This is a genomic window from Streptomyces sp. NPDC006458 (assembly GCF_040612135.1).
Lineage (GTDB): Bacteria > Actinomycetota > Actinomycetes > Streptomycetales > Streptomycetaceae > Streptomyces.
Genome location: NZ_JBEXPR010000022.1, coordinates 7,506 through 48,596, shown reverse-complemented (window position 1 = coordinate 48,596; position 41,091 = coordinate 7,506). Strand labels below are relative to the sequence as shown.

Below are 41,091 nucleotides of genomic sequence, written 5' to 3'. Positions count from 1 at the left end.
GTTGTGTTCAGTCGGCGGCGGACTTCCCGCGTCACCAGCCCGGTCGCGCGGACACCCCGCCGTCCACCACCAGGTCCTGGCCGGTGATCCAGGAGGCGAGGGGCGAGGCGAGGAAGACGCAGGCGTTGGCCACGTCCTCGGGGCGGCCCAGGCGGCGCAGCGGGGCGGCGGCCTGCCAGCGGGCCGTTCCCTCGGGCCAGGTCCCGGTGAGGCCGTCGCGGTCGATCAGGCCCGGGGAGACGGTGTTGACCCGGATGCCCCACTCCCCGTACTCGACGGCGGCCGCGCGGGCGTGCATGACCACCGCGGCCTTGGAGACGCTGTAGTGGGCGTGGCCGACGGCCGGGCGGTGCGCCTCGATCGAGGCGATGTGGGTCACCGAACCGCCGCCGGGCCGGGCCCGCATGACCTCCGCCGCGGCCTGGGTGCAGGCGAAGACACCGGTGAGGTTGGTGTCCACGACGGCTCGCCATTCCTCCGCCGGCATTCCGGGCAGCGCCCGCACCGGCTGCACCCCCGCGTTGTTGACCAGGGCGTCCAGACGGCCGCCGCCGAACCGCGCGGCCTCGTCCACCAGCCGCCGGCACGCGGTCTCGTCCGTGAGGTCGGCGGTCAGTACGACGGCCCGCCCGCCCGAGGCACGGATCAGCTCGGCGGTCTCGCCGGCCGGTTCCACGGACGTACGGCAGTGCAGCGCGACCGCCGCCCCCTCCTCGGCGAACCGCAGCGCGATACCGCGTCCGATGCCGCCGCCCGCGCCCGTGACCAGGGCGACCAGACCGTGCAGGAGTCCTTCGTGCCGCTCGCTCATGGCCGGCACAGTGCCATGATCCGGGCGGCTTCGGCGGGGTAGCGCGCCGTCAGGTCCGCTGCCCTGCCGTGCTCGTAGTCCTCGTAGGTGAAGCCGGGTGTGGTCGTGCAGCCGAAGAACGTCCATGTCCCGCCCTCGGTGACCCGGCCGCCCATCCAGGTGCCCGCGGGAACGGTCAGCTGGGGCCGGTGGCCGCGCCGGATGTCCGGCCCGAGCACCTGCGTGCCGGTGCTGCCGTCGGGGGCGAGGAGGAGGAGTTCCAGCGGGTCGCCGAGGTAGAAGTGCCAGATCTCGTCGGACTTCAGGCGGTGCAGGGCCGAGTAGTCGTCGGCGGCCAGGAGGGCGACGATGGCCGTGCCCTCCGGACGGCCGTCGGGGCGCGCGGGGCCGGTCCAGGTGCGGCGGAACAGACCCCCTTCGAGCGGAATCGGTTCCAGGCCGTACTGCTCGACCAGCTCCTGCGGCGTCATGCCGGGAAGGCTACCTCCCTTGCGAGGAAGGCGAGTTGGGCCTTCTTCTCGGGGAGGTACACGTCCGGGAGGTCGATCTCGGGCAGGACGACCTCGGGGCCGGTCTCGAAGCCGATCCTGCTGAACAGGGCGATGGCCCTGCCGTTGCGGACGTCGGGGTCGACGACGACCCGCTGCCGGTCCAGGGTGAGCAGGACGTACGAGTTGATCACGCTGGTCAGCGCGGCGGTCCAGCCGTGCCGCGCGCCGCCGGATCCGGCGGGGGAGAGGAGCAGATGGGCGCCGATGTCGCCGGGGCGGACGTCGTAGCACTCGCCGACCCGGTCGGCCTCGGGCTCGTAGGTCTGGAAGAGGGCGACGGCCTCGCCCTCGCGCTCCAGCAGGAACGCGTGGTGGGTGTCGAGGGTGTCCATGTGGGCGTAGATGTCCTCGACCTGGGACACCGTCAGGCCCACCATGCCCCAGAACTCGGCGCGTTCCTCGCTGACCCAGCAGTGCAGGACCGGGGCGTCGGCGGCGGCGTCGAGACGGAGGACGCGGAAGAGGCCGAAGCCGTCGACGTGCTGTTCGTGGACGGCGGTGCGGGCGGCGTACTGGTCAGACATCGGTCTCCTTGGTGAGCTGGTCCCAGTCGGTGACGACCGGGGCTAGGTCTCCCGCGAGCCAGCGCGGCAGCTGGTCGCGGTGGTGGGGCGAGCCGGGGACGCCGGAGGTGCCGAAGGGGACGATCCAGCGGCTGTCCTCGCGCCGGGCAAGGTCCCACACGAAGCGGGCGGCGGGGGCGCGGGCGGCGAGGTCGGTGACACCGGGGACCGCCGAGGTGCACAGCACGCAGTCGTGGTCGCCGGACAGGCCCGGTTCGTCGTACGCGGGGTCGGGCAGGGCGCGCCAGGGGGCGAGGCGGTGGGTGTCGCCCCAGGCGGCGCCGGGCTCCGCGGCCGTGTCCTCCAGGGCCTGGCGTACGACGGCCTCGCGGTCGATGCCGTACAGGTCCTTCGCCCGGAGCATGTTCTCCAGCGCGAACCCGACGCGCGGGAGGAGGGCGAGCCAGGGCAGCAGGACCTCGGAGTGCGCGGGCGGCTGGGCGAGCGCGGCGAAGGCGGGCTGGGCGGCGAGCGCGCGGACGACCCGGGTCCGCAGGGCGGCGTAGGCGGCGGCGTCCCGGCTGTCCGCGTCCATCCGGCGGTCCCAGCGCAGCAGGCGCTCGCGCAGGGCGGCGGCTTCGGCGGTGAGGGGCGGGCGGATGCCCTCGACGTGTTCGAGCAGCGCCGCGGCCGAGGCCAGGTGCGTGTCCATGTGGATCGCCGGCATGTCGGCGCCCGCCCATCTCTCCTTCCCGGCGAGCAGCGCGGCGATCCGGTCGGCGCGGTGGCGCGGGGCGAACTCGACGCCGAGGGGGGCGGCGAGGCCGCGTTCGTTGGCCATGACGACGGCGCCCTCGTCGGGGACGGCCGCGCGGGGCGTCTCGTGCCAGCCCTGCCAGGCGTGGCCGTCCTCCCAGGCGTCGACGATGCCGACCCGGTGGGACTCGGGGCGCACGGGCACCCGGCCCGCGACGCGGTGCAGGGTGCCGCCCCCGGTGTCGGCGGCCTGGAGGACGTTGACGGGTTCGGCCCAGCGGTCGGCGGCCCGGTCGACGTCGGCGACGGTGCGGGAGCGCAGCAGCGGCAGCAGGGCGGAGAAGCCGAGGTCGCCGGTGACGCGGGCGGCGTAGCGCAGGCTGAGGGCGAGCGGGGTGGCGTCGTCGAGGCCCTCGGGGCCGCCCGCGACGACGGGGCCCCGGTCGGTCTCGATGATCTCCACCCGCACCGGCTCATCGCCCGCGACCTCGACGGTCTCGGTGTGCCGTGCGGCACGCCGCCACCGCCCGTCGGGGCCGAGTGCCTCGACACCGGCGCCGGTGCGGCGCAGCCGCTCGCGGTAGAGGTCCTGGCTGTCGGCCATGGCGTGGGTGATGGACCAGGCGACGGCTCCGGCGTGGCCGAAGTGGGCGATGCCGGGGACGCCGGGCACGGCGAGGCCGACCACGTCGAACTCGTCGCAGGCGAGGCGTATCTGCTGGTAGACGCCGGGGTCCTCGATGTAGCGGTGGGGGTCGCCGGCGAGCAGGGGCTGCCCGGTGACGGTGCGCTCGCCGGTCAGCAGCCAGCCGTTGCTGCCCGCGGTGCCGGGGCCGTCGGTGGCGAAGAGGGCGACTGCCTCGGGGCCGAGGTGGTGGCGGAGCAGGTCCCGCCAGATCTTGGAGGGGAATCCGGCGAACGGGATGTGCGCGCTGAGCCAGATCGCGAAGGGCGTCCACGGCTCCCACCGGCCCGGCACGAGACCGGCCCGCGCGAACTCGGGGGCACCGGCCCGCGGGGACGCGGGGGCATCGGCCTGCGGGGACTCGGGGGCATTGGCCCGCGGGGACTCGGGGGCATCGGCCCACGGAGACTCGGGCGCCCCTGGCCGCGGGGACCCGGGAGCACCGACCCGCGGAGACGCGCAGGCACCGGCCCGCGGGGACTCGGGGGCATCGGCCCACGGAGACTTGGGCGCCCCTGGCCGCGGGGACCCAGGGGCACCGAGCCGCGGAGACCCAGGAGCACCAGGCCGCGGAGACCCAGGCGCACCGGCCCGCGGGGACTCGGGGGCATCGGCCCGCGCAGACCCGGGGGCATCGGCCCGCGGGGACTCGGGCGCCCCTGGCCGCGGGGACCCAGGGGCACCGAGCCGCGGAGACCCGGGAGCACCAGGCCGCGGAGACCCAGGCGCACCGGCCGGAGCGTCGCGCTCGCCGACACCGCCGTCGGCCACCTCCGCAAGGCCCTCGTTGAGACCCTCCACATACGCCCGCACCCATTGCGCGCTGTGCGGATCGGTCCGCTCCAGGTGCTCGGAGCACCGCCGGGCCGTGTCGGCGAGGCGCAGGCGGCGGGCGAAGACGTCCCAGGCGACGGCCTCGGGGCCGAGGAAGGCCGCCGTGGTGCCCTGGGCCCGGTGCCGCTCGACCTCCAGCTGCCAGGCCCGGTCGCGGGCGGTGACCCGGCCCTGGGCCCGGGCGAGCGCGAGGGCGCTGTCGGCGCGCAGATGGGGGATCCCCCAAGCGTCCCGGTAGATCTCGGTGGTCACCCTCGCCCCTTTACGTTTTAGGTAAGCCTTGCCTAAGTGGCGTGCCGGAATCGTACGCGACGCGGCACGGCCACAGCGGGTCAGGGCCGTCGGCCCGGTGAATCTCACGGACAGGAGCGCCGGGGTCACCGTCCGCGACGCCGACACTCCCTTCGGCGGGGCGTTCACCGGCGCTCACGTGGAGAGCTGACGCCGAGAGGGGGATGATCGGGGTCATGGACGTCACGCTGCACCTCGCCCAGGATCCCGAGGCCGACGCCCTGCTCGGCCGCAGCCCGTTCGCCGCGTTGGTGGGGATGCTGCTGGACCAGCAGGTTCCGATGGAGTGGGCGTTCAAGGGTCCGCGCACGATCGCCGACCGGCTCGGCGCGGACGACCTGGACGCCCACGACATCGCAGTCCAGGACCCGGAGGACTTCGCCGCGCTGCTGTCGGAGAAACCGGCGGTGCACCGCTACCCCGGTTCCATGGCCCAGCGCGTCCAGCAGTTGAGCCGCTACCTCGTCGAGCACTACGACGGCAACGCCGAGCTCGTCTGGAAGGGCGTCGCCGACGGGCCCGAACTGCTGCGCCGCCTGGAGAACCTGCCCGGCTTCGGCAAACAGAAGGCCCAGATCTTCGTCGCCCTCCTCGGCAAACAGCTCGACGTACGGCCCACCGGCTGGCGCGAGGCCGCCGGGTCCTACGGCGAACCCGACTCCTTCCGCTCCGTCGCCGACATCACCGGCCCGGAGTCCCTCGCCAAGGTCCGTGCCCACAAGCAGGAGATGAAGGCGGCGGCGAAGGCCGCCAGAGCCGTGAAGAAGGCCTGACCGAGAGACACGCCGGCACCCCGACGCCCCGGCGGCGCGGCCACCCCCGTGGCCCCCTCCAGGTGGCACACCCTCTCGGTCCGGCCGAAGCATGAACCATGACCGAGGCACCGACCGGCTCCCCCCGGGGACCGGACCACGACGACCGCGGCGTCCACGGCGGCGCGCCCCCGCGCCACGGCCCGCACGCCCCGGAACCGCCCTTCGAGGGCCCCCTGCGCGTCCTGTCCCGGGCCGCCTGGCAGATCGTGATGCTCACGGGCGTCGCCTCGCTGGTCCTCGGCGTCCTCGTCCTGGTCTGGCCGGACGTCTCGCTGTTCGTCGTCGGCCTTCTCTTCGGCGTCTACCTGCTGATCAGCGGCGTCCTCCAGCTCGTCGCGGCGTTCGGCACCCACCGCACGACCTCGCTGCGCGTCCTCGCCTTCGTCAGCGGAGCCCTGTCGATCCTGCTGGGCCTGTTCTGCTTCCGCGGCCCGATGCAGTCGATCCTGCTGCTGGCCCTGTGGATCGGCATCGGCTGGCTGATCCGCGGCATCACCCAGACGCTGGCCGCCGCCTCGGACAGCTCGATGCCGGCCCGCGGCTGGCAGATCCTCCTCGGCGTGCTCACGTTCGTCGCGGGCGTCGTACTGATCGACTCGCCCTTCGAGTCGGTGACCGTGCTCACCCTGGTCGGGGGCATCTGGCTGCTCGTGGTCGGCGTCACGGAGATCGTCACGGCGTTCTTCGTCCGCGGCCGCGCCCGGCAGGTCCCACGCGAACTGTGAGCCGCGGGTGTGCGCCTCGGGTGTGGTCCAAGCAGGCGGATCTCGGCCCCGGAGTGCTGCGCGGCGGGCCCGTGCCGGGCACAGCACCCGGCATGAGCACCACATCGCGCCTCGCCCGCGGCCGGACCTGGCCGCGAATGCTCGTGCTGGTGCTCGCCCTGCTCCTGGGCGCGCCCCCGGTGACCGGCGGTCTCACCGCACCGGCCCTGGCCGTCCCCGGCGAGAGCGTCGAGTACGACGTACTGGACACGGCCCTACGGCCGCCGGCCCGCTCCGCCCACCGGCCCGCCGCGCCCACGCGTCCGGCTGCGGCCCCGCACCGCCCGGCCGCGCCCCGCCAGGGGCCCGGCCACCCGCTCCGCCCCGCGTCGCCGCGGCCGCCGTACGCCCTGCGCGGGCTGCGCACGGTGGTGCTGCGCTGCTGACCGGGCCGCTCCCCCAGGCTGCCCTGTCCCTCCCGACGCAAGGAGCACCGAGATGCCCTCGGATCCCTACGCGGTCCTGCGCGCCCTGTTGCGCGCCGAGGCCGCACGCGGCGCGCCCAAGCCGGAGAGCAAGCGGCCCGAGCCGCGGCCTTCGGTGAAACGGCGAGAGTCCCGCTGAACCGGGCCGGGCGTCCCCCGTGGACGTCCGGCTCACCGCCGTCGGACGGAACCCCGGGGGCGGCTCAGCGGCGTCTGCGGGCGGTGCCGAAGACCGAGCGGGTGATCTCGCGCCCGATCTGCGTGCCGACCGACCGGGCCAGCGACTTGAACATGCCGCTGCCCATGACCTGCTCCGCCAGGGACTGTTCATCCCGGGGCGCCGTCTCGGCCCGCTGCCTCCCGCGCGGCTCCCGCGCGGGCTTCTCCGTCGGCTTCTCGGTCGGCTTCTCCGTCGCCCGCGCCTCGGCCAGCCTCTCGTACGCCGACTCGCGGTCCACAGCCTGTGCATAACGTGCGTACAGCGGCGAGCCCGTCACCGCCCGGTCCAGCCCGGCCGCGTCGACCGGCCCCATCAGCGATTCCGGGGCCCGCAGCCGGGTCGCGGCGACCGGTGTCGGCGCGCCCTTCTCGCCGAGGACGGTCACCACGGCCTCGCCGGTGCCGAGGCCGGTGAGCAGTTCCTCCAGCTCGTACGCCGAGTTCGGGAAGGTCCTGACCGTGGCCTTCAGCGCCTTCTGGTCGTCCGGTGTGAAGGCGCGCAGCGCGTGCTGGACGCGGTTGCCCAACTGGGCGAGCACGTCGGTGGGGACGTCCTTCGCGGTCTGCGTCACGAAGAACACCCCGACCCCTTTCGAGCGAATCAGGCGCACGGTCTGCGCGATGGCGTCCAGGAACGCCTTCGAGGCACCGTCGAACAGCAGATGCGCCTCGTCGAAGAAGAACACCAGCTTCGGCCGGTCGGCGTCGCCGATCTCGGGCAGGTCGTGGAAGAGGTCCGCCAGCAGCCACATCAGGAACGTCGAGAACAGCTGCGGCTTGTCCTGCACGGCGGGCAGCTCCAGCAGCGAGACGATGCCGCGGCCGTCCGCCGCCGTGCGCAGGAACTCGGCCGTGTCGAACTCCGGCTCCCCGAAGAAGTCGCCCATGCCCTGCGCCTCGAAGGCGGTCAGCGAGCGGAGGATCACCCCGGCCGTGGCGGTGGACAGCCCGCCGATGTCCTTCAGTTCGGGCCTGCCCTCGTCGGAGGTCAGGAAGGCGACCACCGCGCGCAGGTCCTTGAGGTCGACCAGCTCCAGGCCCTTCGTGTCGGCGTAGTGGAAGACCAGGCCGAGGGACTGCTCCTGCGTCTGGTTGAGCCGGAGCACCTTCGACAGCAGCACCGGACCGAAGCCGGTGACGGTGGCCCGGACGGGGATGCCGTGGCCGATCCCGCCGAGCGCGTAGAACTCGGCCGGGAAGCCGGTCGCCGTCCAGCGCTGGTGGACCTCGGCGGCCCGCGAGCGCACCTTGTCGCCCCCGGCGCCCGGCGCGCAGACGCCGGAGAGGTCGCCCTTCACGTCGGCGAGGAACACCGGCACGCCCTGCGCCGAGAGCTGCTCGGCGATGAGCTGGAGCGTCTTGGTCTTGCCGGTGCCGGTGGCGCCCGCGACCAGGCCGTGCCGGTTGAGCACGGGCAGCGGGATGCGCACCCGCGCGTCGGGCAGACACCGCCCGTCCCAGAGCAGGGCGCCCAGCTCCAGCGCCGGACCGGTGAAGGCGTACCCGGCGGCGATCCTCAGCGCCTCCTTTGGCAGTGCCGGGGCGCCGCCCGGAGCCTCGGGCGCGGTGGCCCCGGGCATGGTCTCGCGGTCGCTCATGTCGGACCCCTGTTCCGATTCGACCCGATTCACGGCATCTTTCCCAGGGTCGCACCGCGTCTCCATGGCTGCGCCCGGAAGGTCTTGACCGGTAGGCTTTCCGTGTGATCTTCAAGCGCATCGGAAACGGCCGGCCGTACCCCGACCACGGCCGGGAGAGCACCCGGCAGTGGGCGGACGTCGCACCGCGCCCGGTCCGCCTCGATCAGCTCGTGACGACCAAGCAGCAGCTCGACCTGGAGACCCTCCTCGCCGAGGACTCCACCTTCTACGGCGACCTGTTCGCACACGTCGTGAAGTGGCAGGGCGACCTCTACCTGGAGGACGGCCTGCACCGCGCCGTCCGCGCCGCGCTCCAGCAGCGCCAGGTGCTGCACGCGCGCGTGCTGGAGCTGTAGGGGCTTCCCGGGGCTTCCTGAGGCCTCACAAGGCCTCTCGGGGCCACAACCCTCCGGCCACCTGTTGGCCCTTTCGGGTTGGACCGCGCAGCGTCGAATGATCATCTAGTAGGCATCGTCGCCGCGTCGCACTACGCTGCGCCCATGAGCATGCTGACTCCCCCTGGCATGGGCGGCCAGTACCGGATCACGGGGGACAAATACCCGCGAATGCGCCGTCCCCGGCGGCGCGTCAGGCTCGTCCTCGCGGTCGTGGCCTCCGTCGCCGTCCTCGGGACGGCCGGGTGGGGCACCTTGCAGCTCATCGACGTCTTCTCCGGCGGCGACGGCGACAAGGCCAGCGCGGCGGGCCCCAAGGCGGACTGCGCCACCAAGGCCGGCCCCTCCCCCAGCGTGGCCAAGGTCCTGCCCGAGCCCCGCCGGATCACCGTCAACGTATTCAACGCCACGACCCGCCAGGGCCTGGCGAAGCAGACCGCCGACGAACTCAAGAAGCGCGGCTTCCGCGTCGGCGACGTCGGCAACGCGGCCGCCGAGTTCGACAAGAAGGTCAAGGGCATCGGCCTCCTGCTCGGCCCCGCCTCCGCCCAGGACACCTCGCTCCCGGTCCTCGCCGCCCAGCTCACCGGCGCCGAACCCCGCACCGAGGCGACCCGCAAGGGCACGGCCGTCGACCTGATCATCGGCGACAAGTTCCGCACCCTCACCCCGAAGGCGACCGCGGACCTCACCCTGTCCAAACTCACAGCCCCGGCCCCACCCCAGACGGACACCAAAAAGAGCTGCTAAAGCCCCCAGGCCCCCGCGAAGCTTCTCCTAGCGGCGCGAGGAACCGCGCAACCTCCCAGACGCGCAGCAAGCCGAGCAGCCCCGCAGCGGCACGGGGACCGCCGCAGTCGTTGGGGGCACGGGGACCGGCGCAGCCTCTTGGGGGCGCGAGGAACTGCGCAATCTTTTGGGGGCGCGGGGATCTTTTACGGGCACGGGGAACGGCGCAGCCTCTTAGGGGCGCGGGGAACTGCGCAATCTGTTAGGGGCGCGAGGAACTGCGCAGCCTCTTAGGGGCGCGGGGAACGGCGCAGCCTCTTAGGGGCGCGGGGAACGGCGCAATCTTTTGGGGGCGCGGGGAACTGCGCGACTCCTCAAGGCCGCGGAGAACCACGCAGAGCCCTCAGGGGCACGGGAAGGGCCCACGCTTCCAGAGGCACGGGAAAGGGCCCACGCTTCCAGGGGCACGGGGAACGCGCATGCCCTCAGTGGCACGGGGAACCGCGCGACCAGCCATAACGCACCAGCCGCCGCCGGCACCCCGCACCGCCGAACAGCCCCCTACTCGGCAGCCCCATACATACGGTCCCCCGCATCACCCAGCCCCGGCACGATGTACCCGTGCTCATTGAGCCGCTCATCCACAGACGCCGTGACGACAGTCACCGGCGCCCCGGCCAGCTCCCGCTCCATCACCTCGACCCCCTCAGGCGCAGCGAGCAGCACGACGGCGGTCACATCGTCGGCCCCCCGCTTGATCAGCTCCTGGATCGCGGCGACCAGCGTGCCACCGGTGGCCAGCATCGGGTCCAGCACGTACACCTGCCGCCCCGAGAGGTCCTCCGGCATCCGCGTGGCGTACGTCGAGGGCTGCAGCGTCTCCTCGTCACGGATCATGCCCATGAAGCCCACCTCGGCGGTAGGCAGCAGCCGGACCATGCCCTCCAGCATGCCGAGACCGGCCCGCAGGATCGGCACCACCAGCGGGCGCGGGTGGGAGAGCTTGACGCCGGTGGTCCGGGCGACCGGCGTGTCGAGGTCGACCTGCTCGGTGCGTACGTCCCGCGTGGCCTCGTAGGCGAGCAGGGTGACCAGTTCGTCGGCGAGCCGCCGGAAGGTCGCGGAGTCGGTGCGCCGGTCGCGCAGGGTGGTGAGCTTGTGGGCGACCAGAGGGTGGTCGACGACGTGGAGACGCATGTCCATAACAGTAGCCGCGCCGCCTGTCCCCGCGCGCTGGCGTCAAACCGCCCGGTCGGGGGAAAGTGGGAGGGACGGACTGGGCTGGGGTGGTGTGCCGATGCGGGATCTGCCTGACCACGAGGGCCGCGAGAGCGACGGCGGCATAGCCGGGGGCGGCGCCGAGGAGAGCGCGCCGGAGAGCGACGCCGACCGCCGGCGGCGACGCGCCCGGTTCCTGCGCGAACTCGCCGAGGCCCGCGAACTGCGTGACCGGGTCCAGCCGCGCCGGGCCAAGGCCGCCCGGCTGCGGCACGCGATGCGTATGCGAACGTTCCGCTGGTAGAGAACCCCAGGTCGGAAAGTCGGCGCCGGAAACGGGAAGATCCGCGCCTGTCACGGGTGTTGACCGGGTCGGGCGTACGTGGACCATGGGAAAACCCGCGTACGATCCGCACGTGGCGGCAACGAGTGGACTGGTGAGTCGATGGCACACCCGCGATCGAAACTGCCGGACACAGGGAGCCGAAGACGTCCCCTGGACGCCTTGTTTCTGCCACGATTCCGAGTGGGTGGGGCTCGGAGCCTGAGCTCTCCCCGCCCGCAACCTCCGCCGGGGGGACCCCCAACCGGCACGCCTCAGACCAGTGGGAGAGTCACGGTGTACTTCGCCGCACTGCTCGCGCGCACCGAAGACGGGTGGGAAGCGAGCGACACAGAGCTCGACGATGTGGAAACCCTGTCCGATCTGGCCGACCTGGCCCGGGAGTCCTCCGGCGACGAGGATGACACGGTCCTCGTGTTCATCGAGCAGGAGGAATCGTGGTTCGGCATCGTCCGTGTGGACGGTGAGGACGATCCGCGCATCTATGTCTCCGACGCCGCTGCCGCCGCCCGCAGCTCGTACGGCGAGATCCTGCTCACCGACGAACTGCTCGGCCGGGATCCGGGTGACGACGACCTGGACTCCCTGGACCTCGACGGGACCGAGGACGGCGACGACGAGGACTCCGCCGACGACGCCGAGTCCGCCGGCGTCTCCGCCGATGCCGTGCCGCACGGCCCGGTGGGCGACGCGGGCATCCTCGACGACCTCGGCATCAGTGAGAAGGAGCTGAGGACATTGTCCGACGACGCCCTCGGTGTGATCGCCGAGGCCCTCGGCGCCGCGGAGGTCCTGGAGACCGTCCGCTGACCGCACCGATGGAAGAGGGCCGGACCCCCGAGGCCCCTGGGAACCCCGGAACCGACGGGCGTTCCGAGGGCCCCGAGGGCTTCGACCCGGTACGCGACCGCTGGCGGGGCCCGATGCGCCTCGCCCTGGACGAGGCCGAACTGGCCGTCCGGGGCGGTGACGTCCCCGTCGGCGCCGTCGTGCTGGCCGCGGACGGCCGGACGGTCCTCGCCGTCGCCCACAACGAGCGCGAGGCCGGCGGCGACCCGACGGCCCACGCCGAGGTGCTCGCCATCCGGCGGGCGGCCGCCCGGCTGAGGGACTCCGCGGTGCCGGACGACGCCGCGGAGGCCGTCGGCGGGCGACGGGCGGGCGACTGGCGGCTGACCGGCTGCACGCTCGTGGTCACGCTGGAGCCGTGCACGATGTGCGCGGGCGCGATCGTCCTCTCCCGCGTCGACCGGGTCGTCTACGGCGCCCGCGACGACAAGGCGGGCGCGGCAGGCTCGCTTTGGGACGTGGTGCGCGACCGGCGTCTCAACCACCGCCCCGAGGTTGTCGAGGGCGTCCTGGCCGAGGAGTGCGCCCGGCAGCTCACGGAGTTCTTCCGGACCCGCTGACCGGTGACGCGGCCCGGCCCGGTGGCCGCCGCATACTGATTTCAGCCCTGACCACCCTGTGCTGTAAGGTCTCCCTCGGTAGCGTGTCCGAGCGGCCGAAGGAGCTCGCCTCGAAAGCGAGTGTGGCGCAAGTCACCGAGGGTTCAAATCCCTCCGCTACCGCAGGTAGGAGAGGCGCCCGGTTCCTGGAACCGGGCGCCTCTTCGGCTTCCGCTCGACGCGCCTGCCGATCTCCTCTCCGCTCGCGTCACAGGCGGGGAGTGGGCCATCAGCCAGGAACCTGCACTTCGGGTCTCATGGATGGATGATCTGCTGCTGCCTCCACGGCGGGCGAGACGTCCGCGCAGGTCAGCGGCTCTCAGTGCGGCCAGGTACGGCCGGGCGCGCCTTGGCGCCCGGCCGTGTTCCGTCACTCCCAGCCGGTGGACGTTGCCGAGCCGGTGGCGGGCTCGGACTCGTTGCCGTAGATGTCCACTGCGGTGATCGCGTAGTAGTAGGTGACGCCGGGCTCGATGTAGTGGTCCACGAGGTGGACGGGGGCGGGGCCGCTGTACTCGAAGATCGTGTCCGGTGAGTACACCTCGATGATGTTCCCCTTCAGTGGCGTGCTGTTGAGCCGATACTCGGGGGCGACGCGGACATCGGGGCTGGTGGATCGGTAGATGTTGAAGCCCTTGAGGTCGGTTTCGCCGCCGCTGGTCCAACTCACGTGCGTCTCACGGACGCCGTCGCTCGCCGTGAGGGCCCCGGGGACGGCGGGGGTGTCGCGGATGCTGCTGACGATCGCAGGGGCGGACTCGGTGCCGACGCCGTTGACCCGTACGAGCTTGTAGGTGAGCGGGACGTTCAGCGGCGCCGTGGTGTCCACGTAGCTATGCGCGAAGAGCGACAGCCGGGCGACCGGCTCGTAAGTGCCGCCCTCGCCTGCCGCGCGGTACAGCATCTGGTGGTCGTACGGGCCGACGGCGGAGCCGTTGGGCGGCTGGAAGGAGTCCCACAGCAGTTCGATGCCGCCCGTGTTCTCACGGGCCAGTAGTCCCTCCGGAGTCGGCCAGGGGCCGGTGCCGGACCCGTCGACCCGGGTGGCTGACGCGATGGCCGACGGGAGGGACTCGGCTCCGGAGGTGTCCACAGCCGTGACGTAGTACTGCGACAGCACGCCCATGGGCGCGGTGGGGTGGTGGAGGCTGGTGGAAGTCACCGGCGTGGACGTCAACTTCGTCCAGTCCAGGTCCGCGGCGGACTTGAAGTAGACGTGATATCCGGTCGGCGTGGCTCCCGCGGGCGGCTTCCAGGTGACGGTGTTGCCGTCGTACCAGTCGTCGGCGGTCACCCCGGTGGGAGCGGGAGCGGCATCGGCGCCGGCGGCCGGGCGCGCGGCACTGACGGCCGCCGAGAACGCGGAGGGATTGCCCAGGCGGTCCCACGCGCGCACCTTGTACCAGTAGGTGACGCCCGGCTCGGCAGACGCGTCGGTGTAAGCCGGAACGACGACACCCCCTGAGCCCAGGTGGGTGAAGGTACCGGTGGGCGAGGTGGCCCGGTAGACCGAGTAGCTGGGGTTGAAGGGGTCATCGTCGGTGGTGTCGGGATACCACGTCAGCGTGACGGCCGGCGGTGTGCCCTTCGCCATGACGCCGGTCGGCGCGGCCGGGCCTGTCTTGTCGACCGAGGTCACCGTCTGGGCGGCAGAGCGGGCGGTCTGGTTGCCGGCCTTGTCCACGGCGGTGACGGCGTAGCCGTACGCGTCGCCGGTGGCGGGCGGGGTGTCGAGGTACGACGGCGAGGTGACCAGGCCCGTGCCGCTGATCCTGGTCCAGGTGCTGGAGGTGCCGGTGCGGCGGTAGACGCGATACCCCGCCAGGTCCATCTCGACGTTCTTCGTCCAGGTGAGGCTGGTCGTGAGGGTGCTGGTGCTGTAGGCGGCGTTCAGACCGGTGGGCGTCAGCGGCTTGACCTTGTCGACGCTCGCGCTGGTGACCGGGGCGTACGTGAACTTCACGTTGGCACTGCCGGTGAAGGCGGCGAAGTCGACACGGATGGTGTGGGTGCCCTTGGGGATCGTCAGGCGGACGCTCTTGCCGCGCGTCGCGGAGACGTTCGACCACAGGTCGATCTTGCGAACCCCGTCGAGGTAGACCCGGATGCCGTCCTGAGCGGCGGCGGAGAAGGTGAACGGCCCGCCGGAACCGAAGTCGCGGCTCATGGTCCAGCGGACGCCGAAGTTGTCACGCGGCAGCGCAACGCCCACCGGGTCACCGGTGCCGTAATTCTCGTTGATCGCCGTGTCACAGGTGGTCTGCTTCGGCGTACCGCTGAACGAGGTGTTCGCGTAGTACTTCGCCGTCCACACACCGGTGGCACAAGGCGTGGCCGCGTGTGCGGTGGACGCGGCCAGAGTCGCCGCACCTGTGGCGGGTAAGAGCAAACCGAGCGCGGCGCAGACCGCGCGTCTGTTGATGCGCATGTGAATATCCCCTCCCTGGGGGGAATCTTTACAAAGTCGCGGTAGTGAGGAAAGCCTTCCGGCGAGGAAGCGTCAGGCGTGCACACCCGCTCACACCTGACGCTTCGCGACCCCCGGACACTCAGGCTTTGAAACAGACCTGCCCGTCCGTCGGATGACCAGCATGGACGAGCACGACGTCCTTGATCACCGTGAACCGAGGTCACCCCGCCGTCTCGGTTTCCGTCTCATCCATCGCGGTACGCGGCCGTCCGGGGCCGTTCAGCCTGCCGCGACGGGCGTGTGTCGGTACCGAAAGGAACGCCGGTGAACGGCCCCGGATCACGCGTTCAGATCCCTCCGCCACCGCTTCGCAGAGGGGGCCCGTCGAAAGACGGGCCCTTCTCGTGTGTGCGGGGTGGGTCGCGGCCGCCGTCAGCGCGGCAGGGGTGGTTCTGGGTCCGTGCCCAGATGCGCGCGGGCCACCGAGGCGGGCACGCACATGCGCCACGCGTCGGTGACCAGTTCGGCCGCCTCGCTCTCGTCGAGCGCGGCGAGGCGGACCTCGACCCAGTTGTAGCGCAGGTCCGAGGCGCGGGGCAGGAGGAACTTCTCCGGGGCCGAGGCGACCAGGTCCGCCCGCTCCTCCTTGGGGAAGGCGAAGCCGAGGACGGTCTCGTCGCGGGAGAACGCCAGGTAGACGATCCGGCCGATGCGGAACTTCACACGGTCGTGGATCAGATGCTCCTCGGTGCGCGGCAGCGCGAGCGCGAGGCGCCGTACGTCGTCGACGGTGACCATGGCGGCCACCGTACGCCGCAGGCGACGAGGAGACGGCCCGCCCCGGAGGAGGCCTGCCACGAGGACGGGGAGGCGGTCCCGGGGGTCTGCCATGAGGGCGGGTGAAGCGGTCCCGGAGGAGGTCTGCCACGAGGGACGGGGAAGGCGGTCCCGGGGGAGACCGCCTTCCCCGACGGAGGCCGGCCCTCCAGCACGCGCCGGGTGACGGGGGAGTGTCCCGGCACGCACCCCGCAGTGAGGGCCCGTCCCGCACCCCGCCGGACCGTTGCCGGACCGCCGGGACACAGCCCCATCGTGCGCGCCGTGCCGGGCCCCGGGCAGGTGGCGAAAGGCCCTGGACCATGGGCCGTTGGTCCTTAAATACGCCGTGAAGTTACACTCACCGCCGGCGAACAGGGGTTCGTGGGCCAGAGGCAGGCGACAGGGGAGGCCGCGGTGGCGGTGAATGCGAAGAAGATCGCCGTCTATGTACTCGTCGTCTTCATCCTGTACTTGATCATCACGGACCCGGCCAAGGCGGCCGACTACGTGCAGATAGGGTTCGAGGGCATATCGGAGGCCGCCAAGGCCATAGGCGACTTCATGACCTGGGTCGCCAACGGAGGTGACTCATGATCCGCCACCTGGTGCTGTTCAAGCTGAACGAGGGCGTCGACCGCGACGACCCGCGCGTCGCCGAGGGCGAGAAGGCCTTCCAGGCGCTGGAGGGCGAGATCGCCGAGATCCGCCACTGGGAGCTCGGCTGGAACCTCAGCGACCGCCCGATCGCCTACGACTTCGCGATCAACTCCGCCTTCGACGACGCCGAGGCCCTGCGCCGCTACGCCGAGCACCCCGCGCACCAGGCGGGCGTGTCCCTGTGGCGGGAGTTCGCCACGTGGGTGATCGCCGACTACGAGTTCTGACGTCGGACACTTCGGCCCCGCACCGCAATGGTGCGGGGCCATTGTGCGTCTTATGCCACAACTTACCCCCAACACGGAGTTTTGCGGTGCTTGCACACAGTGGGCATGTCTTGTGATGCTATGACCGCTTTTGACGGATGAGTTGACCGATGAAGAGGTGGCGTTGACCGTGTCGGCCAGTACTGCGCCACCCCAGGAAGAGGCTCCCGCTCCGGCCACTCCGCAGCGCAGCCGGGGCGCGGACACCAGGGCGCTGACGCAGGTGCTCTTCGCCCAGCTCAAGGACCTCCAGCCGGGCACGCCGGAGCACGACCGGGTGCGCGGGGCGCTCATCGAGGCCAATCTCCCGCTCGTGCGCTACGCCGCCGCCCGCTTCCGCTCCCGCAACGAGCCGATGGAGGACGTCGTCCAGGTCGGCACCATCGGGCTCATCAACGCCATCGACCGCTTCGACCCCGACCGGGGCGTGCAGTTCCCGACCTTCGCGATGCCGACCGTCGTCGGCGAGATCAAGCGCTACTTCCGCGACAACGTCCGCACCGTCCACGTCCCGCGCCGGCTCCACGAGCTGTGGGTGCAGGTCAACGGCGCGACGGAGGACCTGACCACGTCCTTCGGGCGCACGCCGACCACGGCCGAGATCGCCGAGCGGCTGCGCATCACCGAGGACGAGGTGCTGTCCTGCATCGAGGCGGGCCGCTCCTACCACGCGACCTCCCTCGAAGCCGCGCAGGAGGGCGACGGCCTGCCCGGCCTGCTGGACCGTCTGGGCTACGAGGATCCCGCCCTGGACGGCGTCGAGCACCGCGACATGGTGCGCCATCTGCTGGTCCAACTCCCCGAGCGGGAACAGCGCATCCTGCTGCTGCGCTACTACAGCAACCTCACACAGTCGCAGATCAGCGCCGAGCTAGGCGTGTCCCAGATGCACGTCTCCCGGCTGCTCGCCCGCAGCTTCCAGCGCCTGCGGATGGCCAACCGCATCGACGCGTAGGGACATCCGGGCCGTCGCACAGGGCCCACTCCGGCTCTCACGACCACCGCCGCACCGGAACCCACCCGGCCGTCACAACCACTGCCGCACCGGAACCCACCCGGCCGTCACAACCACTGCCGCACCGGAACCCACCCGGCCGTCACGACCACTGCCGCACCGGAACCCGCCCGGGTCCCACAGAAGCCCACCCGGCCCGCGACCGCCGCCGCACAGGACTCCGGCCCCAGCCCTCGCGGCCGTCATGAGCGCCGCCTCAGGCGTCTAGAACGCCCGGACGACCCCTCACCTGCGAGAGCGAATCGTCCACCAGCGCGGTTGTCGCGAAAATTGTGCTGAAGAACCGTCACACCCCCTGCACCCAGGGCTGATTCGCATCGTGGATATCGACATGTCTCTACAGCGTGTTGCCGACATGTGACATTCTTCCGGAAGCGCGTTTGCCGTGGCTCCGGCTCCGGTATTCAGGTGAAGGCTGCGCTCCTCGCCACGGGGAGCCGGCCGCGACCGTCCGCGACCCAAAGGGGGTGGCATGTCCGCAGATCAGGGCAGCTCGAAGGTGCTCACGCTCACGAAGAGCGAGTCCGCGCCCGACGCCGCGTTCGACCATGCCGTGGTCCTTGTGGCCGCGCCGGCCCAGGACCTCCCGGCCGCCACTGTTCCGGCCCCGCCGGCCTCGGGGGACATCGACACCCGCACCCTCTCCCGCTCGCTGTTCCTGCGGCTCGCCGCCCTCGACCAGGACAGCCCCGAACGTGCCTACGTCCGGGACACCCTGATCGAGCTCAACCTCCCCCTCGTCCGCTACGCCGCGGCCCGCTTCCGCTCGCGCAACGAGCCGATGGAGGACATCGTCCAGGTCGGCACCATCGGGCTGATCAAGGCGATCGACCGGTTCGACTGCGAACGGGGCGTGGAGTTCCCGACGTTCGCGATGCCGACGGTCGTGGGCGAGATCAAGCGCTTCTTCCGCGACACCTCCTGGTCGGTCCGCGTCCCGCGCCGCCTCCAGGAGCTGCGCCTGGCCCTCACCAAGGCCAGTGACGAGCTGTCCCAGAAGCTGGACCGCTCGCCCACGGTCGGTGAACTGGCCACCGTACTGGGCGTGTCGGAGGAGGACGTCGTCGACGGCCTCGCGGTCGGCAACGCCTACACCGCCTCCTCCCTGGACTCCCCCGCCCCCGAGGACGACGGCGGCGAGGGCTCCCTGGCCGACCGCCTCGGCTACGAGGACACGGCCCTGGAGGGCGTGGAGTACCGCGAGTCCCTCAAGCCGCTGCTGGCCAAACTCCCGCCCCGTGAGCGGCGGATCATCATGCTGCGCTTCTTCGCCAACATGACCCAGTCCCAGATCGGCGAGGAGGTCGGCATCTCCCAGATGCACGTCTCCCGCCTGCTGACGCGCACGCTGGCCCAGCTGCGCGAGGGCCTCATCTCGGACTGAGCCGGGCGTGGGGCCCGTACCGGCCCCCTCGGGCCGGCCGACGCGGACACCCACGGCCCAAGCGCCGCACGAGACTTCTTATCTGACGAGGCGTCAGCCATTGTGCGCGATGCTTCGAGCGAGCTGGACCCATACGACACCCGGCCGTCGACGCGCCCTGCTGTGCGCGTCGACGGCCGTCGTCTGCGCGGGCGGCCTGGCGCCGGCCGGGTGCGGCGGCGGGAGCGGCGGCGGCTATACGGCCGTAGGAGCGCCGGCCCCGCGGGCGGCGACGGCGCCGACGGGCGAGGTGACGCTGACACCGCTGGACGGGGACGGCGGGCCGGGAGGGCCCGGGATCCGCCGGACCGGGCGCACCGGAGGCCGCGACCGGGCCGGGCGGCGGGGGCATCGAGAACTCGGGGGTGCGCGCCGGGGCGCCCTCCGCGACCACGCCCGCCGGTCCGGCCGTACCGTCCCGCGGTACCGCACCGGACGGCGGTACGGCACCGGGGACTCCCGGACCGGCGAAGCCGTCGAAGCCCTCCGCGCCGGCCACACCGTCCGGGCCGCGCACGCCCGAGCCGACCGGCCCCACCACGCCCGCCGGGCCCGCCGTCCTGAGCGTGGGCGAGCCCGAGCGCAAGGCGGCGGCCGAGCGCTGGTGCGAGAAGGTGACGCTGGAGCCGCGCAACACCGGGGGCACCGCGGTGCGTTCGGGCACGGTGACCTTCGGCACGCACATCATCGGCGCGCTCGGCGTCGACTGGGGCACGGTCGAGTCGGCCGAGGAGCTGCCGGCGCCGATCGCGCCCGGGGCGCGCGAGGAACGCGCCTGGACGGTGTGCGTCGACGCCTGGCGAGTGCCGCTCGGCATGCACGTCGAGACGCGGGACGTCTCGGTGGAGTGGAGCTGAGCCGCGGCCGCTCGGGGCCGCGGGCCGTTACTTCAGCGCGAGCCAGGCGACCGCCGCGACGACCGCGATCGCGACCACGACGCCGAGGATGAGACCGACGCGCGGGCCGGAGGAGGCCTGCTGCGGGCCGGCGGCCTGCGGGGCCTCGTCGACGAACGCGCGGAACATCTGGGTGCTGCCTGCGGGGTCGTGGTTGCCCTGCGGGTTCTGGGTGTTGGCCATGGGCCGCGAGCCTAGCGAATCGCCGGGCGCGGCCCAAGCGCGGGGCCGCGGGTGGTTTTGGGACGGGCCCGGCTGCGGGTCCTTGGAGCCGGCCGCGCGGTCCCCCGCGCCACCTGCGGTCCGCTCGCCGGAGGTCGGCACGGGCTCGGCCGCGCGTTTTACGGTCGCAATACTTGCCTTTGCTAACTTTTTGCGCCCTCCCCGCCCAATTCATTTGCCTACAGCAACCATCTTTCCTCTATGGTTGCCCTAAGCAACAAACTGGGGGGTGTCATGGCCGAGCAGGGGCTGTACGAGGAACTCGCCCGCCAGCTCAGCGCCATCGGCGCCGTGAAGCGGGGCCTCGCGCGGATCATGCCCGAGCAGTGCCCGGCCGGCTCGGCGGCGGTGCTGACGCTGCTGGACCGCTACGGGGACATGCGGATGAGCCGGCTCGCGGAGCTGCTCTCCGTGGACATGTCCGTGACCAGCAGGCATGTGGCGCATGTGGCCGCGCGCGGCTGGATCGAACGCTCCCCGGACCCGGCGGACAAGCGCTCGCGCATCCTGCGCCTGAGCGCCGCGGGCCGCGAGCAGCTCGACGAGCTGTCCCGGCGGACCACCCGCCTGCTGGCCACCCGGCTCGACGACTGGAGCGACGACGAGGTCGGCCAGCTCATCCGGCTGATGACCCGGCTGCGCGACAGCTTCGGCGACTGCCGGGTGCACAACGCCGAGTCCACCCCGCCCGACGTACCCCGGACCACCCGTACACCCGCGGAAGCAAGATAAGAGAAGGAAACCCATGGCAACGACCACACCGACCGGTGTGCGGGCCCACGCCAAGCACGGGGGAGGCTCCTCCGACGGCGCCGCGATGACCCACCGCCAGATCATGGAGGCGCTCTCCGGGCTGCTGCTCGGCATGTTCGCCGCCATCCTGTCCTCGACCATCGTCTCCAACGCCCTGCCGGAGATCATCAAGGATCTCGGCGGCGGCCAGAGCGCCTACACCTGGGTCGTCACCGCGGCCCTGCTGTCGATGACCGCCTCGACCCCGCTGTGGGGCAAGCTGGCCGACCTGGTCAGCAAGAAGGCGCTGGTGCAGATGGCGCTGGTCATCTACATCCTCGGCTCGGTCGTCGCGGGCCTCGCCCAGAACTCCGGCATGCTGATCGGAGCCCGGGTGATCCAGGGCCTCGGCGCCGGCGGTCTGACCGCGCTGGCGCAGATCATCATGGCCGCGATGATCTCCCCGCGTGAGCGCGGCCGGTACTCCGGCTACCTCGGCGCGACGTTCGCGGTCGCGACGGTCGGCGGCCCGCTGGTCGGCGGCGTGATCACCGACACCGACTGGCTCGGCTGGCGCTGGTGCCTTTACGTCGGTGTGCCGTTCGCGCTGATCGCGCTGGTCGTTCTGCAGAAGACGCTGCACCTGCCGGAGAACCGCCGCAAGGTGAAGGTCGACTGGGCCGGCGCCTTCTTCATCACCGCCGCCGTCAGCCTGCTGCTGATCTGGGTCACCTTCGCGGACGACAAGTACGCCTGGCTGTCCTGGCAGACGTACGCCATGGTCGGCGGCGCGCTCGCGCTCGCCCTGGTGTTCCGGCTGATCGAGACCCGGGCCGCCGAGCCGATCATCCCGCTGCACCTGTTCCGCAACCGCACCATCACGCTGGCCTCGATCGCCTCTCTGTGCGTCGGCATCGCGATGTTCGCGGGCACGGTGTTCTTCAGCCAGTACTTCCAGCTGGCCCGTGACAAGTCCCCGACCATGTCGGGCGTCATGACGATCCCGATGATCGCCGGCCTGTTCGTCTCCTCCACGGCCTCCGGGCAGATCATCACCAAGACCGGCAGGTGGAAGGCGTGGCTGGTCAGCGGCGGTGTGCTGCTGACCGCGGGCCTGGGCCTGCTGGGCACCATGCGCTACGACACCGACTACTGGAGGATCGCCGCGTTCATGGCGGTCCTCGGCCTCGGCCTCGGCATGATGATGCAGAACCTGGTCCTCTCCACCCAGAACCAGGTCGCCCCGCACGAGCTCGGCGCCGCCAGCTCGGTCGTCACCTTCTTCCGCTCCCTGGGCGGCGCGGTGGGCGTCTCCGCGCTCGGCTCGGTGATGACCACCCGGATCACGCACCACGCCGAGGACACCATCGGCCGGCTCGGCCCCCAGCAGCAGGCGGCCGCCGCCAAGGCCGCGGGCTCCGGACAGCTCCCCGACATGGACCTGCTGCCCACGCCCGTCCGCACCTGGCTGGAGGGTGCCTACGGCCACGGCATCGCCGGCGTCTTCCTCTACATCACCCCGATCGCGTTCCTCGCGTTCCTGGTCACCCTCTTCATCAAGGAGGTGCCGCTGCGCACGAGCGGGGCGCTGGCCCAAGCCGCGGCGGCTTCCGCCACCCCCGCCCCGGCTAGCGCCGGCGGCGCGAGGACCCCGCGGGGGCCGCTCGCACCCGGCAACGAGACCCGCTCGGGTGGTGCGGACGGGAACCCGACGGCCGCGGGCGAGGCCGCGGCCGCGAAGCCCGCGACCGGCGGCACGCCCGTGCACGGCTTCGTCCGCGGAGCCGAGGACGCGCCCGTGCCGCGGGCCGCGGTCACGCTGATCTCTCCCTCGGGCCGCCGGCTCGGCCGGTCGGTGGCCCGGGAGGACGGCTCGTACACGCTCGACGCGCCCGGCGCCGGGTCGTACGTCCTGATCGCCGCCGCCGACGGCTTCCAGCCACAGGCCTCCACGGTCGTCGTACGGGACGAGCCCCTGGCCCACGACATCGTGCTCAGCGGCACCGGCGGGCTGGCCGGCGAGGTGCGCGCGGCCGAGGACGCGCGGCCCGTGGCCGGCGCCATGGTCGTCGTCACCGACGCGCGCGGTGACCTGCCGGCCACCCGGGCGACCGGGGAGCGGGGCGAGTTCGCCTTCACCGAGCTGGTGCCGGGGACGGTGACCGTCGCGGTCAGCGCCGCCGGGTTCCGGCCGCACGCCCTGCCCGTCGAGGTCGACGGCACCGGCGAGACCCGCGTCGGGATCGAGCTCTCGGCCCTCGCCCGGGTCCGTGGTGTCGTACGGGCCCCGCACGGCCCGCTGGCCGACGCCCGGGTGACGCTGCTCGACGCGGCGGGCGACGTGGCCGGCACGGCGACGACCGGGGCGGACGGCACGTACGCCTTCACCGGGCTCGACGGCGGCGAGTACACGGTCGTGGCGACCGGCTACCCGCCCGTGGCGACGCCCCTCACGGTCACCGGTACCGGTGCGGACGGCCACGACATCGCGCTCGCCCACCCGGGCGAGTAGGTCACGAACCCCGGCCCGTGGCGGCCGTGCGCTCCGAGCGGAGGCGCACGGCCGCCGCGGGCCGGTCCTCCCCCCGGCGCGGGGGGACCGTACGTACGACTCTCGTGGCGGGTCCGCGGCGCGCGGCCGTGCGGTCCGGCACGCTGCCCCTAGGCTGACGTCATGGCACCCAACATCGCGACCAACACCCGTGTCTCCCTGGACGAGTTGCTGGACTTCGTGCGGCCCCGGCACCGTGCGATCCTGCTCACCCGGCGCGCCGACGGCAGCCCGCAGGGCTCACCGCTGACCTGCGGCGTCGACGACTCGGGCCGCATCGTGGTCTCCACCTACCCGGAGCGGGCCAAGACCCGCAACGCGCAGCGCGACGAGCGGGTCAGCGTCATCGTGCTGAGCGACGAGTGGAACGGGCCGTGGGTCCAGGTGGACGGCACCGCCGAGGTGATCGACACCCCGGACTCCGTGGAGCCGCTCGTGGAGTACTACCGCAACATCGCGGGAGAGCACCCGGACTGGGACGAGTACCGCGCGGCCATGGTGAAGCAGGGCAAGTCGATCATCCGGATCACACCCGAGCGGTGGAGCCCGGTGGCGACCGGCGGCTTCCCGGCGCGGCTGGTGGCGGAGTAGGCGTCAGCCGCGGCGGACCATCGCCTCGATGCCCGCGACCAGCAGATCCAGGGCGAACTCGAAGTCGTGGTCGAGGAACTCGGCGACGGTGGCGTCGCCCCGGGCCTGAAGGATGTCCCGCGACTCCTCGATGACCTCGGCGGCCTCGGGGGCCTCGGTGACCGCGCTCATCGCCTCGGCGTGGTACTCGTCGGGCGTCATCCCGGCGGCCTCGACCCGGGAGAGGAAGTGGGCCTCGATCGTGCTGTAGCCGTACACGAACTGGAAGACGGCCGAGATCGCGCCGGTCACCCCGTGCGCGGGCAGGCCGCTGCGGCGGATCACGCGCTGGACCGTGCGGGAGAAGGCGAGCGCGTTCGGACCGACGTTGAGATAGCGGCCGGAGAGCGGCGACATCCAGGGGTGGCGCAGCAGCAGCGCGCGGTACCGCCGGGCCAGCGCGCGCAGTTGTTCCCGCCAGTCCTCCCCGCCCTCCGGGTCGGGCAGCGGCAGCTCCCCGTACGCGGAGTCGAGGGCGAGTTCGAGCAGATCGTCCTTGGTGTCGACGTACCAGTACACGGACATCGCGGTCACGCTCAGCTCGGCCGCCAGCCGGCGCATGGAGAACCGCTCCAGCCCCTCGGCGTCCAGCAGCCGTACGGTCGTCCCGGTGATCCGCCCCCGGTCCAGCCCGGACGGCTGGCCGCCGCCCTGCCTCCGGCGCCGCGCCTTGTGCCCGAACCAGACGCTGGTCCGCCCTTCGGCCGGCTTCACCATCGGCGCACCTTCCTCGACTGCGGTCACTTGAAAGGATGCTAGGCGGCTGCGGCGGGGGCGCGGGACGGCGCCCGACCCGCCGCGGACGACCGGCCGCCGACCCATCGCCGAGCCGTCCCGGCCGGTGGGCGGCCACCGACATGGTTGTACCCCGCGCAGGCCTTCTCCGCGGGGTACGACCAGGCCGCGTCAGCCGCCGCTCGCCTCCCGCGTGAGGTCGTAGAAGGTGGCCGAGCCGACCGTGACCTCCTTGAAGGTGTCCTGCACCCATTCGCTGATCTGGGACGACGTGCTCGAACGGCCGCCACCGCCGGGGCCCGCGCCGCCGCCCGTTCCGCCGCCCGAGACGAAGTAGTGGATCTTCCCTTCCGCCACGTACTTCTTGAACTCGGCCAGGGTCGGGCACGGGTCCGTGCCGTTGAAGCCGCCGATCGCCATCACGGGCTCGCCGGTGGCGAGCTGGTAACTGGCGGCGTTCTGGGCGCCGATGGCCGCCGCGGCCCAGGTGTGGTCCTCGGCGTCGGCCTCCAGCAGCTTCCTGGCCTCGTCGTCGACGTCGGCGCCGCCGAGGAGGCCGCCCATGCCGCCGCGGCCGCCGCCCGTGGGGCCGTCGCCGCCCGTGCCGCCGGGGGCGGTGGGCAGGCCCTGGTTGTTCTGGCCTTGGCCGTTCTGGCCTTGGCCGTTCTGGCCGTTCTGGCCCGGGAGGCCGCCGCCGAATCCGCCGGTCGGGGGCCGGCCCGTCCGGCCGCCCTGCTGACCGCCTTGCCGGTTCTGGCCGCCCTGCCCGGGGAAGCCGCCGCCGCCCGGTCCGCCGCCGGGCATCCCGCCGCCGAATCCGCCCCGGCCGCCGGAGACCGCCGGACCGGCCGTGACGATCGAGCCCGAGGGCGTGTTGAGGGCGGCGCCCACCCGGCCGACCTCGGTGTGCGGGTCGCACTCCGACTCGGGCACGCGCTCGTCGAGGTTCACCTCGCCCGCGTGCAGGGGGAGTTCGGAGACACGGGTGGCGGTGGCGGCGACCCTGCGCAGGGGACGGGTGGCCACGCCCACCATGACCGTGCCGGCCATGCCCGCGGCGACGAGCGCGGCCGCCGTGACGCTGGCCTCGATGAGGATCAGCGTGCCGAGGGTGCCGCTGACCTCCTCGGTCGGGAGGGCGACGTAGTAGCCGCGGGTGCCGTCGGCGCTGTCGCGGTACTCGACGCGGTACCGGCCGAGGCCGGGCAGGTCGACGGTGTGCTGCTCGCCGTCCTGGGCGACGGAGTTGAGCGCGGACTGCTGGGCGCTGTCGAGGCCGTCGGCCGCCATGCCGCTGATGTCGGTGCTGTCGTCCGACTTCTCGCCTATCCGGGCGTCGGTGACGAGGCCGTCGCGGACCTCGGCTATGACCGTGCCGGTGGGCTGGGGGCCGCGCTTGACGAACTCGTCGAGGTCGAGGGTGGTGTCGTGGACGACGGTGTTGTTCTGGCCGGGCGGGCGGTCCGGGCCGGCGCCGGGCGGTTTGCCGAAGCCGCCGGCGCGTGCCGCGGCCTCGCGGAGCTGCCCGTCGAGCTGCTCGTACAGATGCGAGCGCAGGGCGAGCGTGGTGACCGTGCCGATCACCGCGCAGACGACGGCGATCAGCGTCACGGAGGCGACGACGAGCCGTGTCCGCAAGGTGCGCGGCTGCCCTTTCGGACGCCGCCGCGGACGCGTCCGCCGCCGCCCGGTCATGACGCCGCGGGCTTGATCAGATAGCCGGCCCCGCGCCGGGTGTGGATCATCGGCTCCCGCCCGGCGTCGATCTTGCGGCGCAGATAGGAGATGTACAGCTCGACGACGTTGGCCTGGCCGCCGAAATCGTACGACCAGACACGGTCGAGTATCTGCGCCTTGCTGAGCACGCGCCGGGGGTTGCGCATCAGGAAGCGCAGCAGCTCGAACTCGGTGGCGGTGAGGTGGATGCCGTCCCCGCCCCGGGTCACCTCGTGGCTGTCCTCGTCGAGGGTGAGGTCGCCGACGACGAGCACGGAGTCGGAGCGGCGGTCGGCCGCGCCGGTGCGCCGGATGAGCCCGCGCAGCCGGGCGACGACCTCCTCCAGGGAGAACGGCTTGGTGACGTAGTCGTCGCCGCCCGCGGTGAGCCCCGCGATCCGGTCCTCGACGGCGTCCTTGGCCGTGAGGAAGAGAACGGGGACGTCGGGCAGCTCCCGCCGCAGCCGTCCGAGCACGGCCAGACCGTCCATGTCGGGCAGCATCATGTCGAGCACGACGGCGTCGGGCCGGAACTCCCGCGCGGTCCGGACGGCACCCTGGCCGTCGCCCGCGCTCCTGATCTGCCACCCCTCGTAGCGCAGGGCCATGGACAGCAGCTCGGTGATCGACTGCTCGTCGTCCACCACCAGCACGCGGACGGGGCTCCCGTCCGGCCTCAGCAGTTCGGTGCGCCCCTGGGGCGAGGTCGTGGTCATGCTGGACACCATGTCGGTGTCCTCTGAGAGCACGCTTTCCCGAAGCTGTGAATTCTCTTAGAAACCCACAGATGGCTCTCAGGGGGTGAACGGGGGCCGGACGGACGCCCTCTCGAAGGCGCGGCTGTGCTCGACCCTGGCGATGTGCAGGGTGTACCGCTCGTACCAGTTCTCCCTCCCCCGCTCCTTGGCGGCACGGTGATCGGCGTTCGCCCGCCAGCGCTCGATACCGGCGAGATCCCGGAAGTACGCGACGGTGATCCCGAACCCGCCCTCGGTGCGCGCCGAGTCCTCCCCGAGGTACCCGGGTATCTCCCGCACGAGTTCCGCCATGCGCTCCGCGGTCTCGGCGTATCCGTTGTCTCCGTGGGTGCGCACGGACGTGAAGATGGCGGCGTAGTAGGGCGGTTCGTACGCGGCGACGGGTGAGACGGCAGGCGTGACGACCGGCGTGCCGACAGGTGTGACGATGTCTTCGCTCATGACCCTCACGATGCCTGTGCACGGCCCTGTCGATCTACGGACCTTGCCGAAAGGGATCCGTGCGGGATCCAACTCTTTACCTTCACCGCGTGATTGCCCGCCCGACGCTCAGAACAGCTCGTCCTGCTGGTGCGGGGACGACTTGAACTCCTTCAGCGGGAAGGAGAGTTCAGCCGGAGCCGCGGCGGTGCCGAGGTCCCAGCCCGTCATCAGTCTGGTGTCCAGGACGACCACGCCACGTCCGGTCGCCAGATGCAGATCGGGGCCGGCGGCTGCGGTCAGGGTGCCGCTGAGTACGCCGCCGGGGATCAGCTCGGTGATCTCGCCGAGGGCGGGCGGTGCCGTCTGGAGGCCGAAGATCTCCATGTGGTCGACCGGGTCGAAGGGCTCGCGGGCCAGCGACTCCGGCCACTCGGCCAGTGACAGCGCGCGGGCGTGCAGAGGGCCGATCTCTGCGGACCGCTCGGCCTCCGTCGCCGGGAGCAGGGCCCGCACGGCCCGCTTCTCGGCGTAGGGGATACGGTCCGGCACGCGCAGGGCCGCCCGCAGGAGCTCCTCCGTGCGCCGGGCCGCCATCAACGGGCCCGAGCCGAGCCAGCTGAAGGAGACGGCACCTTGCTCCAGCAGCCGCGCGGAGCCGCGCTCCAGGGCCGTGATGCCGACCTTCACCAGGCCGGGCCCGAACCAGGCCAGATAGACGTGGTACGGCCGAGGGTCGTCCGCGATCGTGTCCGCGGCCACGGAGTGCGCCCGGTCCAGCCGCGCGCACTCCTCGCACCGCGCGCCGGTGGAGCGCCCCGACACCACCGCCCCCACCGGACACGCGTGCCCCCTGGCCCCGACACACCCCCGCTCACCCCCCTCCACGACCCCGAAGGCGACCCGCTTTCCCCAGGCCAGCGCACTGCGCCGCCCGCCGCCCCACACGAGCACCGGCCCGTCCACCGACCACCGCAGCCCCGAGCACTTCCACGCCTGTCCCATCACTCGTGAGGGTAGAGGTCACCACTGACAACGCCCCTGCGGCGGCCGGACGCGCTACGGTGGGCAACGGCCCGAAGCCGCAAGCTCTTATTGCGACTTCGGGCCTTCTTCACGGCAGCAGGTACACCGGCGTCCCGTCCTCCCCGCACCCGCTCTGCCGCATGCACCCCCGCTTCAGCAGCATCCGCACACAGTCCACGACCCGCTCCACCGTCAGCCCGGTCCGCTCCGCGACGTCCTCGACCCGGCACCGCGCCTCTCCACGTACCAGGGCCGGCGCGAGATACGCCGCCACCGCGTGCACGTCGTCGGTCACCACGAGGTTCCTCGCACGCCAGGTCGCGAGCAACTGCTGCGCAGTGACGGCGGGGATGCCCTCGTCGCGGCGGCCGGGGGCCTCGATCCGGTCGGCGAGACGGTCGAGGGTGTGGGCGATGCGGTGCAGGGCGTCGGCCATGGAGCTCTGCAGGCGCGTGTTCTCGGTCTGCAGGCGCGTGTTCTCCGTCCGCAGGCGCAAGTGCTCGCCGTGCAGGCGGATCTCTTCGGTCCGCAGACGAACCTGCTCCGACTGCAGACGCACCTGTTCCGACTGCAGACGCACCTGCTCGTCCTTCAGCCGCACCCGCCCGGCCAGTGCCTCCGCGAAGACCTCGTCCGCGCGGATGTTCCGCTCCTCCAGCCGCACGATCGCGTCGGCGACCTCCCGCGGCATGGCGTAGGCCGTGCCACCGGTGGGAGCGGGCTGTACGGGGGCGGGTTCGAGGCTGTAGGAGCCGTCGCGCTGGATGGTGACGATGACTTCGGAGACCCAGAGTTTGAAGGGTTCGCATTCGGGTTTGGTGCAACCGTTCACAAGCTGGATGAGGCCCTGAAGGTTGACCAGTTTGACAGACCGCTGAAGCCTGTGAGCTGCCAGTTTGCTCAGGGTGTCGCTTGTAGCGACACCCTGTGCAATCTCGCTCAGCGACTTCTGCAAACTGGGACTGACGTGCAGTCGCAAAGCATGCCGGGTGTTCGAGTAGCCGAGATGGCGCGCTGCGTCGACCGCGGGAAACCAGTGTTCTCCCTGCGGCGTGGTCAGCCTCCGCACCCGCGCCCCGGTCGCCGCGAACACGAAGTCGTCCACATCGATCGCGCCCCGCTGCATGGCCGCCGACTGCTCCGGCGGAACTTCGTAGTGCTCGTACATCGAGCATCACCTCCACCCGTGACGCTAGGGACGCCCCACCCCCAACCACCCCCCATAGAAAGCACGTTCACCCGATAGGTGACAGACGTATCGATTCGGCGGGAAGTGCCGGCCAGAGGCCGGCGCCCACCGGCCCGGAGGAAGTACTCGGACGGAACTGAGTACCCGCGCCCTGGCCGGGTCCGTCCACGGCCGACACGCTGGAGGCATGGAACAACGACGAGCGGGACTCGTGCGCGAGCCGATGGTGGGCCTCGTTCTGGCGGGGGTGGCCGCGGTGGCGTGGGCGGGCTGGCTGGGCTGGGACCAGCAGCGAGACGTACAGGCTGACGGCTCGACGACGGGTCCCTACCAGGCATGGCAGGTGATCGGTCTGGTGCTGACGCTTCTGGGGCCGCTGTACTGGGCGGCGTCCCGGCGCCACATCGGCGCCGCGGTCGCGGGCATCCCGCTCGGACTGACCGTCTGCGCCTACGTCGACTGGTCGGACGACGCCAGCGGCCTCTTCGTGATCGGCGTGGGCATGGTGCTGCTGGGCAGCCTGGCCGCGACGGCGGCGGTCACCGCCGTGGCGGCCAGGGCCGGAAGGGCGACAGCTCCTCGCGGAGACAGGCTCTAGTTGGTCCCGATCCGGGCCAGCAGGTCGACGATCCGGTCCTGGACCTCCGCGCTGGTGGAGCGCTCGGCGAGGAAGAGGACCGTCTCGCCGGAGGCCAGCCGCGGCAGGTCCGCCGGGTCGACCGCGGCCGTGTAGACGACCAGCGGAGTCCGGTTGAGCTGCCCGTTCGCGCGCAGCCAGTCCACGATCCCGGCCTGGCGGCGGTGCACCTGCATCAGGTCCATCACCACGAGGTTCGGGCGGAGCTGACCCGCCAGCGTGACCGCGTCCGCGTCGCTCGCGGCCCGCGCCACCTGCATCCCGCGCCGCTCCAGCGTCGCCGTCAGCGCCAGCGCGATCTCCGCGTGCTCCTCGATCAGCAGCACACGGGGCGGGTGCTGCTCGCTGTCCCGCGGCGCCAGCGCCTTGAGCAGGACCGCGGGGTCGGCGCCGTACGCCGCCTCGCGCGTGGCCTGTCCCAGCCCGGCCGTCACCATGACCGGCACCTCGGCGGCGACGGCCGCCTGCCGCAGGGACTGCAGTGCCGTACGGGTGATCGGCCCGGTCAGCGGGTCGACGAACAGCGCGGCCGGGAACGCGGCGATCTGCGCGTCCACCTCCTCGCGCGAGTGCACGATGACCGGCCGGTAGCCGCGGTCGCTCAGCGCCTGCTGGGTCGAGACGTCCGGCGCGGGCCACACCAGCAGCCGCCGCGGATTGTCCAGCGGCTCGGGCGGCAGCTCGTCGTCCAGCGGCTGCGGGCGCGGGGTGTCGGCGACCTCGACGGCACCGCCGGGACCGTCCAGCGGCTCGGGGCCCTCGGCGGCGTTCTCGTCCGGTGCTCCTATGGCGTACGACCGTCCGGCGCCCTCGGACGCCTGCGGGGCAGGCAGCGGCTGGCCGGCGGCCGGGACGGGCGGGACGACCGGCTGCTCGGCGGGCGGGTGGGGGCGCGCCGCCTGCTCGGGGCGGGCGGCGGACTGCTCGGGGCGCCCGGCCGGGTCAGGGGGCGTGCCGAGCTTGCGGCGGCGTCCGGAACCGCTGGGGTTGTGCGGGGCGGGGGTGGCCGTGGGGAGCGGCTGCTGCACCTGCTCCGCCTGCCGTGCGAACGGCACGCCCTGCCCCAGGGTGCGCACGCTTATGGCACGGCCATGGGTGGCGTTGGGGTCCAGTGGTGCGGAGGCCTCGGCGGGCAGCGGCAACGGCAGCGCGCCTGCGGGCTGCGAGCCGCCGGGACCTGCGGGGTTGCCGGGCTGGGGGCCACCGGCGGGCCACGGCTGCGGCGTGGGGGTGCCGGCTGCGGGCGTGGCCTGGTCCGGGGCGCCCACTGCGGGAGCGCCCTGCGCGGGAGCGCCCTGTGCGGGAGTGCCCTGTGCGGGAGTGCCCGCCGCCGGGGTGGCCTGCGCCGCCGGGGCCTCGGCGGGTAGCGGGGCGGCGGCCGGGAGCGGCTGGGCCGGGGCGGGGGCCTGCTGGGCAGCGGTCGCCTGCGCCGGGACGGCCTGCGCCTGCACCGGCGGGACTGCGTGGCCGTGGGTGCCCTGGGCGGGGAGCGGCTGGGCCGGGGGCAGCGGGGTGCCCGCGCCGGGGGTGCCGTGCGCCGGGGCCGTCCGGGCGGCGGCCGCCCGGACCGCCGCGACGGACTCGCCGTGCGTGCCCTGGGCCGGGACGGTTGCCTGGCCCGTCGTGGTGTCGGGGCGGCCGGGGACGGCCTGCGCGGGCGTGCCCGTGCCCTCGGCGGGCTGGGCCCCGGCCCGGCGGCGCCGACCGGTGGGCGCGGTGGTGGGGTGCGGCTGGGGCGGGGTGTGGTCGTCGGCGTGGCCGTGCGCAGGCGTGTCGTGCCGACCGGAGTGGTCCTCGGACGGCCCGGAGCCAGGGAGACCCTGGGCCGGGACGGGCATCGCCGCGGGTGCCTGGGCGGGCACCGGCATGGCACCCGGAAGCGCCATGGCCGCGGGAGCCGCGGGGGCTCCGCCGGGGGCAACCGGGTGCGCGGGAGCCGCCGCGCCCGGCGCCGCGATGTCCTCGGCCGGCCGGTCGGCCTCGGCGGGCGGCAGCGCGAACACGGTCCGGGGAGCCGCCTCCTGCGCGTCCGCCCGTTCCTGTGCGGCGGCGAGGGCACGCCGGCGACGCCCGGTGGGCTGCTGGGCCCCGGCGGGCTCCAGGGCGGCGGCCTCGGACGGTTCGGAGGCGATCGCGGGCAGGGCCGGCGGCAGCGCGTGCTGCTCGGCGCCACGACGGGCCCGCCGCCCGGCGGGCTGCGCGTCCCCGGCGGGCACGCCCTGCGGCGGCACCGTCCCGCCGAGGCCGTTCCCGGCGGCCGCGGTGCCCGCGGCGTGCTCGGCGGCGGTCACCACGGCGCCCTCGGAGACGCCCGCGGCCAGGGCGGGAAGCAGCCCGCCCGCGGCGCCGGTGACGGCTTCCGCGCTCGCGCCGCCCGCACCGTCCGCGGCACGCCCACGGCGGCGGCCGGTCCCGCCGGAGGCCTCCGTGGTCTCGGCGGGAACGAGCTGCCGCGGGGCGTTCTCCTCGGCGGCCGCGCTACGGCGGCGCCGCCCGGTGGGCGTGCCGGACTCGGCCTCGGCGCCGGCGGGGTCGCCCGCGCCCTGGACGTCGCTCTCCAGGAAGGCGTCGACGGAGGACCGCCGGGCCCGCCGCCGCCCGCCGCCGGAGGTCTGCTGGGCCTCGGCGGGAGCGATCTCCCGGAGCTGCGCGGCGACGGCACCCGCGCCGCCGCCGATGGGCACCTCCAGGACGTACGCGCTGCCGCTCATGCCCGGCACCTCGTGCGTCTGCAGGACACCGCCGTGGGCCCGCACGATCCCGCGCACGACCGGCTCGTGCACCGGGTCGCCCCCGGCGTACGGCCCGCGCACCTCGATGCGGACGACCTCGCCGCGCTGGGCGGCGGCCACGACGACGGTGTTGTCCATGTAACCGCCCGCGGACACGGGCGCGTTGCCGGTGGCGTCGACGCCCGCGACATCGGCGACCAGATGCGCCAGCGCGGTGGCCAGCAGCACCGCGTCGACCTCGGCCTCGATGGGCGGCGCGTGCACGGCGAACTGCACCCGCCCCGGCCCGATCAGCTCGACGGCCCCGTCGACCCCGGCGGCCACGACGGAGTCGAGCATCACCTTCGTACGGGAGACCTCGGCGCCGCCCGCGTCGAGGCGCTGGTAGCCGAGGACGTTGTCGATGAGGGTGGTGATGCGGGAGTAGCCCGCGGAGAGGTGGTGCAGAACCTGGTTGGCCTCGGGCCACAGCTGTCCGGCGTCGTCGGCGGCGAGCGCGGCCAGCTCGCGGCGCAGCTGGTCCAGCGGGCCGCGCAGCGACTGCCCGAGGAGCGTCTGCAGCTGCTCGTGCCGGGCGGCGAGTGCCTCGTAGCGGTCCTTCTCCCGCTCGGCGAGGGCGGCGTACCGGTCCTCGCCGGCCGCCAGCTCCTCCTGGTGCGCCTCGGTCAGCTCCTCGATCTCGGTCACATGCCGCTGGCGCAGCGCGGTGAGGTCGGCGGCGTGTTCCTCGGACAGCCGCTCCAGCTCCTCGGCGTGCGCCTGGTCGGAGGCGGTCTTCTCGTCGGCGAGGATGTCGTAGGGACGGCGGTCGGCGAAGGTCATGACGGCGCCGACGAGCTGGTCGCCGTCGCGCACGGGAGCGGTGGTGAGGTCGACCGAGACCTTGTCCCCGGACTTGGACCACAGCACCTGTCCGCGCACCCGGTGCTTGCGCCCCGAGCGCAGGGTGTCGGCCAGCGGCGACTCGTCGTACGGGAAGGGTGAGCCGTCGCCGCGCGAGTGCAGGACGAGGGTGTGCAGCTCCTTGCCGCCCAGGTCGCTGGCGCGGTAGCCGAGGATCTGCGCGGCCGCCGGGTTGACCAGGACGATCCGGCCGTCGGTGTCGGTGCCGACGACGCCCTCGGACGCGGCCCGCAGGATCATCTCGGTCTGCCGCTGCGAGCGGGCGAGCTCGGCCTCGGTGTCGACGGTGCCGGTCAGGTCGCGGACGACCAGCATCAGCAGCTCGTCGGCGGCGTAGCCGTAGTTGTCGTAGGCCTGCTGGCCGTTCTCCAGGTTCGCGCTGGTGACCTCGACCGGGAACTCGGAGCCGTCGGTGCGGCGGGCCGTCATCCGGGTGGGCCGGGTACGGGCGCGCGGGTCGACGTGGTCCGGGCGGCGCATGGAGCCCGGGATCAGCTTGGAGTCGAACTCCGGGAGGAGATCGAGCAGCCCGCGCCCGACGAGTGCCGTACCCGGCGCCTCGAACGCCTCCAGCGCGATGGTGTTCGCGTTGACGACGGTCCCGTTCGCGTTGACCAGGACCAACGCATCGGGAAGGGCGTCGAGTATGGCTGCGAGGCGAGCAGCGCCTCGGGATGGCCTGCTGCTCACGGAACGCTTCCTCCCTGTTACCGCACCTTGCCAACCGCTCGGGCCATCTTGCCAACCGGCCCGCGGGGTGTCACGCGAGGGAGTCTAAGGGCTGCGGTTGCGCTCGCGACGCCCGATGCGAGAGACGTCGCACTCCCCGGGGACGGGCGGGTGCGGGGCGGGTACGCCATCGGCACCGCCTCTCCACCCGACCTCTACAGGGCGGCCGCACGGCCACGGTCGTTCGCGGCCGGGCGGTCCGGGCGGTCCGTGTGCCGGTCAGGCGCCGGGCGAGGGCAGCAGCGGGACGAACCGGTCCCAGCGCTCGATCTCGCAGCCGTTGCTGCGGTCGAACCGCGCGTCGACGGGCCGGCCGGCCCAGGTGCCCGTGACATGGGCGGTGGCGGGACCGCCGTACAGCATCGTGCAGAAGCTGTCGTCGGGCACGGGCGCGAAGGTGTCCTTGCCCCATTGGGTGTTGCGGTCCAGGGCGGCGCAGGCGGCGGCCGGGTCGGGGTGGCTGCCGCCGCCGGGATGGCAGTCGAGCTCGTACGTCCGCGCCGCCCGCTCCGGCCCGTCCTGGACGGTGACAGTGAGGTGGTCGGGCCGGTCCTCGTGGCGCGCCGGGGGCGGCACCCTCGGTGACGGTACGGCGGGGGTGGCCGAGGACGTGGCGGACAGCGAGCCGAGCGCGGCGAGCGAGAGACCGGCGGCGACGGCGAACCGCCGCAGGGCGCGGGGGGAGACGTAGGACATGCCCTGCCCAACGCGCCGGGGCGCCTTACGTTGCGCGGCGGCCGCGAAGGGAGTGCGACGTGCGGACACCCGGAGGGAAGCCCTTTGCCCTGTGGCCCGCCCGCCTAGTACCGTGGGAGCCGATTGGTGGCACGACGCTCGACTGTGTCATCATCTGCACGCAGCGTTCGCGCTCGCGCGAGTGGTTGTGCTGGAGGCGTCGCCTAGTCCGGTCTATGGCGCCGCACTGCTAATGCGGTTTGGGTTTTAAAGCCCATCGAGGGTTCAAATCCCTCCGCCTCCGCTCTGTACTCAGGGAGTTCAGCCGATGATCGGCCGGACTCCCTGAGTCGTTTCCGGCGCATGGTTCTCCGAGGCCGTCTCGGTCCTGCCGCGGACGGGAGCCGACGAGCCGACGGTGTCGTCGCTCATGGCCCCCTCGCCCGCCTGCCCGCGCTGATCGGACGTACCCGCGGAACGCTCTCACCCTGGCACGCTTTCGAGCCCCGGGAACTCGCCCAGGCGCGCTTTCGAGCCCCGGGAAAGGGACTCGACGGCCGGGCCACGACGGACCCGCCGGGCGCGGAGGCCGGGCGGGTCCGACGGTACGTGCGCTCCGCGGCGGGTCAGGATCAGAACTGCGGGCGGGCCGAGCTGATGGCGTCGGTAGCCGTACTCGGCGGCCTCGCGGGGGTCGACGACCCCGAAGACACGGGAGTTGACGGGGCGGGCGGGAGTCCGGGCCCGCTCCGGCGGGACGTACCGGAACCCGTACCGCGCCATGCACCGCACGGCGAGCTCGTCCTGCGCCCGCGCCAGGAGACTCTGGTCGGCGGGCTGCCGGTCGTAGGCGTCCAGCGGGAAGACGAGGCGGTCGGTGGCGGCCGGCGCGGGCGCCGCGCCGGCCGAGGGCCGTGCCGAACCGGCCGCGGCCCTGCCGTCGTCGGGGCCGCCGTCCCCGTCTCCGCCGCCGCAGCCGCTGACGAGCAGCATCCCGGCGCCGAGCCCGGCCCCGAACAGACGGCGGAGCGGCACGGACCGGCGAGTGGGGGGGCACGGCGGGTATGCGTGTCCTGCTGCTGGGCGGTGGGGGCGCTGAGCAGTGATCACCCAAGTGCCCGAGCCGGGACCTGTCCACTGCCGCGGAGGACGGTCGACCGGGCGGCGCGATTCAGCGCGCACTCCCACTCTCGCGAAAGCCCTGTGACCCCTGTCACGAGCCTTGCCGAAACGGCCCGCACGACCCTTCGCCACGGCCTCGGCCCACACTCGCCCGATTCGGCGTTTTCGCAGGCCAGAAGGGGTTTACCTAATGGATTTCACATGTCGGCGGCAGTCATGTAATGTTCTTCCTGTCGCCGCGAGCGGGCCGAATGGACCGGGAGCGGGACGGAAAACAGAACAAGCACTCGTAGCTTAACGGATAGAGCATCTGACTACGGATCAGAAGGTTGCAGGTTCGAATCCTGCCGAGTGCACATCGGCGAAAGGCCCCGGAGCGATCCGGGGCCTTTTGCATGTGCGCGTTTCCGGCGGTGAGTTGGGAGCGCCGGAGGTTGCACGAGAAGCAGCCCCTGACGCCGCGCGCCGGGGCTGCTTCTCGTACGGGTGCTGCGGGTCAGTCGAGGCTGGTGACGTCCAGGGCGCCGTCGGCGTACTGGCGGCGCAGGACCTTCTTGTCGAACTTGCCCACGGAGGTCTTGGGCACGGACTCGATCAGGGTCCAGCGCTCGGGGAGCTGCCACTTGGCGATGCCGCCCTGGTCGGCGAGGAAGGTGCGCAGGGTCTCGAAGTCGGCGGTGGAGCCCTCCTTCAGCACGACCGTGGCCAGCGGGCGCTCGCCCCACTTGTCGTCCGGGACGGCGACGACCGCGGCCTCGGCGACCTCCGGGTGGGCCATCAGGGCGTTCTCCAGCTCGACCGAGGAGATCCACTCGCCGCCGGACTTGATGACGTCCTTGGCGCGGTCGGTGAGGGTGAGGAAGCCCTCGGGAGAGATGATGCCGACGTCGCCGGTCTTCAGCCAGCCGTCCTCGCTGAACTTGTCGGCGGGGCGCAGGGGTTCGGCGTCGGGGCCGTTGTAGTAGGCGCCGGCGATCCACGGGCCGCGGACCTCCAGCTCGCCCGCGGACTCGCCGTCCCAGGGCAGCCGCTCGCCGCCGGGGCCGGTCAGCCGGGCCTCCACGCTCGCCGGGAAGCGGCCCTGGGTGATGCGGTAGCCGAACTCGTCCTCGGTGCCGACCGCGTGGGCCGGCGGGCGGGCGATGGTGCCGAGCGGGGAGGTCTCGGTCATGCCCCACGCGTGACAGACACGCATGCCGAGGCGGTCGAAGGCCTCCATGAGGGCGGGCGGACAGGCCGAGCCGCCGATCGTCACCTGACCGAGGTGGCTCACCTCGCGCGGCCGGGCGGTCAGCTCCGCCAGCAGGCCCTGCCAGATGGTGGGGACGGCGGCGGCGTGGGTCGGCTTCTCCGACTCGATCATCTCGGCGAGCGGGGCCGGCTGGAGGAAGCGGTCCGGCATCAGCATGTTGACGCCGGTCATGAAGGTGGCGTGCGGCAGACCCCAGGCGTTGACGTGGAACTGCGGGACCACGACCAGGGAGGTGTCGTGGTCGGTCAGCCCCATCGACTGGGCCATGTTGACCTGCAGGGAGTGCAGGTAGATCGACCGGTGGGAGTAGACGACGCCCTTGGGGTCGCCGGTCGTGCCGGAGGTATAGCACATGGCGGCGGCCTGGCGCTCGTCCAGCTCCGGCCAGTCGTAGGAGGTCGGCCTGTCCGCGATCAGGTCCTCGTACTCGTGGACCTGCACGGCGGCGCCGTCCAGCAGGGAACGGTCGCCGGGGCCCGACACCACCACGTGCTCCAGCGGCTTCAGATGCGGCAGCACCGGGGCCAGCAGCGGCAGCAGGGAGCCGTTGACCAGGACGACCCGGTCGGCCGCGTGGTTGACGATCCAGATCAGCTGCTCGGCGGGCAGCCGCAGGTTGAGGGTGTGCAGGACCGCGCCCATGGAGGGGATCGCGAAGTACGCCTCGACATGCTCGGCGTTGTTCCACATGAGGGTCGCGACCCGGTCGTCGTCGCGCACGCCCAGCTCCTCGCGCAGCGCGTGGGCGAGCTGCGCCGCGCGGGCGCCGATCTCCGCGTAGCTGCGGCGATGCGGCTCCGCCTCACCGGTCCAGGTGGTCACCTGCGATGTCCCGTGGATCGTGGATCCATGGGCCAGGATCCTGGAGATCAACAGCGGTACGTCCTGCATGGTGCTCAGCACGGCGTCCTCCCGGGGCGACATTGCCAACGCGGCGGTAAGGGGTGCGCTGATTCTGCTCACATACCAAGCGGTATGTCACTAGGGAGTAATGATCGATCAGGTGACGTTCTGCACGCGGACACCGTCCGGCCGGGCCCGGGAAGCCCCTGTCAGCCGGTCGTCAGCGGACAAATCCCAGCTCGGAGTCCTCGCGCAGCTTGCCCAGCGCCCGCGACACGGCCGATTTCACCGTGCCCACCGACACGCCGAGCACCTGGGCCGTCTGGGCCTCGCTGAGGTCCTCGTAGTACCGCAGGACGACCATCGCCCGCTGACGGTCGGGCAGCTTCATGACCGCCCGCCACATCGCGTCGTGCAGCGCCTGCCGCTCGGCGGTGTCGGCCTCGGCGGGCAGCGGCTCGGGCTCGGGCAGATCGTCGCAGGAGAACTCGTCGACCTTGCGCTTGCGCCACAGCGAGGTGCGGGTGTTCACCAGGGCGCGGCGGACGTAGCCGTCCAGCGCGCGGTGGTCCTCGATCCGTTCCCAGGCGACGTACGTCTTCGTGAGCGCGGTCTGCAGCAGGTCCTCGGCGTCGTTCGGGTTGGACGTCAGCGACCGCGCGGTGCGCAGCAGCACCGGCCGGCGGGCCTGGACGTACGAGGAGAACGACGGGTACGTCGCGTACGGCAGCGCCCGCCTCGCCGGTCCGGCGGACTCCGGGGCGCTGGTGCAGACGAGTGTGGTCATGTCCTCAACGCTAGGGACGGAGCCGGACGTGCGGATCGCCCGCAGGGACCGAAGCGCGGTCCCTCTCAGGTTGTAGTGGTGGGGCCTGCTGCACCTCCTGTAGGTGGACCGGGGGTGGAGAGGTAGTACGGGGTGGCTCAGGGTCCACCCTGACAATCCGGCCGTACGGGACGCGGGGTTCCGGCGCCCGTGGCCTGTGGACGCCCTCGTGCGGGGCGTGGGGGCTCAGTCGTCCGCCGCCAGGACCAGGCCCGAGGTCGGCACCCCCGTCCCCGCCGTGACCAGGACCCGTTCCGCGCCCGCGACCTGGTTCACCGCGGTTCCGCGCAGTTGGCGGACCGCCTCGGCGACGCCGTTCATGCCGTGCAGATACGCCTCGCCGAGCTGGCCCCCGTGGGTGTTCAGCGGCAGCCGTTCCTCGGCGACGTGGGCGGCGCCCTCGCCGGGCCCGCAGAACCCGTACGCCTCCAGTTGCATGAGCACGAACGGGGTGAAGTGGTCGTAGAGGATGCCCACGTCGATCTCGCCCGGCCCGAGCCCCGCCCCGCGCCACAGCTGCCGGGCGACGACCCTGGCCTCCTCCAGCACGGCCGGGTCGCCGCGGTGGAAGCCGGTCAACTGCTCCTGGCCCCGGCCCGCGCCGCCCTGGGCCGCCGCGGCGATGACGGCCGGCGGGCGGGGCAGGTCGCGGGCGCGGTCGAGCGAGGTGACGACCAGTGCCTGGCCGCCGTCGGTCTCCTGGCAGCAGTCGAGGAGCCGCAGCGGCTCGGCGATCCAGCGCGAGGCGGCGTGGTCGGCGAGGGTGATGGGGCGGCCGTGGAAGTGCGCGGCCGGGTTGGCCGCCGCGTACCGCCGTGCCGCGACGGCCACATGCCCGAAGACCTCGGGGGTCAGCCCGTGCGCGTGCAGATAGCGCCGAGCCGCCATCGCCACCCAGGAGGCCGGGGTGAGCAGCCCGGCCGGCATCACCCAGCCGAGCGCGACGCCCTCCGCGGTCGCCTCGCTGTGCCGCACCCCGGCGCCGAAGCGGCGGCCGGAGCGCTCGTTGAAGGCGCGGTAGCAGACCACGACCTCGGCCGCGCCCGAGGCGACGGCCATCGCCGCCTGCTGCACGGTCGCGCAGGCGGCGCCGCCGCCGTAGTGCACGCGGGAGAAGAAGGACAGCCCGCCGATGCCGCAGGCCTGGGCCACGGTGATCTCGGGGCTGGTGTCCATGGTGAAGGTGACCATGCCGTCGACGTCGGCGGGGGTGAGTCCGGCGTCCGCGAGCGCGGCCCGCACCGCCTCGGCGGCCAGCCTGAGCTCGCTGCGCCCGGAGTCCTTGGAGAACTCGGTCGCGCCGATCCCGGCGATCGCGGCCCTGGCGGGAGTGCTCACCAGGTCACCTCCACGGTGGCCGTGACATGCCGCCCGACGGCGTTGGCCCCGGAGAACTCGGTCGCGCCGATCCCGACGATCACGGCCCTGGCGGGAGTGCTCACCAGGTCACCTCCACGGTGGCCGTGACATGCCGCCCGAC

Annotated in this window: 39 protein-coding genes and 3 tRNA genes; 21 read left to right on the top strand and 21 right to left on the bottom strand. The window is 72.8% G+C overall.

What is annotated here, in order from left to right; genetic code table 11:
* Positions 1-31 precede the first annotated feature (31 nt).
* Genes ABZZ79_RS27415 through ABZZ79_RS27400 form a run of 4 tightly spaced genes read right to left on the bottom strand, consistent with a single transcriptional unit; the run spans position 32 to position 4,392 of the window.
* Positions 32-811: an SDR family NAD(P)-dependent oxidoreductase gene (locus tag ABZZ79_RS27415; RefSeq protein WP_356693044.1), complete on the bottom strand. Its 780-nt coding sequence runs from the start codon at positions 809-811 to the stop codon at positions 32-34.
* Positions 808-1,281 carry a cupin domain-containing protein gene (locus ABZZ79_RS27410; protein ID WP_356693042.1) on the bottom strand — a complete coding sequence of 158 codons (474 nt, stop codon included), beginning with the start codon at positions 1,279-1,281 and terminating at the stop codon, positions 808-810. The genes ABZZ79_RS27415 and ABZZ79_RS27410 overlap by 4 nt, the downstream gene beginning before the upstream one ends.
* On the bottom strand, positions 1,278-1,886 hold the full coding sequence (locus ABZZ79_RS27405; RefSeq protein WP_356693040.1) for a GNAT family N-acetyltransferase: 609 nt from the start codon (positions 1,884-1,886) through the stop codon (positions 1,278-1,280). Before ABZZ79_RS27405 ends, ABZZ79_RS27410 begins: the two co-directional genes overlap by 4 nt.
* The gene (locus ABZZ79_RS27400) at positions 1,879-4,392 is read right to left on the bottom strand and encodes a penicillin acylase family protein (protein ID WP_356693038.1); all 2,514 of its coding nucleotides are present in this window, start codon (positions 4,390-4,392) and stop codon (positions 1,879-1,881) included. Before ABZZ79_RS27400 ends, ABZZ79_RS27405 begins: the two co-directional genes overlap by 8 nt.
* A gap of 215 nt (positions 4,393-4,607) precedes the next feature.
* Between ABZZ79_RS27400 and ABZZ79_RS27395 the strand changes: the two genes are divergently transcribed.
* The 4 genes from ABZZ79_RS27395 to ABZZ79_RS27380 all read left to right on the top strand — a co-directional run bounded on the left by ABZZ79_RS27395 (position 4,608) and on the right by ABZZ79_RS27380 (position 6,574).
* Positions 4,608-5,204 carry an HhH-GPD-type base excision DNA repair protein gene (locus ABZZ79_RS27395; protein ID WP_356693036.1) on the top strand — a complete coding sequence of 199 codons (597 nt, stop codon included), beginning with the start codon at positions 4,608-4,610 and terminating at the stop codon, positions 5,202-5,204.
* A 98-nt stretch (positions 5,205-5,302) separates the two neighbouring features.
* Positions 5,303-5,971, top strand: coding sequence for an HdeD family acid-resistance protein (locus ABZZ79_RS27390; protein WP_356693034.1), 669 nt, complete (start codon positions 5,303-5,305; stop codon positions 5,969-5,971).
* 92 nt (positions 5,972-6,063) lie between these two features.
* Complete coding sequence (locus ABZZ79_RS27385) at positions 6,064-6,396, top strand: hypothetical protein (protein ID WP_356693032.1); 333 nt, start codon at positions 6,064-6,066, stop codon at positions 6,394-6,396.
* Between the two features lie 52 nt (positions 6,397-6,448).
* Complete coding sequence (locus ABZZ79_RS27380) at positions 6,449-6,574, top strand: hypothetical protein (protein ID WP_356693030.1); 126 nt, start codon at positions 6,449-6,451, stop codon at positions 6,572-6,574.
* 64 nt (positions 6,575-6,638) lie between these two features.
* Here ABZZ79_RS27380 and ABZZ79_RS27375 read toward each other — a convergent pair whose 3' ends face one another.
* Entirely contained in the window at positions 6,639-8,252 is a 1,614-nt protein-coding gene (locus ABZZ79_RS27375) for a helicase HerA-like domain-containing protein (RefSeq protein WP_356693028.1), read from the bottom strand.
* Between the two features lie 104 nt (positions 8,253-8,356).
* Between ABZZ79_RS27375 and ABZZ79_RS27370 the strand changes: the two genes are divergently transcribed.
* Positions 8,357-8,650 (top strand): type II toxin-antitoxin system VapB family antitoxin, encoded by a 294-nt coding sequence (locus ABZZ79_RS27370; RefSeq protein ID WP_356693026.1) that lies wholly within the window; start codon positions 8,357-8,359, stop codon positions 8,648-8,650.
* A gap of 144 nt (positions 8,651-8,794) precedes the next feature.
* Complete coding sequence (locus tag ABZZ79_RS27365) at positions 8,795-9,439, top strand: LytR C-terminal domain-containing protein (RefSeq protein WP_356693024.1); 645 nt, start codon at positions 8,795-8,797, stop codon at positions 9,437-9,439.
* Positions 9,440-9,979: 540 nt separating this feature from the next.
* Here ABZZ79_RS27365 and upp read toward each other — a convergent pair.
* Positions 9,980-10,615 carry a uracil phosphoribosyltransferase gene (gene upp, locus ABZZ79_RS27360; protein WP_356693022.1) on the bottom strand — a complete coding sequence of 212 codons (636 nt, stop codon included), beginning with the start codon at positions 10,613-10,615 and terminating at the stop codon, positions 9,980-9,982.
* A 100-nt stretch (positions 10,616-10,715) separates the two neighbouring features.
* Here upp and ABZZ79_RS27355 point away from each other — a divergent pair, with 100 nt between their 5' ends.
* From ABZZ79_RS27355 to ABZZ79_RS27340, 4 genes are all read left to right on the top strand, one after another.
* The gene (locus ABZZ79_RS27355) at positions 10,716-10,940 is read left to right on the top strand and encodes a hypothetical protein (RefSeq protein ID WP_356693020.1); all 225 of its coding nucleotides are present in this window, start codon (positions 10,716-10,718) and stop codon (positions 10,938-10,940) included.
* Positions 10,941-11,255: 315 nt separating this feature from the next.
* Positions 11,256-11,789 carry a hypothetical protein gene (locus tag ABZZ79_RS27350; RefSeq protein WP_356693018.1) on the top strand — a complete coding sequence of 178 codons (534 nt, stop codon included), beginning with the start codon at positions 11,256-11,258 and terminating at the stop codon, positions 11,787-11,789.
* A gap of 113 nt (positions 11,790-11,902) precedes the next feature.
* Positions 11,903-12,388, top strand: coding sequence for a nucleoside deaminase (locus tag ABZZ79_RS27345; RefSeq protein ID WP_356693257.1), 486 nt, complete (start codon positions 11,903-11,905; stop codon positions 12,386-12,388).
* 77 nt (positions 12,389-12,465) lie between these two features.
* Positions 12,466-12,550: transfer RNA gene (locus ABZZ79_RS27340), tRNA-Ser, on the top strand.
* Positions 12,551-12,797: 247 nt separating this feature from the next.
* Here the strand turns inward: ABZZ79_RS27340 and ABZZ79_RS27335 are convergent.
* Positions 12,798-14,855, bottom strand: coding sequence for a PA14 domain-containing protein (locus ABZZ79_RS27335; RefSeq protein WP_356693016.1), 2,058 nt, complete (start codon positions 14,853-14,855; stop codon positions 12,798-12,800).
* A 414-nt stretch (positions 14,856-15,269) separates the two neighbouring features.
* Positions 15,270-15,635: an MmcQ/YjbR family DNA-binding protein gene (locus ABZZ79_RS27330; RefSeq protein WP_356693014.1), complete on the bottom strand. Its 366-nt coding sequence runs from the start codon at positions 15,633-15,635 to the stop codon at positions 15,270-15,272.
* A 435-nt stretch (positions 15,636-16,070) separates the two neighbouring features.
* On the opposite strand from ABZZ79_RS27330, the gene ABZZ79_RS27325 reads away from it, so the two are divergent.
* From ABZZ79_RS27325 to ABZZ79_RS27305, 5 genes are all read left to right on the top strand, one after another.
* Positions 16,071-16,250, top strand: a complete 180-nt coding sequence (locus tag ABZZ79_RS27325; RefSeq protein WP_356693012.1) for a hypothetical protein — start codon at positions 16,071-16,073, stop codon at positions 16,248-16,250.
* Positions 16,247-16,540, top strand: a complete 294-nt coding sequence (locus ABZZ79_RS27320; RefSeq protein WP_356693010.1) for a Dabb family protein — start codon at positions 16,247-16,249, stop codon at positions 16,538-16,540. Before ABZZ79_RS27325 ends, ABZZ79_RS27320 begins: the two co-directional genes overlap by 4 nt.
* A 130-nt stretch (positions 16,541-16,670) precedes the next feature.
* Positions 16,671-17,534, top strand: coding sequence for an RNA polymerase sigma factor SigF (locus tag ABZZ79_RS27315; protein WP_356693008.1), 864 nt, complete (start codon positions 16,671-16,673; stop codon positions 17,532-17,534).
* A 532-nt stretch (positions 17,535-18,066) separates the two neighbouring features.
* Positions 18,067-18,978 carry an RNA polymerase sigma factor SigF gene (locus ABZZ79_RS27310; protein WP_356693006.1) on the top strand — a complete coding sequence of 304 codons (912 nt, stop codon included), beginning with the start codon at positions 18,067-18,069 and terminating at the stop codon, positions 18,976-18,978.
* Positions 18,979-19,583: 605 nt separating this feature from the next.
* Complete coding sequence (locus ABZZ79_RS27305; RefSeq protein ID WP_356693004.1) at positions 19,584-19,874, top strand: hypothetical protein; 291 nt, start codon at positions 19,584-19,586, stop codon at positions 19,872-19,874.
* Between the two features lie 27 nt (positions 19,875-19,901).
* Here ABZZ79_RS27305 and ABZZ79_RS27300 read toward each other — a convergent pair whose 3' ends face one another.
* The gene (locus ABZZ79_RS27300) at positions 19,902-20,096 is read right to left on the bottom strand and encodes a hypothetical protein (RefSeq protein WP_356693002.1); all 195 of its coding nucleotides are present in this window, start codon (positions 20,094-20,096) and stop codon (positions 19,902-19,904) included.
* A gap of 273 nt (positions 20,097-20,369) precedes the next feature.
* On the opposite strand from ABZZ79_RS27300, the gene ABZZ79_RS27295 reads away from it, so the two are divergent.
* The 3 genes from ABZZ79_RS27295 (at position 20,370) to ABZZ79_RS27285 (ending at position 24,009) form a co-directional block, all read left to right on the top strand.
* Positions 20,370-20,867: a MarR family transcriptional regulator gene (locus ABZZ79_RS27295; protein WP_356693000.1), complete on the top strand. Its 498-nt coding sequence runs from the start codon at positions 20,370-20,372 to the stop codon at positions 20,865-20,867.
* Positions 20,868-20,880: 13 nt separating this feature from the next.
* The gene (locus ABZZ79_RS27290; protein WP_356692998.1) at positions 20,881-23,379 is read left to right on the top strand and encodes an MFS transporter; all 2,499 of its coding nucleotides are present in this window, start codon (positions 20,881-20,883) and stop codon (positions 23,377-23,379) included.
* Positions 23,380-23,541: 162 nt separating this feature from the next.
* Positions 23,542-24,009: a PPOX class F420-dependent oxidoreductase gene (locus ABZZ79_RS27285; protein ID WP_356692996.1), complete on the top strand. Its 468-nt coding sequence runs from the start codon at positions 23,542-23,544 to the stop codon at positions 24,007-24,009.
* Positions 24,010-24,012: 3 nt separating this feature from the next.
* On the opposite strand, the gene ABZZ79_RS27280 is transcribed toward ABZZ79_RS27285, so the two are convergent.
* The 6 genes from ABZZ79_RS27280 to ABZZ79_RS27255 all read right to left on the bottom strand — a co-directional run bounded on the left by ABZZ79_RS27280 (position 24,013) and on the right by ABZZ79_RS27255 (position 29,871).
* On the bottom strand, positions 24,013-24,765 hold the full coding sequence (locus ABZZ79_RS27280; RefSeq protein WP_356693255.1) for a TetR/AcrR family transcriptional regulator: 753 nt from the start codon (positions 24,763-24,765) through the stop codon (positions 24,013-24,015).
* Between the two features lie 189 nt (positions 24,766-24,954).
* Positions 24,955-26,478 (bottom strand): hypothetical protein, encoded by a 1,524-nt coding sequence (locus tag ABZZ79_RS27275; RefSeq protein WP_356692994.1) that lies wholly within the window; start codon positions 26,476-26,478, stop codon positions 24,955-24,957.
* Complete coding sequence (locus tag ABZZ79_RS27270; RefSeq protein WP_356692992.1) at positions 26,475-27,215, bottom strand: response regulator transcription factor; 741 nt, start codon at positions 27,213-27,215, stop codon at positions 26,475-26,477. The genes ABZZ79_RS27275 and ABZZ79_RS27270 overlap by 4 nt, the downstream gene beginning before the upstream one ends.
* A 78-nt stretch (positions 27,216-27,293) precedes the next feature.
* Positions 27,294-27,698 carry an antibiotic biosynthesis monooxygenase gene (locus ABZZ79_RS27265; RefSeq protein WP_356692990.1) on the bottom strand — a complete coding sequence of 135 codons (405 nt, stop codon included), beginning with the start codon at positions 27,696-27,698 and terminating at the stop codon, positions 27,294-27,296.
* 108 nt (positions 27,699-27,806) lie between these two features.
* Positions 27,807-28,682, bottom strand: coding sequence for a DUF2797 domain-containing protein (locus tag ABZZ79_RS27260; protein WP_356692988.1), 876 nt, complete (start codon positions 28,680-28,682; stop codon positions 27,807-27,809).
* A gap of 109 nt (positions 28,683-28,791) precedes the next feature.
* Positions 28,792-29,871, bottom strand: coding sequence for a Bro-N domain-containing protein (locus ABZZ79_RS27255; RefSeq protein ID WP_356692986.1), 1,080 nt, complete (start codon positions 29,869-29,871; stop codon positions 28,792-28,794).
* Between the two features lie 208 nt (positions 29,872-30,079).
* On the opposite strand from ABZZ79_RS27255, the gene ABZZ79_RS27250 reads away from it, so the two are divergent.
* Positions 30,080-30,490: a hypothetical protein gene (locus ABZZ79_RS27250; protein WP_356692984.1), complete on the top strand. Its 411-nt coding sequence runs from the start codon at positions 30,080-30,082 to the stop codon at positions 30,488-30,490.
* On the opposite strand, the gene ABZZ79_RS27245 is transcribed toward ABZZ79_RS27250, so the two are convergent.
* Complete coding sequence (locus ABZZ79_RS27245) at positions 30,487-34,854, bottom strand: PAS domain-containing protein (protein ID WP_356692982.1); 4,368 nt, start codon at positions 34,852-34,854, stop codon at positions 30,487-30,489. The genes ABZZ79_RS27250 and ABZZ79_RS27245 overlap by 4 nt on opposite strands.
* A gap of 258 nt (positions 34,855-35,112) precedes the next feature.
* On the bottom strand, positions 35,113-35,589 hold the full coding sequence (locus tag ABZZ79_RS27240) for an SSI family serine proteinase inhibitor (protein WP_356692980.1): 477 nt from the start codon (positions 35,587-35,589) through the stop codon (positions 35,113-35,115).
* A 192-nt stretch (positions 35,590-35,781) separates the two neighbouring features.
* Between ABZZ79_RS27240 and ABZZ79_RS27235 the strand changes: the two genes are divergently transcribed.
* Positions 35,782-35,872 (top strand) — tRNA-Ser (locus ABZZ79_RS27235).
* 179 nt (positions 35,873-36,051) lie between these two features.
* Here the strand turns inward: ABZZ79_RS27235 and ABZZ79_RS27230 are convergent.
* Positions 36,052-36,603 (bottom strand): hypothetical protein, encoded by a 552-nt coding sequence (locus ABZZ79_RS27230; RefSeq protein WP_356692978.1) that lies wholly within the window; start codon positions 36,601-36,603, stop codon positions 36,052-36,054.
* Positions 36,604-36,973: 370 nt separating this feature from the next.
* Here ABZZ79_RS27230 and ABZZ79_RS27225 point away from each other — a divergent pair.
* A tRNA-Arg gene (locus tag ABZZ79_RS27225) sits at positions 36,974-37,046 on the top strand.
* Between the two features lie 140 nt (positions 37,047-37,186).
* On the opposite strand, the gene ABZZ79_RS27220 is transcribed toward ABZZ79_RS27225, so the two are convergent.
* The 3 genes from ABZZ79_RS27220 to ABZZ79_RS27210 all read right to left on the bottom strand — a co-directional run bounded on the left by ABZZ79_RS27220 (position 37,187) and on the right by ABZZ79_RS27210 (position 40,949).
* Positions 37,187-38,866: a long-chain fatty acid--CoA ligase gene (locus tag ABZZ79_RS27220; RefSeq protein ID WP_356693253.1), complete on the bottom strand. Its 1,680-nt coding sequence runs from the start codon at positions 38,864-38,866 to the stop codon at positions 37,187-37,189.
* Positions 38,867-39,005: 139 nt separating this feature from the next.
* Positions 39,006-39,572 carry a SigE family RNA polymerase sigma factor gene (locus ABZZ79_RS27215; protein WP_356692976.1) on the bottom strand — a complete coding sequence of 189 codons (567 nt, stop codon included), beginning with the start codon at positions 39,570-39,572 and terminating at the stop codon, positions 39,006-39,008.
* Positions 39,573-39,797: 225 nt separating this feature from the next.
* Complete coding sequence (locus ABZZ79_RS27210; RefSeq protein ID WP_356692974.1) at positions 39,798-40,949, bottom strand: lipid-transfer protein; 1,152 nt, start codon at positions 40,947-40,949, stop codon at positions 39,798-39,800.
* Positions 40,950-41,091 lie beyond the last annotated feature (142 nt).

What these genes read in the sequence shown, in the direction of transcription:
- ABZZ79_RS27375 (WP_356693028.1), bottom strand. Translation starts at nt 8,252, where the DNA reads ATGAGCGACCGCGAGACCATGCCCGGGGCCACCGCGCCCGAGGCTCCG.
- ABZZ79_RS27355 (WP_356693020.1), top strand. Translation starts at nt 10,716, where the DNA reads ATGCGGGATCTGCCTGACCACGAGGGCCGCGAGAGCGACGGCGGCATA.
- ABZZ79_RS27290 (WP_356692998.1), top strand. Translation starts at nt 20,881, where the DNA reads ATGGCAACGACCACACCGACCGGTGTGCGGGCCCACGCCAAGCACGGG.
- ABZZ79_RS27295 (WP_356693000.1), top strand. Translation starts at nt 20,370, where the DNA reads ATGGCCGAGCAGGGGCTGTACGAGGAACTCGCCCGCCAGCTCAGCGCC.
- ABZZ79_RS27265 (WP_356692990.1), bottom strand. Translation starts at nt 27,698, where the DNA reads ATGAGCGAAGACATCGTCACACCTGTCGGCACGCCGGTCGTCACGCCT.
- ABZZ79_RS27345 (WP_356693257.1), top strand. Translation starts at nt 11,903, where the DNA reads ATGCGCCTCGCCCTGGACGAGGCCGAACTGGCCGTCCGGGGCGGTGAC.
- ABZZ79_RS27310 (WP_356693006.1), top strand. Translation starts at nt 18,067, where the DNA reads ATGTCCGCAGATCAGGGCAGCTCGAAGGTGCTCACGCTCACGAAGAGC.
- ABZZ79_RS27260 (WP_356692988.1), bottom strand. Translation starts at nt 28,682, where the DNA reads ATGGGACAGGCGTGGAAGTGCTCGGGGCTGCGGTGGTCGGTGGACGGG.
- ABZZ79_RS27215 (WP_356692976.1), bottom strand. Translation starts at nt 39,572, where the DNA reads ATGACCACACTCGTCTGCACCAGCGCCCCGGAGTCCGCCGGACCGGCG.
- ABZZ79_RS27380 (WP_356693030.1), top strand. Translation starts at nt 6,449, where the DNA reads ATGCCCTCGGATCCCTACGCGGTCCTGCGCGCCCTGTTGCGCGCCGAG.
- upp (WP_356693022.1), bottom strand. Translation starts at nt 10,615, where the DNA reads ATGCGTCTCCACGTCGTCGACCACCCTCTGGTCGCCCACAAGCTCACC.
- ABZZ79_RS27365 (WP_356693024.1), top strand. Translation starts at nt 8,795, where the DNA reads ATGAGCATGCTGACTCCCCCTGGCATGGGCGGCCAGTACCGGATCACG.
- ABZZ79_RS27415 (WP_356693044.1), bottom strand. Translation starts at nt 811, where the DNA reads ATGAGCGAGCGGCACGAAGGACTCCTGCACGGTCTGGTCGCCCTGGTC.
- ABZZ79_RS27410 (WP_356693042.1), bottom strand. Translation starts at nt 1,281, where the DNA reads ATGACGCCGCAGGAGCTGGTCGAGCAGTACGGCCTGGAACCGATTCCG.
- ABZZ79_RS27220 (WP_356693253.1), bottom strand. Translation starts at nt 38,866, where the DNA reads ATGTCGCCCCGGGAGGACGCCGTGCTGAGCACCATGCAGGACGTACCG.
- ABZZ79_RS27395 (WP_356693036.1), top strand. Translation starts at nt 4,608, where the DNA reads ATGGACGTCACGCTGCACCTCGCCCAGGATCCCGAGGCCGACGCCCTG.
- ABZZ79_RS27275 (WP_356692994.1), bottom strand. Translation starts at nt 26,478, where the DNA reads ATGACCGGGCGGCGGCGGACGCGTCCGCGGCGGCGTCCGAAAGGGCAG.
- ABZZ79_RS27250 (WP_356692984.1), top strand. Translation starts at nt 30,080, where the DNA reads ATGGAACAACGACGAGCGGGACTCGTGCGCGAGCCGATGGTGGGCCTC.
- ABZZ79_RS27240 (WP_356692980.1), bottom strand. Translation starts at nt 35,589, where the DNA reads ATGTCCTACGTCTCCCCCCGCGCCCTGCGGCGGTTCGCCGTCGCCGCC.
- ABZZ79_RS27385 (WP_356693032.1), top strand. Translation starts at nt 6,064, where the DNA reads ATGAGCACCACATCGCGCCTCGCCCGCGGCCGGACCTGGCCGCGAATG.
- ABZZ79_RS27330 (WP_356693014.1), bottom strand. Translation starts at nt 15,635, where the DNA reads ATGGTCACCGTCGACGACGTACGGCGCCTCGCGCTCGCGCTGCCGCGC.
- ABZZ79_RS27300 (WP_356693002.1), bottom strand. Translation starts at nt 20,096, where the DNA reads ATGGCCAACACCCAGAACCCGCAGGGCAACCACGACCCCGCAGGCAGC.
- ABZZ79_RS27405 (WP_356693040.1), bottom strand. Translation starts at nt 1,886, where the DNA reads ATGTCTGACCAGTACGCCGCCCGCACCGCCGTCCACGAACAGCACGTC.
- ABZZ79_RS27255 (WP_356692986.1), bottom strand. Translation starts at nt 29,871, where the DNA reads ATGTACGAGCACTACGAAGTTCCGCCGGAGCAGTCGGCGGCCATGCAG.
- ABZZ79_RS27285 (WP_356692996.1), top strand. Translation starts at nt 23,542, where the DNA reads ATGGCACCCAACATCGCGACCAACACCCGTGTCTCCCTGGACGAGTTG.
- ABZZ79_RS27270 (WP_356692992.1), bottom strand. Translation starts at nt 27,215, where the DNA reads ATGACCACGACCTCGCCCCAGGGGCGCACCGAACTGCTGAGGCCGGAC.
- ABZZ79_RS27335 (WP_356693016.1), bottom strand. Translation starts at nt 14,855, where the DNA reads ATGCGCATCAACAGACGCGCGGTCTGCGCCGCGCTCGGTTTGCTCTTA.
- ABZZ79_RS27320 (WP_356693010.1), top strand. Translation starts at nt 16,247, where the DNA reads ATGATCCGCCACCTGGTGCTGTTCAAGCTGAACGAGGGCGTCGACCGC.
- ABZZ79_RS27390 (WP_356693034.1), top strand. Translation starts at nt 5,303, where the DNA reads ATGACCGAGGCACCGACCGGCTCCCCCCGGGGACCGGACCACGACGAC.
- ABZZ79_RS27280 (WP_356693255.1), bottom strand. Translation starts at nt 24,765, where the DNA reads ATGGTGAAGCCGGCCGAAGGGCGGACCAGCGTCTGGTTCGGGCACAAG.